The organism is Streptomyces rapamycinicus NRRL 5491, from assembly GCF_024298965.1.
Lineage (GTDB): Bacteria > Actinomycetota > Actinomycetes > Streptomycetales > Streptomycetaceae > Streptomyces > Streptomyces rapamycinicus.
On record NZ_CP085193.1, the window covers coordinates 6,118,070 to 6,174,786 of the forward strand.

Annotated in this window: 50 protein-coding genes and 2 pseudogenes; 27 read left to right on the forward strand and 25 right to left on the reverse strand. The window is 71.2% G+C overall.

Annotated elements, in window-relative coordinates; translation table 11 throughout:
- Positions 1-16 precede the first annotated feature (16 nt).
- Complete coding sequence (gene rplI / locus LIV37_RS25590; protein WP_020869991.1) at positions 17-463, forward strand: 50S ribosomal protein L9; 447 nt, start codon at positions 17-19, stop codon at positions 461-463.
- A 188-nt stretch (positions 464-651) separates the two neighbouring features.
- Here rplI and LIV37_RS25595 read toward each other — a convergent pair whose 3' ends face one another.
- Positions 652-1,992, reverse strand: coding sequence for an MATE family efflux transporter (locus LIV37_RS25595; RefSeq protein ID WP_020869992.1), 1,341 nt, complete (start codon positions 1,990-1,992; stop codon positions 652-654).
- Between the two features lie 460 nt (positions 1,993-2,452).
- On the opposite strand from LIV37_RS25595, the gene dnaB reads away from it, so the two are divergent.
- Both dnaB and LIV37_RS25605 read left to right on the forward strand, forming a co-directional pair.
- Positions 2,453-3,931 (forward strand): replicative DNA helicase, encoded by a 1,479-nt coding sequence (gene dnaB, locus LIV37_RS25600; protein ID WP_020869993.1) that lies wholly within the window; start codon positions 2,453-2,455, stop codon positions 3,929-3,931.
- Positions 3,932-4,034: 103 nt separating this feature from the next.
- On the forward strand, positions 4,035-4,916 hold the full coding sequence (locus LIV37_RS25605; RefSeq protein ID WP_121824520.1) for a helix-turn-helix transcriptional regulator: 882 nt from the start codon (positions 4,035-4,037) through the stop codon (positions 4,914-4,916).
- Between the two features lie 71 nt (positions 4,917-4,987).
- On the opposite strand, the gene LIV37_RS25610 is transcribed toward LIV37_RS25605, so the two are convergent.
- The 3 genes from LIV37_RS25610 to LIV37_RS25620 all read right to left on the reverse strand — a co-directional run bounded on the left by LIV37_RS25610 (position 4,988) and on the right by LIV37_RS25620 (position 7,514).
- Positions 4,988-5,980: an aldo/keto reductase gene (locus tag LIV37_RS25610; RefSeq protein ID WP_121824519.1), complete on the reverse strand. Its 993-nt coding sequence runs from the start codon at positions 5,978-5,980 to the stop codon at positions 4,988-4,990.
- A 137-nt stretch (positions 5,981-6,117) separates the two neighbouring features.
- A complete protein-coding gene (locus LIV37_RS25615; protein WP_020869996.1) occupies positions 6,118-6,921 on the reverse strand; it encodes an SDR family oxidoreductase in 804 nt (267 codons plus the stop codon).
- 326 nt (positions 6,922-7,247) lie between these two features.
- Positions 7,248-7,514, reverse strand: coding sequence for a hypothetical protein (locus LIV37_RS25620; protein WP_148717800.1), 267 nt, complete (start codon positions 7,512-7,514; stop codon positions 7,248-7,250).
- Between LIV37_RS25620 and LIV37_RS25625 the strand changes: the two genes are divergently transcribed.
- Complete coding sequence (locus tag LIV37_RS25625) at positions 7,513-8,115, forward strand: class I SAM-dependent methyltransferase (protein ID WP_020869997.1); 603 nt, start codon at positions 7,513-7,515, stop codon at positions 8,113-8,115. The genes LIV37_RS25620 and LIV37_RS25625 overlap by 2 nt on opposite strands.
- Before the next feature lie 36 nt (positions 8,116-8,151).
- Here LIV37_RS25625 and def read toward each other — a convergent pair whose 3' ends face one another.
- From def to LIV37_RS25640, 3 genes are all read right to left on the reverse strand, one after another.
- Positions 8,152-8,790: a peptide deformylase gene (gene def / locus LIV37_RS25630; protein WP_020869998.1), complete on the reverse strand. Its 639-nt coding sequence runs from the start codon at positions 8,788-8,790 to the stop codon at positions 8,152-8,154.
- Between the two features lie 152 nt (positions 8,791-8,942).
- A complete protein-coding gene (gene trxA / locus LIV37_RS25635; protein WP_020869999.1) occupies positions 8,943-9,281 on the reverse strand; it encodes a thioredoxin in 339 nt (112 codons plus the stop codon).
- A 58-nt stretch (positions 9,282-9,339) separates the two neighbouring features.
- On the reverse strand, positions 9,340-9,771 hold the full coding sequence (locus LIV37_RS25640) for a MerR family transcriptional regulator (RefSeq protein WP_020870000.1): 432 nt from the start codon (positions 9,769-9,771) through the stop codon (positions 9,340-9,342).
- 117 nt (positions 9,772-9,888) lie between these two features.
- On the opposite strand from LIV37_RS25640, the gene LIV37_RS25645 reads away from it, so the two are divergent.
- Together LIV37_RS25645 and LIV37_RS25650 are read left to right on the forward strand one after the other, a co-directional pair.
- A complete protein-coding gene (locus LIV37_RS25645) occupies positions 9,889-11,277 on the forward strand; it encodes a serine hydrolase domain-containing protein (RefSeq protein ID WP_020870001.1) in 1,389 nt (462 codons plus the stop codon).
- Positions 11,278-11,683: 406 nt separating this feature from the next.
- The gene (locus LIV37_RS25650) at positions 11,684-12,925 is read left to right on the forward strand and encodes an SGNH/GDSL hydrolase family protein (RefSeq protein WP_202979601.1); all 1,242 of its coding nucleotides are present in this window, start codon (positions 11,684-11,686) and stop codon (positions 12,923-12,925) included.
- 32 nt (positions 12,926-12,957) lie between these two features.
- On the opposite strand, the gene LIV37_RS25655 is transcribed toward LIV37_RS25650, so the two are convergent.
- The 3 genes from LIV37_RS25655 to LIV37_RS25665 all read right to left on the reverse strand — a co-directional run bounded on the left by LIV37_RS25655 (position 12,958) and on the right by LIV37_RS25665 (position 14,611).
- Complete coding sequence (locus tag LIV37_RS25655) at positions 12,958-13,413, reverse strand: GNAT family N-acetyltransferase (RefSeq protein WP_020870003.1); 456 nt, start codon at positions 13,411-13,413, stop codon at positions 12,958-12,960.
- Positions 13,414-13,557: 144 nt separating this feature from the next.
- Complete coding sequence (locus LIV37_RS25660) at positions 13,558-14,037, reverse strand: MarR family winged helix-turn-helix transcriptional regulator (RefSeq protein WP_020870004.1); 480 nt, start codon at positions 14,035-14,037, stop codon at positions 13,558-13,560.
- Between the two features lie 67 nt (positions 14,038-14,104).
- Positions 14,105-14,611 (reverse strand): hypothetical protein, encoded by a 507-nt coding sequence (locus LIV37_RS25665; RefSeq protein ID WP_020870005.1) that lies wholly within the window; start codon positions 14,609-14,611, stop codon positions 14,105-14,107.
- A gap of 143 nt (positions 14,612-14,754) precedes the next feature.
- On the opposite strand from LIV37_RS25665, the gene LIV37_RS25670 reads away from it, so the two are divergent.
- From LIV37_RS25670 to LIV37_RS25680, 3 genes and pseudogenes are all read left to right on the forward strand, one after another.
- On the forward strand, positions 14,755-15,387 hold the full coding sequence (locus LIV37_RS25670) for an HAD family hydrolase (protein ID WP_020870006.1): 633 nt from the start codon (positions 14,755-14,757) through the stop codon (positions 15,385-15,387).
- Positions 15,388-15,738: 351 nt separating this feature from the next.
- Positions 15,739-17,319 (forward strand): globin domain-containing protein, encoded by a 1,581-nt coding sequence (locus LIV37_RS25675; protein ID WP_121824517.1) that lies wholly within the window; start codon positions 15,739-15,741, stop codon positions 17,317-17,319.
- 154 nt (positions 17,320-17,473) lie between these two features.
- A pseudogene (locus LIV37_RS25680) lies at positions 17,474-18,112 on the forward strand (pyridoxamine 5'-phosphate oxidase family protein); the annotation flags it as partial.
- Between the two features lie 872 nt (positions 18,113-18,984).
- Here the strand turns inward: LIV37_RS25680 and LIV37_RS25685 are convergent.
- The 5 genes from LIV37_RS25685 to LIV37_RS25705 all read right to left on the reverse strand — a co-directional run bounded on the left by LIV37_RS25685 (position 18,985) and on the right by LIV37_RS25705 (position 22,882).
- Positions 18,985-19,521 carry an NUDIX domain-containing protein gene (locus LIV37_RS25685; RefSeq protein ID WP_121825276.1) on the reverse strand — a complete coding sequence of 179 codons (537 nt, stop codon included), beginning with the start codon at positions 19,519-19,521 and terminating at the stop codon, positions 18,985-18,987.
- Between the two features lie 42 nt (positions 19,522-19,563).
- Positions 19,564-20,460 carry a LysR family transcriptional regulator gene (locus tag LIV37_RS25690; protein WP_020870009.1) on the reverse strand — a complete coding sequence of 299 codons (897 nt, stop codon included), beginning with the start codon at positions 20,458-20,460 and terminating at the stop codon, positions 19,564-19,566.
- Between the two features lie 197 nt (positions 20,461-20,657).
- On the reverse strand, positions 20,658-21,872 hold the full coding sequence (locus LIV37_RS25695) for a cystathionine gamma-lyase (protein WP_020870010.1): 1,215 nt from the start codon (positions 21,870-21,872) through the stop codon (positions 20,658-20,660).
- A complete protein-coding gene (locus LIV37_RS25700; protein WP_121825275.1) occupies positions 21,869-22,477 on the reverse strand; it encodes a low molecular weight protein-tyrosine-phosphatase in 609 nt (202 codons plus the stop codon). The genes LIV37_RS25695 and LIV37_RS25700 overlap by 4 nt, the downstream gene beginning before the upstream one ends.
- Positions 22,478-22,501: 24 nt before the next feature.
- The gene (locus LIV37_RS25705; RefSeq protein WP_020870012.1) at positions 22,502-22,882 is read right to left on the reverse strand and encodes a phage holin family protein; all 381 of its coding nucleotides are present in this window, start codon (positions 22,880-22,882) and stop codon (positions 22,502-22,504) included.
- A gap of 77 nt (positions 22,883-22,959) precedes the next feature.
- Between LIV37_RS25705 and LIV37_RS25710 the strand changes: the two genes are divergently transcribed.
- The 3 genes from LIV37_RS25710 to LIV37_RS25720 all read left to right on the forward strand — a co-directional run bounded on the left by LIV37_RS25710 (position 22,960) and on the right by LIV37_RS25720 (position 24,492).
- A complete protein-coding gene (locus LIV37_RS25710; RefSeq protein ID WP_020870013.1) occupies positions 22,960-23,277 on the forward strand; it encodes a cupin domain-containing protein in 318 nt (105 codons plus the stop codon).
- A 160-nt stretch (positions 23,278-23,437) separates the two neighbouring features.
- Entirely contained in the window at positions 23,438-23,632 is a 195-nt protein-coding gene (locus LIV37_RS25715; RefSeq protein WP_020870014.1) for a DUF5326 family protein, read from the forward strand.
- Positions 23,633-24,054: 422 nt separating this feature from the next.
- Positions 24,055-24,492 carry an SsgA family sporulation/cell division regulator gene (locus LIV37_RS25720; protein ID WP_044572700.1) on the forward strand — a complete coding sequence of 146 codons (438 nt, stop codon included), beginning with the start codon at positions 24,055-24,057 and terminating at the stop codon, positions 24,490-24,492.
- A gap of 72 nt (positions 24,493-24,564) precedes the next feature.
- On the opposite strand, the gene LIV37_RS25725 is transcribed toward LIV37_RS25720, so the two are convergent.
- Positions 24,565-26,040, reverse strand: a complete 1,476-nt coding sequence (locus tag LIV37_RS25725) for a YibE/F family protein (RefSeq protein WP_121824516.1) — start codon at positions 26,038-26,040, stop codon at positions 24,565-24,567.
- A 181-nt stretch (positions 26,041-26,221) separates the two neighbouring features.
- On the opposite strand from LIV37_RS25725, the gene thiC reads away from it, so the two are divergent.
- Complete coding sequence (gene thiC, locus LIV37_RS25730; RefSeq protein WP_020870017.1) at positions 26,222-27,991, forward strand: phosphomethylpyrimidine synthase ThiC; 1,770 nt, start codon at positions 26,222-26,224, stop codon at positions 27,989-27,991.
- A gap of 134 nt (positions 27,992-28,125) precedes the next feature.
- On the opposite strand, the gene LIV37_RS52140 is transcribed toward thiC, so the two are convergent.
- The 6 genes and pseudogenes from LIV37_RS52140 to LIV37_RS25755 form a co-directional block, all read right to left on the reverse strand.
- On the reverse strand, positions 28,126-28,629 hold the full coding sequence (locus LIV37_RS52140; RefSeq protein WP_309471215.1) for a DNA-binding protein: 504 nt from the start codon (positions 28,627-28,629) through the stop codon (positions 28,126-28,128).
- Positions 28,630-28,692: 63 nt separating this feature from the next.
- Positions 28,693-28,998, reverse strand: a pseudogene (locus LIV37_RS52145) (BRO-N domain-containing protein); the annotation flags it as partial.
- 144 nt (positions 28,999-29,142) lie between these two features.
- Entirely contained in the window at positions 29,143-30,297 is a 1,155-nt protein-coding gene (locus LIV37_RS25740) for a serine hydrolase domain-containing protein (protein ID WP_167525798.1), read from the reverse strand.
- A 136-nt stretch (positions 30,298-30,433) separates the two neighbouring features.
- Positions 30,434-31,282 (reverse strand): hypothetical protein, encoded by an 849-nt coding sequence (locus LIV37_RS25745; protein WP_020870020.1) that lies wholly within the window; start codon positions 31,280-31,282, stop codon positions 30,434-30,436.
- Positions 31,283-31,473: 191 nt separating this feature from the next.
- Positions 31,474-32,733 carry a metallophosphoesterase gene (locus LIV37_RS25750; protein WP_121825274.1) on the reverse strand — a complete coding sequence of 420 codons (1,260 nt, stop codon included), beginning with the start codon at positions 32,731-32,733 and terminating at the stop codon, positions 31,474-31,476.
- A 231-nt stretch (positions 32,734-32,964) separates the two neighbouring features.
- Complete coding sequence (locus LIV37_RS25755; protein WP_121824514.1) at positions 32,965-34,065, reverse strand: LacI family DNA-binding transcriptional regulator; 1,101 nt, start codon at positions 34,063-34,065, stop codon at positions 32,965-32,967.
- 405 nt (positions 34,066-34,470) lie between these two features.
- On the opposite strand from LIV37_RS25755, the gene hisC reads away from it, so the two are divergent.
- The 6 genes from hisC to LIV37_RS25785 all read left to right on the forward strand — a co-directional run bounded on the left by hisC (position 34,471) and on the right by LIV37_RS25785 (position 45,648).
- Positions 34,471-35,550 (forward strand): histidinol-phosphate transaminase, encoded by a 1,080-nt coding sequence (hisC, locus tag LIV37_RS25760; RefSeq protein WP_020870023.1) that lies wholly within the window; start codon positions 34,471-34,473, stop codon positions 35,548-35,550.
- Between the two features lie 192 nt (positions 35,551-35,742).
- A complete protein-coding gene (locus tag LIV37_RS25765) occupies positions 35,743-37,377 on the forward strand; it encodes a cytochrome ubiquinol oxidase subunit I (RefSeq protein WP_020870024.1) in 1,635 nt (544 codons plus the stop codon).
- A 28-nt stretch (positions 37,378-37,405) separates the two neighbouring features.
- The gene (gene cydB, locus LIV37_RS25770) at positions 37,406-38,407 is read left to right on the forward strand and encodes a cytochrome d ubiquinol oxidase subunit II (protein ID WP_020870025.1); all 1,002 of its coding nucleotides are present in this window, start codon (positions 37,406-37,408) and stop codon (positions 38,405-38,407) included.
- Between the two features lie 19 nt (positions 38,408-38,426).
- Complete coding sequence (gene cydD / locus LIV37_RS25775; protein WP_020870026.1) at positions 38,427-42,209, forward strand: thiol reductant ABC exporter subunit CydD; 3,783 nt, start codon at positions 38,427-38,429, stop codon at positions 42,207-42,209.
- 519 nt (positions 42,210-42,728) lie between these two features.
- Positions 42,729-44,438: a sensor histidine kinase gene (locus LIV37_RS25780; RefSeq protein ID WP_020870027.1), complete on the forward strand. Its 1,710-nt coding sequence runs from the start codon at positions 42,729-42,731 to the stop codon at positions 44,436-44,438.
- 361 nt (positions 44,439-44,799) lie between these two features.
- A complete protein-coding gene (locus tag LIV37_RS25785) occupies positions 44,800-45,648 on the forward strand; it encodes a hypothetical protein (protein ID WP_020870028.1) in 849 nt (282 codons plus the stop codon).
- Between the two features lie 95 nt (positions 45,649-45,743).
- On the opposite strand, the gene LIV37_RS25790 is transcribed toward LIV37_RS25785, so the two are convergent.
- A complete protein-coding gene (locus LIV37_RS25790; protein WP_214663059.1) occupies positions 45,744-46,625 on the reverse strand; it encodes a Cof-type HAD-IIB family hydrolase in 882 nt (293 codons plus the stop codon).
- A 196-nt stretch (positions 46,626-46,821) separates the two neighbouring features.
- On the opposite strand from LIV37_RS25790, the gene LIV37_RS25795 reads away from it, so the two are divergent.
- From LIV37_RS25795 to LIV37_RS25830, 8 genes are all read left to right on the forward strand, one after another.
- Complete coding sequence (locus LIV37_RS25795) at positions 46,822-47,736, forward strand: LLM class flavin-dependent oxidoreductase (RefSeq protein WP_121824512.1); 915 nt, start codon at positions 46,822-46,824, stop codon at positions 47,734-47,736.
- 125 nt (positions 47,737-47,861) lie between these two features.
- Positions 47,862-48,770, forward strand: coding sequence for a zinc metalloprotease HtpX (htpX, locus tag LIV37_RS25800; RefSeq protein WP_020870031.1), 909 nt, complete (start codon positions 47,862-47,864; stop codon positions 48,768-48,770).
- A 3-nt stretch (positions 48,771-48,773) separates the two neighbouring features.
- Positions 48,774-49,358 (forward strand): PspA-associated protein PspAB, encoded by a 585-nt coding sequence (gene pspAB / locus LIV37_RS25805; protein ID WP_020870032.1) that lies wholly within the window; start codon positions 48,774-48,776, stop codon positions 49,356-49,358.
- 200 nt (positions 49,359-49,558) lie between these two features.
- On the forward strand, positions 49,559-50,122 hold the full coding sequence (locus tag LIV37_RS25810; protein WP_121824511.1) for a hypothetical protein: 564 nt from the start codon (positions 49,559-49,561) through the stop codon (positions 50,120-50,122).
- Between the two features lie 115 nt (positions 50,123-50,237).
- A complete protein-coding gene (locus LIV37_RS25815) occupies positions 50,238-51,314 on the forward strand; it encodes an ABC transporter ATP-binding protein (protein WP_121824510.1) in 1,077 nt (358 codons plus the stop codon).
- On the forward strand, positions 51,304-52,203 hold the full coding sequence (locus LIV37_RS25820; RefSeq protein ID WP_020870035.1) for an ABC transporter permease: 900 nt from the start codon (positions 51,304-51,306) through the stop codon (positions 52,201-52,203). The genes LIV37_RS25815 and LIV37_RS25820 overlap by 11 nt, the downstream gene beginning before the upstream one ends.
- Positions 52,200-53,126: an ABC transporter ATP-binding protein gene (locus tag LIV37_RS25825; RefSeq protein ID WP_020870036.1), complete on the forward strand. Its 927-nt coding sequence runs from the start codon at positions 52,200-52,202 to the stop codon at positions 53,124-53,126. The genes LIV37_RS25820 and LIV37_RS25825 overlap by 4 nt, the downstream gene beginning before the upstream one ends.
- Before the next feature lie 15 nt (positions 53,127-53,141).
- Positions 53,142-53,870, forward strand: coding sequence for an ABC transporter permease subunit (locus LIV37_RS25830; protein WP_020870037.1), 729 nt, complete (start codon positions 53,142-53,144; stop codon positions 53,868-53,870).
- Positions 53,871-54,050: 180 nt separating this feature from the next.
- On the opposite strand, the gene LIV37_RS25835 is transcribed toward LIV37_RS25830, so the two are convergent.
- On the reverse strand, positions 54,051-55,358 hold the full coding sequence (locus tag LIV37_RS25835; RefSeq protein WP_020870038.1) for a CynX/NimT family MFS transporter: 1,308 nt from the start codon (positions 55,356-55,358) through the stop codon (positions 54,051-54,053).
- 65 nt (positions 55,359-55,423) lie between these two features.
- Positions 55,424-56,134, reverse strand: coding sequence for a FadR/GntR family transcriptional regulator (locus LIV37_RS25840; protein WP_020870039.1), 711 nt, complete (start codon positions 56,132-56,134; stop codon positions 55,424-55,426).
- Positions 56,135-56,717: the final 583 nt, after the last annotated feature.

The window sequence follows — 56,717 nt, forward strand, 5'->3', positions numbered from 1 at the left end:
GAAGGGTGACTGACTCATGAAGATCATCCTCACCCACGAGGTCTCCGGCCTCGGCACCGCCGGTGACGTCGTGGACGTCAAGGACGGTTACGCCCGTAACTACCTGGTTCCGCGTGGTCTGGCGCTCCGCTGGACCAAGGGCGGCGAGAAGGACGTCGAGCAGATCCGCCGCGGTCGTCGCATCCGCGAGATCGCCACGATCGAGCAGGCCAATGAGGTCAAGGCTCAGCTCGAGGGTGTCAAGGTGCGCCTGAAGACCCGTGCCGGCGACGCCGGCCGGCTGTTCGGCTCCGTCACCCCGGCCGACATCGCTTCGGCGATCAAGGACGCCGGTGGCCCGGAGGTCGACAAGCGCCGCATCGAGGTGCAGTCCCCGATCAAGACCCTGGGCGCGCACCAGGTCTCGGTCCGTCTGCATGCCGAGGTTGCCGCCAAGGTCGGCGTCGAGGTCGTCGCCGCCTGACGACGGCCGTGACGGTCGCCGTCGGCACCGTGCACAGTGCACCGGAGGGCCGCACCCCTGTTGTGGGTGCGGCCCTCCGCCGTGTCTGGCCTTCTGCCGTGTCGGCGTTGTGCCGTGGCCGGCTCGGCCCTCGGCAGAGCTGCCCTCGGCCGAGCCGGGGGCTGGCTCGCGGGAGGCGGGATGTGGGCTCAGCCTCGTACCGCGCCGGTGACGATCCAGCGGCCGGAGCGGGTGCGCAGCCACAGGGTCGCCATCCGGACCGACATCATCAGAGCCATGGTGCACCACAGCGCGGTCAGCCCCCCGCCGAACGAGGGCACCAGCAGCGCCACCGGGGCGAAGACGGCCAGGGTGGCGATCATCGCCCAGGCCAGATACGGCCCGTCGCCCGCGCCCATCAGTACGCCGTCGAGGACGAAGACCACACCCGAGACCGGCTGGATGAGGGCCGTGACCAGCAGGGCGGGCAGCAGGGCGTCCCGTACCGCGGAATCGGTGGTGAACAGGGGGATGAACAGCGGCCGGGAAGCCACCACCAGCAGGCCCAGCGCCACGCCCGAGGCGATGCCCCACTGCACCATGCGACGGCAGGCGGCCCGTGCCCCCTCCTCGTCGCCCGCCCCCAGACAGCGTCCGATGATCGCCTGGCCGGCGATGGCGATGGCGTCCAGGGCGAACGCCAGCAGGCTCCACAGGGTGAGCACGATCTGATGGGCGGCGATATCGGTGTCGCCCAGGCGGGCCGCCACGGCCGTCGCGATCAGCATCACGGCGCGCAGCGAGAGCGTACGGATCAACAGCGGTGCCCCGGCGTGGGCACAGGCCCTGATGCCCGCGGCATCGGGGCGCAGCGAGGTGCCATGGCGCCGTGCGCCCCGGATGACGACGGCGAGGTAGACGGCGGCCATGGCGTTCTGGGCGATCACCGTGCCCCAGGCCGAGCCCGCGATGCCCAGCCCGGCCCCATAGACCAGGGTGGCGTTCAGCGCGGCGTTGGCCCCGAAGCCGCCGATGGCGACGTACAGCGGGGTGCGGGTGTCCTGGAGGCCGCGCAGCACACCGGTGGCGGCGAGCACCACCAGCATCGCGGGGATGCCGAGGGTGCTGATCCGCAGATAGGTGATGGCGTAGGGCGCGGCGGTGTCCGAGGCGCCGAAGAGGTCGACCAGGGCGGGGGCGGTGGGAAGGGCGACGGCGATGACGGCGGCGCCGAGCAGCAGGGCCAGCCAGATGCCGTCCATGCCCTGCCGTATAGCCCCGGCGAGATCGCCCGCCCCGACCCGGCGGGCCACCGCCGCGGTGGTGGCGTAGGCGAGGAAGACGAAGATGTTGACGGCGGTGGCGAGCAGGGCCGCGGCGACGCCCAGACCGGCCAGCTGGGCGGTGCCCAGATGGCCGACGACGGCGCTGTCGACCATGACGAAGAGGGGTTCCGCCACGAGCGCGCCGAAGGCGGGAAGCGCGAGTGCGATGATCTCGCGGTCGTGGTGGCGCGCGGTGCTCCGCACGCTCGTGGAGGCCTGTGTCATGAGGGCAATGTAATCGTCCACAGGTAAGAGACACAAGCTCCCCCTGGTCCTTACAAGGCGGCGCACGGGACGATCTTCTCTGCGCCCTTTGTCGTGATCTTGCGCTGGGGGCGGAAGTTTTTCTTCTACACAGCCACTGGATAGAGAAACCGCAGGTCAGGCTTGGACTCTCGGGGTGATTGTGTGTTTGTCCACAGCACTGTCCCCCGGCCCGTGCACAGGTTCGCGCGACTTACCCACAGGATGGATCCCATCATCCACATGCCCTGTGGATAACCAAGTTGGCTGGCGGTCCCGACAGGCCTAACGTGGTCCGGCGCCCGCCACCCGATCCGGCCCTGGAAGCCCCGGCCTCCGATGCGCCGTGTCCGGAAAGCCGGCCGCTCAGTTGTGTCATAGCCGTGCCGTAAGAAGGACGGGCACGGCGAGGTTCGCTTCGCGGACGGGAGGAGGTGGCGGGGTGAGCGTGCCCGAGCCCATGGACGACCCATGGGCGGACTCCGGCCCGTCCGAGCGGTTCCCGTCCCCCCGCTTCCGCCGCGGTGAGGGCGGCGGCCGGGGCCGCGACGGCCAGGACCGCGATGGAGGCGGCGGCTCGCCCTGGGAGGGCTCCGGCTTCGAGCGCGTTCCGCCCCAGGATCTCGACGCCGAGCAGTCCGTCCTCGGCGGCATGCTGCTCTCCAAGGACGCCATCGCCGACGTGGTCGAGGTCCTCAAGGGCAATGACTTCTACCGGCCCGCCCATGAGACCGTCTACCAGGCCATCCTGGACCTCTACGCCAAGGGTGAGCCGGCCGACCCGATCACCGTCGCCGCGGAGCTGACCAAGCGCGGCGAGATCGCCCGGGTCGGCGGCGCCTCGTACCTCCACACCCTCGTCCAGTCGGTCCCCACCGCCGCCAACGCCGAGTACTACGCGGAGATCGTCCACGAGCGCGCCGTGCTGCGCCGCCTCGTCGAGGCCGGCACCCGCATCACCCAGATGGGATACGCGGCGGACGGGGACGTCGACGAGATCGTCAACAACGCCCAGGCCGAGATCTACGCCGTCACCGAGCAGCGCACCAGCGAGGACTATCTGCCGCTCGGCGACATCATGGAGGGCGCGCTCGACGAGATCGAGGCGATCGGCTCGCGCAGCGGACAGATGTCCGGCGTGCCCACCGGCTTCACCGACCTGGACTCCCTGACGAACGGGCTGCACCCGGGCCAGATGATCGTCATCGCCGCCCGCCCCGCGATGGGTAAGTCCACCCTGGCCCTCGACTTCGCGCGCGCCTGCTCCATCAAGCACGCCATGCCGAGCGTCATCTTCTCCCTGGAGATGGGCCGCAACGAGATCGCGATGCGTCTGCTCTCCGCCGAGGCCCGGGTGGCGCTCCACCACATGCGCTCCGGCAGCATGACCGACGAGGACTGGACCCGGCTGGCCCGCCGGATGCCGGACGTCTCCCAGGCCCCGCTCTTCATCGACGACTCCCCGAACCTGTCGATGATGGAGATCCGCGCCAAGTGCCGCCGCCTCAAGCAGCGCAATGACCTCCAACTGGTCATCATCGACTACCTCCAGCTGATGCAGTCCGGCGGCGCCCGGCGCCCCGAGAGCCGTCAGCAGGAGGTCTCGGACATGTCGCGAAACCTGAAGCTGCTGGCCAAGGAGCTGGAAGTACCGGTCATCGCGCTCTCCCAGTTGAACCGAGGCCCCGAGCAGCGCACGGACAAGAAGCCGATGGTCTCGGACCTCCGAGAGAGTGGATCCATCGAGCAGGACGCCGACATGGTCATCCTGCTCCACCGCGAGGACGCCTACGAGAAGGAGTCGCCGCGCGCGGGCGAGGCGGACCTGATCGTGGCCAAGCACCGTAACGGCCCGACGGCCACGATCACGGTCGCCTTCCAGGGCCACTACTCCCGCTTCGTGGACATGGCCCAGACCTGACAGCCGACGCCCGTGTAGGTGTCCAGAGTCCGTCGGGCAACGCTAGTCGTCGAGGTACCAGCAGTACCTCCCTTGGCCTGCACGACGGGCTTACAGTGCGGAGATGGCTATGTTGGATCTACGCACCGAGATCCGGGAGTTTCTCAGCTCGCGTCGCGCCCGCATCGCACCCGAGCAGGCAGGCCTGACTGCCTACGGCGGCAACCGTCGGGTCAAAGGTCTGCGCCGCGAAGAAGTAGCGCTACTGGCAGGGGTATCGGTCGACTACTACGTGCGCATGGAGCGCGGCAGCCTCGCTGGTGCTTCCGACGGCGTGCTCGAGGCGTTGGCCTCTGCCTTGCAACTCGACGAGGCGGAGCGTGAGCACCTGTTTCACCTCGCGCGCCAATCCGGCGCGCCCAGCGGCCCACGCCGGCGTAGGCCTGCTGTGGCGGTGCGCTCGACGCTGCAGCAGGTGCTCGACGCGATCTCCGATGCGCCGGCCTGGATCGGTAACGGCCGTTATGACGTGCTCGCCATGAATCAACTCGCTCGCGCGCTGTATTCACCGGTGCTGGTCGACTCGCGACGGCCCGCGAACACAGCGCGGTTCGTCTATCTGAACCCCGAGGCGGCCCGAGATTTTTTTGTCGACTACGACCAAATTGCCAGTAATGTGGCCGCGAAGCTACGCATGGAAGCCGGCCGCAATCCACGGGACGAGGAGCTGATCGCTCTGGTCGGCGAACTGTCAACGTGCAGTGAGCTATTTCGGCAGCGGTGGGCATCTCAGGACGTGCGGCTGCACCGGTCCGGCCGCAAGCGTGTGCGCCATCCGATCGTGGGCCAGCTCGACTTGGACGTCGAGCCCCTGGAACTGGCCGCCGAACCCAGCCTGCACCTGAACGTCTACACCGCCCCCGCGGGCACACCGGCCGCTGACGGTCTAGCGCTACTGGCGTCGTGGGCGGCCACGCAACAGACGATGGCCACCGAGCACGGATAGTTCAGTAAACCGGACCAACGTTTCGCCGAGACGGTGTCCCACGAGCGGCTCAGCTCGCGGGACACCGCTGTTCAGCGGCCGAACAGTGGCTTCAACTGCTCGGGAACGCGCTCGCCATGGATCGGAATTTGTGCCGCGGCCTCCTCGATGTGCTGCAGGTCATCGGGCGTCAGCTCGACGTCGAGTGCGCCTAGGTTTTCTTCGAGGCGGTGCAGCTTGGTGGTGCCGGGGATCGGCACGAACCATGGCTTTTGCGCCAGCACCCAAGCGAGAGCGACCTGGGCCGGTGTAGCTTTCTTATCGTCGGCAATCTGCTGGAGCAACTCGACCAGTGCCTGATTAGCATGTCGTGCTTCCGGTGTGAAGCGCGGCAGGGAACGGCGGAGATCATTGTCGGCCAGAGACGTGCGATAATCGATTTTGCCGGTCAGATAGCCTTTCCCGAGTGGACTGTAGGGCACTAGGCCGATGCCCAACTTCTCCAAGGTCGGAATAATCTCGGCTTCGTGCTCTCGCATCCACAGCGAGTATTCACTTTGCAGCGCTGTTACAGGCTGCACGGCGTGGGCGCGGCTGATTGTCGTCGCGCCCGCCTCCGACAAACCGAAGTGCTTGACCTTACCTTCGGAGATCAGCTCTTTTACCGTGCCGGCCACGTCTTCAATGGGTACGTTGGGATCGACGCGGTGTTGGTAGAGGAGGTCAATGCTCTCGGTTTGAAGGCGCGTGAGCGATGCCTCAGTTACTCGACGGATCTGCTCCGGGCGGCTATCGAGCCCCGACATCGGGGTCGGCCCGTGTTCGCCGTGCCTGAGACCGAACTTGGTGGCAATCACCACCTGGTCGCGCACCGGCGCCAGCGCCTGACCGACCAGCTCTTCATTGGTGAAAGGGCCATAGACTTCGGCGGTGTCAAAGAAGGTCACGCCGCGGTCAACTGCCGCCCGCAGCAGTTTCGTCATCTCGGCTCGGTCCGGGGACGGACCGTAGAAGAAGCTCATGCCCATGCAGCCGAGTCCTAGAGCTGAAACTTCGAGTTGCTGTCCAAGTTTGCGCTTCTGCATTACAGATTCTCCTTCAGTAAATCCAGGCCATCGCGGAACCGCCCAGGCACTGCGGGTGCCCCGACGACTGCGTTGAGACCCGACTTGGAGGTGTTCACGAGGGGCCGTCGGCCGCTGGCAAAGCCTGGCGCCGACGCCTAGGTACCCGATGCGGTCGTCGCGATGCCGCCGTCTACCGGGATGATGGTGCCCGTGAGGTAGGACGCAGCCCGGCTAGCGAGAAACACGGCGATACCCGCCATGTCGTCGTCGCGGCCGAGCCGGCGCAGAGGGGCCTTCGCCGCGATCGTGTCGCCGATGGCATCGAGCGTGGACGCCATCATCTGCGACGGGAACGGTCCTGGGGCTACCGCGTTCACCGTGACGTGCTGTGGGCCCAGTTCTCTGGCAAGCACTCTGGTGAGTTGATGGAGTGCCGCTTTACTGCTGGCGTACGAGTAGTTGGGCGACTCGGCGACGTGGATGGCGGCGATACTGCCGATGTTGATGATCCGCGCGGGATCATCGGCGGCGCCCGCCCTGCGAAGTGCGGGAAGCAGCGCCTGCACCAGCCAGAACGGCGACTTGAGGTTGAGGTCGATCACTGCGTCCCAGGCCTCGTCCGGGAACGTCTCCAGCGGCTCGCGCCACATCGCTCCCGCGTTGTTGACGAGGATGTCCAGGCGTTCCGAGTCGACCTTGACAAGATCAGCGAGGCGCTGACACTCGTCGTGCCTGGACAGGTCGGCGGGGATTGCTTGAACGTCGCCGAATTCGGACAGTAGATGCTGTGCCTCCGCGCACGTGTCTGCCTTGCGTGAGCTGATGATGACGCGGGCGCCCGCCTGCAGAAGGCCGCGCGCTATCATCATCCCAATGCCCCTGGTGCCGCCAGTGACAAGGGCGTACTTCCCACTCAGATCGAAAAGTTCTGTGTGAGTGGTGAACTGGTTGTCCGCCATTGGTCTCCGTCCCTTCTGTCGTGGAAGAATGTGCCGTCGCGGTCGCGCATTCGGGGCAGCTGAATTGAACTGATGGGGGTAAAGCTGCAGTGCGTGTCCATGGAGTGTTGTCGGCGCTTTCGATCAGGGCGTCTGGGACGGGTTCTCGGGCGGCCGCCGTACGCGCCTCCCGTGGATCCATTACTTTTCCTCTGTGTAGCTGGGAGCCGACTCAAACAGGCTGACAGGCGTCCTGGACGTCTGGGAGACCCTGGTGATACAGGTACTGTGAGAGCCACCCTTGTCTGGTGCGCCGGCTCACGCTGCCACAATCCCCTCCTGCACAGTCATTTTCTTGATTGCTTTGATCTGTATTGCGACCCGGTATCGTCTGAGGCTTTGCGGGGTGGTTTGGGGGGTGTTGGCCTGATCTCGGCGACCTCGGCTTTTGAGATCAGCTCGCCGGTATCGGGATCGATGACCGCTTTCGGGTAGCGGATCGGGGTCCATGCGCCTTCGGGTATGGCGGCGGTTGCCGGCGCCCGGTCCGCGCTTTGCCGATCTCGCAAAGAAGTTTGTCGGGTGGTCCTGGGCGGGGGCAGGTTGGTGGGCATGGATAAACAGTTCTGGGACGACATGTACGGCAGTCGTGATCAGCTCTTCAGCGGGGCGCCCAACGGGGTGCTCGTCAGCGAGGTCGCCGAGCTGCCACCGGGGCAGGCGCTCGATGTGGGGTGCGGGGAGGGCGGCGACGCGGTCTGGCTGGCTCGGCGGGGGTGGCAGGTGACCGCGGTGGACATCTCCCGGGTCGCCCTGGAGCGTGCCGCCGCTTCGGCCGCGGACATCGAGGGCCGGGTGGCGTGGAGGCGGGCCGATCTGACCAGTACGGCGCTCCCGGCCGCGGCGTTCGACCTGGTGTCGGTCCAGTACTTTCCGCTCAAGCGCCGGCCGGACCACGGCGCGGTGCGTGGCCTGCTGGACGCCGTCGCGCCCGGGGGCACGCTGCTGTTCGCCACGCACGACCTCGCCGATCTGACCCCGCACCCGGAGCAGGGCTTCGACCCCGGGGACTACTACCAGCCCGACGACGTCGCCAGGGTGCTCGACGACGACTGGGCGGTCGTGGTCAACGAGACCCGTCCACGCACCGCTCCCGCCCCCGCCGGCACCCACCACACCCATGACACCGTGCTGCGAGCTCGACGGCTGAGGTAAGGGGGGAGCCGGGGCCAAGGCGGCAGCCGGCCCCGGTCAGGGCTGGAGCTGGTGGCCCAGGGCCGTCGCCTTCTCCACGCGGCGGGCGAGGACCTCCTCATGACGGTCCGCCATCTGCCGCAGGGCGTCCTTGCGGTCGCGCTTCGAGAGCCGGTCGATGTAGAGGTGCCCCGAGAGGTGGTCGGCCTCGTGCTGCAGACACCGGGCGAAGTAGCCGGTGCCCTCGATCACCAGCGGGTTGCCGTCCTTGTCGACGCCGCGGACCACGGTGCGGTCGGTGCGCGGTACGTCCATCCGTGCGCCCGGTACGGACAGACAGCCCTCGGCCTCCTCGATGAGCAGCCGGTGGGCCGGGTCGGGCTGGTCCAGGACGGGGTTGATGATGTGGCCGATGTGCCGTACGCCGTGGTCGTCGGGGCAGTCGTAGACGAACAGTCGCAGGTCGACGTCGACCTGATTGGCCGCCAGCCCGGCGCCGTCGGCGATGTACATGGTGAGGAACATGTCGTCGATGAGGGCGCTCAGCTCGGGCGTGCCGAACTCGGTCACCTCGCGGCAGGAGCGGCGGAGCACCTCCTCGCCGACCTCGGTGATCCGGCGGGGGGAACCGCGCCCGGCCTCGGGAGGCAGCGCCGGATAGGAGTCGACGGGTTTCCCCTGCACCAGGACGCGCACCGCTGACCTCACCTTTTCCGCCCCCACTGCTGGCCGCCTGATGGCCGCTCACGGCCGCTGAGGCCGCCCCCGCCGATGGTCATGTCCGGCCAACGTAGCAGGGGCGGTTCGGCCGCGGCTCGGGCCCGCGTCAGATCGCGTCAGGTACGGGGTCAGAGCGCTTCGCCGAGCTCCTCCAGCAGCCGCCGCTTGCTGCGGGCCCCGACCAGCGACCGCACCGGCTCGCCCGACCGGAACAGCATCAGAGTGGGCATCGAGAGGACCCCGTACGCGTTGGTGGTGGAGGGGTTCTCGTCCACGTCCAGGGACACCACCTTCAGCCGGTGGCCCTCCTCCTGCGCGATCTCCGCCAGCACCGGCGCGATCATCCGGCACGGCGGGCACCACGATGCGGTGAACTTCACCAGCACCGGCAGCTCGGCCGCCAGCACCTCCTCGGCGAAGGTGGCGTCCGTGACCGTGGCCACTCCCCCGGTGTGTGTCAGTGACATGTCATATCTCCCTTGGAGTCTTCGTCGTGCGGGTGGAGCCGTTGTGGTTACGGCGGACTCACGGGCCGGGCGGTGTCAGCTCGCAGCGCGGCTCCGGGGCCCCTTCGGGCGCCGTCGCCGCGGCCTCCAGCTCCGCGCGGGCCCGCTCCGCCTGGACGAGCTGTGTCCCCACCCGCTTCCGGATCGCGCCCAGCCGGGCGATGCACTCGTCCAGCTCGGCGAGCTTGCGCCGGTAGACCTCCAGCGAGGCCGGGCAGGAGTCGCCGGCCGGATGGCCGGAGCGCAGGCACTCGACGAACGGACGCGTCTCCTCCAGCTCGAAGCCGAAGTCCCGCAGCGTGCGGATCTGCTGGAGCAGCCGCAGGTCCTCCTCGTCGTACGACCGGTAACCATTGCCGGTGCGGCGCGCGGGCAGCAGCCCGAGCGACTCGTAATAGCGCAGGGTGCGGGTGGTCGTACCCGCCCGTTCGGCCAGCTCTCCGATCCGCATGACTTGACGGTAGACCTTGACCCCGGCGTAAAGGCCAGGGCGCGGTGCGCGGCCGGGTGGCGCCCGGCCGCGCACCGGTGACTGACCGTTGTCAGACCCTCGCCGTAGAGTGCCGATATGACCACACCCGACGTGGATGAGTTCGCCGAACCGCTGCCCGCCACCCGCCGTGCCCTGCTGTGGCGCCTTGCCCGCGGCCAGGCCGAGGGCCGTGCCCCGTCCCTGGTCGGGGCCGTGGTGCGGGAGGGTCAGCTGGTGTGGACGGGTTCGCGCAGCTCTGTGGACGGATCCGCACCGGACACCGGCACCCAGTACCGCATCGGCTCCCTGACCAAGACCTTTGTGGCGGTGCTGGTGATGCGGCTGCGCGACGAGGGGCTGCTGGACCTCGGCGATCCGCTGGCCAAGCATCTGGACGTGCCCGAGGCCGAGGGCGCGACCGTGGCCCAGCTCCTCTCCCACACCTCGGGTCTGGCCGCCGAGGCCCGCGGCCCGTGGTGGGAGCGCACGCCCGGGGCGCTGCGGCCCGAGACCGCCGATATCTTCGGCGAGCGCCCGCTGGTCCACCCCCCGGGCCGCCGTCACCACTACTCCAACCCCGGTTTCGCGCTGCTCGGCGCGCTGGTCGAGCGGCTGCGCGGAGCGCCCTGGGGCGAGGTGCTCGCGCGCGAGGTGCTGGAGCCGCTGGGGATGGGGCGTACGTCGCTCGAGCCGCGGGCGCCGCACGCCGGGGGATGGGCCGTGCACCCCTGGGCGGATGTGCTGCTGCCCGAACCGGCCGAGGACACCGGGCGGATGGGCCCGGCCGGGCAGCTCTGGTCGACCGCCGGGGATCTGGCCCGCTTCGCCGCCTTCCTGCTGGACGGGGACGACCGGGTGCTCGGCGCGGAGTCGCTCGCCGAGATGCGGGCGCCCGCCGTCGCCCCCGAGGAGGGGGACTGGGACGGCGGCTACGGCCTGGGGATCCAGCTCGTCCGGCACGGCGGGCGGGTCCTCCACGGCCACACCGGCTCCATGCCCGGCTTCCTGGCCTCGCTGTGGGTGAGCGCCGAGGACCGGCTGGCCGGGATCGCGCTGGCCAACACCACCTCGGGTCCAGCGATCGGCGCCATCGCCGCCGACCTCATACGGATCGTGGCGGAGCGCGAGCCCCGTATCCCCGAGCCGTGGCGGCCGCTGACCGAGGTCGATCCGGCGCTGCTGGCGCTGACCGGCCCCTGGTACTGGGGCCCCCGCGCGCACCACCTGCGGCTGCGCGCGGACCGCGGACTTGAGCTGTCCCCGGCCACCGGAGGAGGCCGGGCCTCCCGCTTCAGGGCCGAGCCGGACGGCACCTGGACGGGGCTCGACGGCTATTACGCGGGGGAGACGCTGCGGGTGGTCGAGGGGGAGGGCGGCGCCCCGGCCCATCTGGACCTGGGCACCTTCGTGTTCACCCGGGAGCCCTACGCCCCGGATGACGTGGTGCCCGGCGGGGTCGACCCGGAGGGCTGGCGCGCGCTCTGAGGGGGGAGGGAGGCGGCGGGACGGGAGCGGGGTGCCGCGTTCCGGCGGGGGCGTTGAGGATCCGGCGGCCGTAGCCTGACCCCGCCGGTGGTACGCATGGCCGAGGGCTGGGTCGGCGGTGCGGCGGGCGGCAGGTTGGTCTCCGGTTCTCCCGTACGTCGGTTCGCGGGTGCGCCGGTGCGTTGGTTCGCGGGTGCGTCGGTATGCCGGTGCGCCGGGACTTCGGTACGCCGATACGCCGGGGCTCATGTGCTCCCGTACCGCCGTACCTCCGTACCCACGTACTCCGTGCCTCCGTACGGGAGCGGCCTGATCCGATCCAACTCACCCTCCCCTCCCCAGGAGCCCCGCCGTGCGCTCGTCCATGCTTCGTCTCAGCGCGTCCCTGCTCGCCCTCAGTACCGTCATGGCCGCATCCGTGGCCGCCTCCGGGACTGCCACGGCCCGGCCCGGAAGCCCGTCAGCAGGCCGCGAGCGGCCGGGGGCCGTCTGGTCGGCCGGGTGGGCCGCTCCCGTCCAGCGCCCCAGTTCCGGCTTCGAGAAGAACTGGGCCGAGAGCGGCTTCGCCGAGCGCACCGCCCAGACCCTGCGTCAGGTCGTCCGGGTCACCGGCGGCGGCACGGCGGCCCGGATCAGGCTGTCGAACCGCTATGGCACCGCGCCGCTGCGGATCGCGGGCGCGACCATCGCCCGTACCGCGCACGGCGCCTCCGTCCACGGCGCGAGCCTGCGCGCGCTGACCTTCAGCCACTGGCGATCGGTGGAGATCCCGGCGGGCGGGGAGACGGTGAGCGACGCGGCCCCGCTGCGGGTGGCGGCCCGTCAGCCGGTCACGATCACGCTGTACTTCGACCGCCCGACCGGCCCCGCCACCTTCCACGCCCAGGCGTACGCCCGCAGCTTCCGCGCGGACGGCGACCACCGCGCCGACCGCGCCGGGGCAGCCTTCACCGAGACCACCAACTCCTGGTACTACCTATCCGATGTCGAGGTCACCGGCGGCCCCCGGCAACCGGGCACGGTGGTGGCCTTCGGCGACTCGATCACCGACGGCTTCGGCTCGACCTACGACGCCGACCACCGCTGGCCGGATCTGCTGGCCGAGCGCCTCGCGGCCGTGGGCACCCCGCGTCCCGTCCTCAACTCCGGGATCGGCGGCAATCTGCTGCTGCACGACTCGGCCTGGTACGGCGACCGGGCCGGCGCCCGCTTCCGGCGCGATGTCCTGGACAAGCCGGGCGTACGGTCGGTGATCCTGCTCGAAGGGCTCAACGACATCGGCTTCAGCGAGGTCGAGCTGCCCACCTACAAGCCCAATCCGCAGGTGTCGGCCGATGAGGTGATCGCCGGTTACCGGGAGCTGATCGCTCTCGCCCACGCCCGCGGGATCAAGGTCATCGGCGGGACGATCCTGCCGTTCAAGGGCGCCGAGTACCACACCCCGCGCTCCGAGGCGAAGCGCGCCGCGATCAACGACTGGATCCGCACCTCGGGCGCCTTCGACGCGGTCGTCGACTTCGCGGAGGTCATGGCCGCGCCGTCCGATCCGCTGCGGCTGAACCCGGCGTACGACTCGGGCGACTTCAAGCACCCGAACGACGCGGGCTACCGGCGGATGGCCGAGGCTGTCGACCTCGCGACGCTGTGAGGGCGCCGACGGGGAAGTGAGACCGGGTCAGTTCAGGCCAGCGGCAGCTTGAAGCCGATGTGGCTGGCCTCGAAGCCGAGCCGCTCGTAGAAGCGGTGGGCGTCGATACGGGTCGCGTCCGAGGTGAGCTGTACCAGCACGCACCCCTCGCGGCGCGACTCCCCGACGGCCCATTCGATCAGCTGGGTGCCGAGCCCGCCGCCGCGCTCCTCGGAGTGGATACGGACGCCTTCGATGATCGAGCGCGTGGCGCCGCGCCGCGACAGCCCGGGGATCACGGTCAGCTGGAGGGTGCCGACGATGCGGCCCTCCCGGACCGCGACGACCAGCCGCTGCTGGGGATCCGAGTCCAGCGTCTCGAAGGCGGCGCGGTACGGGGCCAGGTCGTCCGGGGACTCCCGGCGGGCGCCGAGCGGGTCGTCCGCCAGCATGGCCACGATCGCCGGTATGTCGTCGGTGGTCGCGCGCCGTATCTCGAAGTCGCTCATGCGGTGGAGCCTACGCCGGGGCCCGCGAGCCCCGGACGGCGGCGACGGGCCCACGGCCAGGGCCCACGGCCATGGGCGATCGGACGTCCCGGCATCAGCACGTCCGGCCCATCAGCCCGACCCGGCATCAGTACGTCCGGCGCATCAGCACGTGGTGCCGGTCAGGCCCTCCACAGCGGCGACGAGCGGCGCCAGTTCCGGCCGCCGGGCGGCCTCGGCGAGGGCCTCCCGCAGCGCGGTGTCATGCGTCGGTCGCGCCTCCTCCAGGAGCTTCAGCCCCTCGTCGCTGACGTCGGTGTAGATGCCGCGGCGGTCGCCGGGGCAGATGTAGCGGGCGAGCAGACCTCGGTCCTCCAGCCGGGTGACCAGCCGGGTCGTGGCGCTCTGGCTGAGGACGACGGAGTCGGCGAGCTGCTTCATCTGGAGATGTCCGCCGTCGCCGTCGTGCTGTCCGCTGAGTACGTTGAGCACGGAGAATTCGCGGACGCTCAGATCGTGCCCGGCCTGCAGCGCACGCTCGATGTGGGTCTCTATCCGGCCGTGCAGGGAGGACAGGGCGCACCAGCCCTGGGCCAGGGCCTGTCCCGCGGGCGGGGCGACGGCGCCGTGCGGTTCGTCCGGCATGGAACCCCTCCTAGATGGGTGAGCGGATTCCAGGATAGTCCAGGGATGAAATAGACCGCGTATGCAATTATCGGCGCTTTGTCGCCCGCAGCCGCCGTCCCCGGGCGGTCAGCCCCCAGGGCTTGATCACCGAGATCGCGGTGAGAAAGGTATAGACGCCCAGGCTGACCGACGGGGCCAGGATCAGATCCGTGGTCGCCCCGACCGTCCGCCCCGCCACGACATCGGCCATCGCGGAGTCGATCCGGGCGCGCAGGGCGAACGCCGTGGCGGCGGTAGTGATCATTGTCAGCCAGAACTTCACAAACACCCACCGGTGGCGCGCCAGCCCCCAGGGCGTCCCCAGGGACAGCACGATCCCGCTGACCAGCGACAGCAGGCTGATCGGAATCAGCAGCCAGTCGCCCAGCACATTCATGGACCGGTACGCCGCCCCGGCCTCTTCGGCCGAACCGGCCATGGCCCCGGTGATCCCCAGGGCCAGCACCCCGAGGGTCAGCCCGAGCCATCCGACCGAGACGACGACATGAACGACGAGGAGGCCCCGGCGCACGGGGCGGGTGAGTTGCCGCATGCCCCCACCGTGGCGGCGCGGCGGCCCCCGGGGCGTCTGACGCCGGGAGTATCCGCGCGTACTCCCGGCGGCGCGGGCGGCTCGGCGCGATCCCGCCGGACCGGGGCGGTGCGGGCCGGCGGGTGCATCTACGCTCGGCTGGTATGACCAGACTGCATCTGTTCGATCTGGACGGGACGCTCATCCACGGCTCGGCCGCCGCGATCGAGATCTCCCGGCAGCTCGGCCTGGAGCGGGAGATCGCCGCGCTGGAGCGGGCGTTCGCGGGCGGGGAGCTGACGACGGCCCAGTTCGCGGAGCGGGCCTGTGCGCTGTGGGAGGCGCTGACGGAGGAGCACGTGGCGGCGGCGTTCGAGGGGGCGCCGTGGCTGGCCGGAATCCGTGAGGTGTGGGCGGACATCCGGGCGCGGGGCGAGCGCTGTGCGGTGATTTCGCTCTCGCCGGGCTTCTTCGTGTCGCGGCTGCTGGAGTGGGGCGCGGACGCCACGTACGGCTCGACATGGCCCGACGTGCCGTTCCGGGAGCCGGTGGATCCGGCGGGGATCCTGACCCCGGCCGCGAAGGTCCGGATCGCCGATGAACTCTGTGCGAAGTTCGGCTTGACCAGGGATCACTGCGTGGCCTACGGGGATTCCCTCTCGGACGCCGAACTGTTCACGGTGGTGCCGGTCTCGGTCGCCGTGAACGCCGACCACCATGTGAGCGAAATCGCATCCCATGCCTATACCGGTCGTGATCTCCGAGAGGCTTACGAATTGATGGGTAACCACACGTAACTATCGGTAATTACATGAGTTGGTGGGTGTAACAGATGTGGGGCACTTGGGGCTTGTGAATTCATCCGGGGCCGGTAGGGTCGGGTCCGGTTCCGTGCGGCGTGCTGTAACGGGGTCAGAACGGGCATCCCAGGCCAACCAGCATATCGGGAACGCAGCCCCCGTTTCCCGGACTTCGGGCTATGCGCCCGGGACGGGGAACGAGCATGGCATGCTGCCCGGAAGAGAGTTACGGAGAGGGTCGGCACGACCATTCTCGCTTGAACCAGTGCACCAGGACGGGGAATTGCGGGCACATTCCGGCAGCGGAAGTGCGAAGACCGACAGAAAGATGTTCGAGGCGAGGCAACCATGGACGCTCCGACCACCACATCGTCGGCCGGCAGCGACGGCTCCGGCGGGAACAGTGGCGACTGGGGCTGGTTCACCCCGAGCAGGAAACCGGCCGACGACCCCAGGGCCCCGGACCAGCAGAGCGATGAGCGCGCGCCCAGCCGCCCGGTGAACCCGATACGGCCGGTCGGCACCGAAGCCGACCGCCGTACGCCCGCGGAGCCGGCCCCCGCGCCCGGTCCAGGAGCGGGCGACCGCCGGGCCGACGACCGCCGCCCGGATGACCGCCGCACCGATGACCGCCGCCCGGGCGACCGCCGGGTCCCCGGCCCCGCGGGTCACGGCCCCGCCGCCCCCACCCCCGGCCCCGCGGCCCGCGGGCGCGAGGAGCATCAGCGCCCCGACGAGGTGCCGCCGGCCCCGCAGGACTTCCGGCCCGGCCCCGACTCGCCGTTCGCCGTCCCCGAGACCGCCTCGCCCGACGCGATCCTGCTGCGCCGCACCATGGCCGAGGTCGAGCCCATCAGCGACAAGGTCACCTCGTACTTCTACGCGCTGCTCTTCGTCCAGCACCCCGAGCTGCGGCCGCTCTTCCCCGCCGCGATGGACGCCCAGCGCGACCGGCTGTTCAAGGCGATCCTCACCGCCGCCCGGCTCATCGACGACCTCGACATCCTCACCGAGTTCCTCTCCCGGCTCGGCCGCGGCCACCGCAAGTACGGCACCCAGCCCGAGCACTACCCCGCCGTCGGCGAATGCCTGATCGGCGCGCTCACCCGCTACGCCGTCACCACCTGGAGCGACGAGGCCGAGGCCGCCTGGGTGCGCGCCTACACCGCGATCTCCCAGATCATGATCGACTCGGCCGCCGAGGACGAGCTGATCGCCCCCGCGTGGTGGCAGGCCGAGGTGGTCGGGCATGAGCTGCGCACCCACGACATCGCCGTGATCACCGTCCGCCCGGACCAGCCGTACCCCTTTCTGGCGGGCCAGTACACCTCACTGGAAACGCCCTGGTGGCCGCGGGTCTGGCGGCACTATTCATTTGCCGCGGCGCCGCGCTCCGACGGGCTGCTCTCCTTCCACGTGAAGGCCGTCCCGGCCGGATGGGTGTCCTCCGCGCTGGTGCACCGGGCCCGCCCCGGCGATGTGATCCGCCTCGGGCCCCCCGCCGGTTCCATGACGGTCGACCACGCCAGCGACAACGGGCTGCTCTGCCTCGGCGGCGGCACCGGTATCGCGCCGATCAAGGCGCTGGTCGAGGACGTCGCCGACCACGGCCGAAACCGTCCGGTCGAGGTCTTCTACGGCGCCCGCAACGATCACGATCTGTACGACATCGACACCATGCTGCGGCTGGCCCAGAAGTATCCGTGGCTCGCGGTCCGTCCCGTCGTCTCCGACGGCCCGACCAACGGCCTCAGCGGTCGGCTGCCCGACGCCGTGCGGCAGTACGGCCCGTGGAACGCGTTCGACGCCTATCTCTCCGGGCCGCCCGGGATGATCCGCAGCGGCGTCGACGCCCTGATGGGCATCGGCATTCCGTCGCACCGCATCCGGCACGACTCCATCGAGGAGCTCGCCGCGGCCGCGGAATAGGGCGCGGGCACGGACGGCATACGGCGAAACACCAACACTAGGCAGGCATTCCGGCGATTCCGGACGGCGAATCAGGACGGGGACGAGAACCGTGGACAGTGCGGAGCACCTGGACGACCGCGCGTGGCGTCCCGGGAGCGACGGCGAACACCATATGCAGCGGCGACTGGGCACCGTCGACCGCGCCGACCGCTTCTACGACGACCAGGTGCTGGATCACCTGAATGTCCGGATGCGGGAGTTCATCGGGCGCCAGGAAATGTTCTTCCTGGCCACCTCCGACCGGCACGGGGAGTGCGACAGCACCTTCCGGGCCGGTCCGCCCGGCTTTCTGAGAGTGCTCGACACGCGCACGCTGGCCTATCCCGAATACCGGGGGAACGGCGTCCTGGCCAGCCTCGGCAATATCCAGGAGAACCCCCACCTGGGCATTCTCATGGTCGACTTCTTCCGGGACCGGATCGGGCTGCATGTGAACGGCCGGGCCCGGGTGGTGGAGGACGCCGAGATGCGAGAGGCGCACTCCGGGCTGCCGGTGGACCCGGTGCCGGGGCGGCGCGCGGTGGTGTGGGTGGAGGTGACCATCGAGGAGGCGTACATCCACTGCGCCAAGCACATCCCGCACCTCCAGAAGGTCCCGGCGCAGCGGCGCACCGGCGGCGGCGACGCCGCCCGGCGCCGGGGGCTCTCCGGTGACCAGGCCCTGGAGCACGACCGGGAGCGGGACTGGGGGACGGACGACGTCAAACGGAAGGGCGGCGACTTCTTCGGCGCCGCGGCCGAGGCCCGCGAGGGCCGCAGGGTCCCGCCTGCGCCGCCCGCTCCGCCTGCGCCGCCTGCGGCTCCTGCTCAGCCTGCTCCGTCTGCCGCTGCCGTTCCTGCTCCGCCTGCGCCGCCCGCCCCGCCTGCGGCTCCTGCCCAGCCCGTGCCGCCCGCCCCTCCCGCACGGCCCGTGTCGCCTGCTCCGCCCGTCTCACGGCCCTCGTGGGCGGTGGACCTGCCGGGCCAGGCCGCCCGGCCTGTTCCGGCCGCTCAGGCCGAGCTGGGAGCCTCGGTCCCTCAGGCCCCGGCCGCTCCGGCAGTCCCGGCCGTCCCGGACCCTCAGCCCCTGACGGACTCGGACACGCAGGTCCTGGCCATCCCTCCGGCGCCGCCCACGTCACCGGTCTCGTGGCCGGTGGGCCTGCCGGCCCAGACCGCCCCGACGGTCCCGGTGGCCCCGACGGTCCCGACAGCCCCGGCTGCTCAGGACGCCCTGGGCCCTCAGGTTCCGGCCGCCGGACCGGCGGCACAGCACGGACCGGCGGCACAGCCCCAGCCGATCGCGCGGCCCCAGCCGTTCGCGCGGCCCCAGCCGTTCGCGCGGCCCCAGCCGTTCGCGCGGCCCGAACCGGCCGCGCAGTCCGGAGCGGGCGACCCCGCTCAGCGGTCCGCTGAGCCCTCCGCGGTGCGTGATCTCAGCCCCGCCATCCGGCGGCCGGTCCGTCCCGACGCGGGGCCCGAGGACTGGCGGGAGGAGGCCGAGCGGGTGCTGGCCGAGGCGCGTCAGCGGGCGGCCCGGAAGACCCAGCAGCCGTTCAGCGGCTGGTTCCGTTAGGCCTGTCCCGACAGAGCCCGGCCCTGCTGGTCCTGTTCGCGAAGACCCGCCCGGCAGCTTCGCTTCGCTCAGCCGAGGTCGTCCGCGAGCAGGGCCAGCACGCCCTCGATGTTGGCGTCGAGATAGGCCCGCAGCGAGGGCGGCACCACCTCGACCGAGGCGATCCCCTCGCGGGTGAACGGGACGCTCACCACGTCGTACTCACCGCACGGCTCGTCCACCTCCGGGCCGTGCCGCCGGGTGAGGTCCATCGAGGCGAGTCTGCAGACGAAGAAGTGCTGCACCTTCACACCGGCCGCGCCCACACCCCCAGCACCCCCAGCGCCCTCCGCGCCGCTAGCGCCCTCCGCGCTCTCATCGGGATGCGGGACGGTGTCGACGAAGGCGGGCACCACGTCCGTCACCTTCGCGCCCAGCTCCTCGTCCACCTCGCGGTACAGGGCCTCGACGACGCTCGCGTCCTCGGGCTCCATTCCGCCGCCCGGAGTGATCCAGTACGGCGGCTGGCCGGGCTTGGTCCGCTTGATCAGGATCATGCGGGGCGCGGTGTCGCCCTCGAGGAGAATGGCACGGGCGGTGCGCTTGACCACGGGTCGTTCGGTCATGCAGGACATCTGCCGCACCCTTGGTCCCGCGAAACCACTTACTCACCAATCGACAGCCGCGCGCAACAGCCACTCGTGCGCCCGCGCGATATGCGGCAGCGCGAGCGCCCCCGTGCGCACCACCAGGAAATAGGTGCGCAGCGGCGGCACCGGCGGGTTGAGCAGGGCCACCACCTCCCCGGCGTCCAGCGCGTCCATGCACAGATAGCGCGGCAGGACGCCGAGCCCGGCGCCCCGCGCGACACAGGCGAGCACCGCGCGCAGATCGGGCGCGATGATCGTGCCAGCGGTGACCGGCCGGGTGTCGAAGACGGCCGACCAGTAGCGGCTGACCAGCGGCAGGCTCTCATGCACCTCGACGACGGGCAGCGCCTCCAGCGCCCGTACGCCCTTGACCTGGAGCACCGCTGGGCCGCCGAGCCTGGCGGCCCAGCGCGGCGCCGCGACCAGCACATGCTCCTCGTCGCACAGCGGCGTGGCGGCCAGCAGCCGCCCCCGTGGCCGGGCGGTGGTGATGGCCAGGTCGTGATGGCCGGCGCCCAGCCCCTCGAACAGTTCCTCGGCGCTGCCGAAGGCGCAGCGCACCGCCAGCCCCTGGGCGACCAGGGTGGTCAGCGCGGGCAGGACGCGCAGCGCGGTGAACTCCGGAGGGCCCGCGAGATGCAGGGTGCGCAGCGCCGAGCGGTCGTCCAGCCCCGTCTCGGCGATCTCCACGAGGGCGTCGAGGTGCGGCGCGGCCTTGTGGGCGAGTTCGTCCCCGACGGTGGTGGGGACGACGCCGCGCGCCGTACGGAGGAACAGAGGGCGGCCGAGCTGCCGCTCCAGGGTGCGTATCTGGCCGGTGACGGCGGGCTGGGAGAGCCCGAGCAGCCCGGCGGCGCGGGTGAAGGACCCGGCGCGGTGAACCGCGACAAAGGTGCGTAAGAGGGCCAGATCCATGCGGTTCCCCTCGCCTCGTCGCGCCCCGCACGCATGCCAACTATAAATATGCCGATAGGTCCATGTCGCTACTGTGATTGGACACTGACGCTGAGTCAACTAGCCTTGTTCGAGCGGTTCTCCACGAGGAGAACCGGGGCGTCTCAAGCCACGAGGGGGGAGGCTTGAGACGCCCGCACAGGCATACCCGCCCGCTTTCAGCCATCCGCCCCGGTGCTCGCCGTGCCCGATGCCGGGGCCGTGCCCGATGCCGGGGCCGTGCCCGATACCGCGTCCGTGCCGGATGCCGTATCGAGCGCCCGCAGCACATCGGCGATCAGATCGTCCGAGTCCTCCGCGCCCACCGAGAAGCGGATGAAACCCTCGGGCACCGCGTCGCCGCCCCACCGTCCGCGCCGTTCCGCCGTGGAGCGCACCCCGCCGAAGCTGGTGGCGTCGTCCACCAGCCGCAACGCCGTCAGAAAGCGCTCCGCGTGCTCCTTGTCCGGCAGCGTGAAGGAGACCACACAGCCGAAGCGCCCGCCGCGCATCTGCCGGGCCGCCACCCGGTGGGAGGGATCGGTCGGCAGTCCGGGGTGGCGCAGCCCGGTGATCTCGGGGCGGTCGCGCAGCGTCTCGGCGAGGGCCAGGGCGGTCGCCGCCTGGCGGTCGACGCGCAGTTGGAGGGTGGCCAGGGAGCGGTGGGCGAGCCATGCCTCCATGGGGCCGGGGATCGCGCCCACCGTCTTGCGCCAGGCCCGCACCTGAGCGGCGAGCTGTGGATCGCGGCAGGTCACATAGCCGAGCAGCACATCGCCATGGCCGGTGAGCGCCTTGGTGCCGCTCGCCACGGCGAAGTCCGCGCCGAGTTCCAGCGGGCGCTGGCCGAGCGGGGTGGCGAGGGTGTTGTCGACGGCTGCCAGCGCGCCCCGGGCGTGCGCCGCCTCGGCGAGCCGGCGGATGTCGCAGACGTCCAGTCCGGGATTGGACGGGGTTTCCAGCCACAGCAGCTTCGTCCGGTCGCCCAGCGCCTCCAGGGCGGCCAGCTGGGCGTCCTCGCCGGTCGGGGCGGTGCGCACGGTGACCCCGTAGCCCGCCAGCCGCTCGATCAGCGCCGGGAGCAGCTGATAGCCGTCGGACGGCAGGACGGCCGCGTCGCCCTGGCGCAGTTGCGAGAGCAGTACGGCCGAGATCGCGCCCATACCGGAGGAGAAGACGACCGTCTCGGCGTCGGTGCCCGGCGACTCCAGCTCGCTGATCGCCCGCTCCAGCAGGGACCAGGTGGGGTTGGCGTCCCGGCCGTAGGTGTAGGGGCCGACGGCGTCGCCGGGGAGGTGGTAGTGGGCGGCGAAGACCGGGCCCGGCAGCGTCGGCTCGTACGCCTCGGCCTCGGGCAGTCCGGCCCGTACGGTGCGGGTGCCGTCGCCGGTCATGCGGACTCCTTCCCCGCGCCCGGGCCATCGGCGGCCGACGCGTGCTCGACGGTGGCGCTCTCCGCGCCCTTCTCCGCGCCGTTCTCCGCGCCCTTCTCCGGTGCGTCGACGGCCCCGGCGACCGCGTCCAGCAGCCCGCCGCTCGCGGCCTCGACCATCTCCAGGCACTCCTCGAAGTCGTCCAGCCCGCCGAAGTACGGGTCCGGCACATCGAGGCCGCCCAGCGCGTCGTGGTCCGCGTCCGGGTCGTAGCTCCGCAGCAGCCGCACCTTCGCGGCGTCGTGCGGGGTGGGCGCGAGCGCGCGCAGCTCATGCAGATGGCCGCTGTCCAGGGCGATCACCAGATCGAGGCGGTCGAACCACTCGACCCGGAACTGGCGCGCGATGTGATCCTGCTCATAGCCGTGGGCGGTCAGTACGTCGATGGCGCGGCGGTCGGCCCCGTCGCCCTCGTGCCAGGGCCCGGTGCCCGCGCTGTCCACCTCGACGAGGCCGTCAAGACCGGCCTCCACGGCATGGGCGCGGAAGACGGATTCGGCCATCGGCGAGCGGCATATGTTGCCGGTGCAGACAAAGCAGACACGGTAGGGCGACGGGTCTCTCATGCCTTCCATCATCTCCGGCCGTGATCAGTCCTTGTCATCGGGCAGCACGACATGCAGGGCCCACGCGACTATGGAGACGATCAGGCCACCGAGCACCGCCGTGCCGAAGCCGTCGACGTCGAAGCTCAGGTCCAGCTTTCCGGCCAGCCAGGAGGTCAACAACAGCATCAGGGCGTTGATCACCAGCGTGATCAGCCCGAGGGTCAGGATGAACAGCGGGAAGGCCAGCAGCTTGACGATCGGCTTGACCACCACGTTCACCACGCCGAAGACCAGCGCCACGAGAATGAGGGTGAGCGCTTGGCGGCCGGTGTTGTCACCGGTCAGCGTGATGTCCTTGAGCAGCCAGATGGCGACGCCGAGGGCGCCGGCGTTCGCGATCGTCTTGACGAGAAAATTCTTCATGGTTGAGATCGTCGCAGACAGGCCCCGGCGCAGGCAGGGGCACCGTAGGCATGGGTCAGGCAGGGGTGGAGAGGCGAATGAAGGCGTTCCGGCTGGATGAGCTGGAGGCGGAGCGGGCCGCGAACGACGGCGCGTATCTGCAGTTCCTGCGGGAGCGGAACATGTCCGTGGGGCTGTACGCGCTGAACGCGGGCCAGGCCGACCCGCAGTCGCCGCACGGCCAGGACGAGGTGTACGTCGTGATGAGCGGCCGGGCGTCGGTCACGGTGGGGATGGAGACGACACAGGTGGCGCGGGGCAGTGTGGTGTACGTCCCGGCGGGGGCGGCGCACAAGTTCCACCACATCACCGAGGATCTGCGGGTGCTGGTGGTGTTCTCGCCCCCGGAGAGCTGAGGCCGGCTGAGGCCGTCCCACCGGTCCCGTAGGGGTCCGGTCAGGGGAGGACGGGGGGCGCGGACCGCCCGCGCGCCTCCGTCCCGTCCTAGCATCGACGGCAGGGAAGACCGGCCGTCGGCGTCCGGACCCACGGCTCGGAGAGAAAGCAGGGAGTCACGTGACCACGAAGGGGATATTCCAGGGCTTGCCGTGGTGGGTGACCTGGATCGCGATACCGGTCCTCGTCCTCGCCGTGTTCGGCGGCCTGATCATGAGCGTGATCGGGTTCGTGGTGAGCCTCGTCTTCAAGGCGCTGCTGCTGGTGGTGCTGATCGCCGGGCTGATCTACGTCGTACGGAAGTTCACTTCCTGACCCGCCGCGCGGCGCCCGCCGCGTCACCCAGGGCCTGACGCGTCCCCGCAGGCCATGAGGGATCCTTCCGCGCGCGGATACGCCGCGCGGGGGATACCGCCGGGGCGGGAGCACCGCCCGGCGCCACCCCTGCCGTTACAGTGCGAGTCCTCGGCGTTCTTCCTTCGGCGTCTGCCTCGCAACAACACCCCGGGGGTGCCTGTTGACGACAGCGATCTTCGATACGGCCGGTGCGCCGGCCCCGATCTCCCGCCCACCGGGCCCGCGCCGTCCGCGCCGCCCGGCCCCGCGGGTCTCCTCACGGCAACACTGGCCATTTTCGTTCCCTCACACGAGGCAAACCGACTCCGCACCGCAATCGAGTCGCTACGCTCCAGAGTCGGCGAAGCGCAAACAACCCGGGGCGGCGAACGATGCGTGAGATGCGTGACACAGTTCAGGCGGAAGTGACGATGACCTTCCTGGTCTCGCAGGATCTCTCCTTCCGGATCCCGGTCGAGCTGTCCTACGACAGCGGCGACCCCTATGCCGTCGAGATCACCTTCCATTTGCCCGGTGACGCGCCGGTGAGCTGGGCCTTCGCGCGGGAGCTGCTGCTGGACGGGTTGAGCAAACCCACCGGCGAGGGGGATGTGCGCATCGCCCCCGCCTCCCCCGAGGGGCTTTCGGACGTCTTCATCAGACTCCAAGTGGGTTGTGAACGGGCCCTGTTCCGGGCCGGGGCCGCTCCACTGGTGGCCTTCCTCGACCGGACGGACCGAGTGGTGCCTTTCGGCCAGGAGCCGGCGGCCTGTGACCCGGTCGGCGACCTCGACGCCGAACTCCACCGCATCCTGGCCGAGGACCGGTACGCGGGCTGAGAGCCGGACGCGCGGCGGGCCGAGGGCCGGTGCCGTGCCGTGGCCGAGCTGACGGGCAGCCCGCCCATCGCCTCAGCGCCCCTTCGCCCGGCGGCGCCGCCCGCGTCCGCCCCGGCCGGTCCGGGCCGCCTGGGGCGCCTGGGCTGCCTGGGTCGCCTGGGCGCTGCCCGCGTCGGCCATCCGCTCCGCGCCGCCGTTCGCCGCCGGGGCGCGGTCCGCGGAGACCACGAGCACGGCCAGCGCGGTGGTCACCGGCACCGAGGCGACGAGTCCGATGCTGCCCACCAGCGTCCGTACGATCTCCTGCGCGACGATCTCGCTCGTGGCGACCGTGCCCACCCCGCTGTCCGCGATGGAGAACAGCAGCAGCAGCGGAAGCGAAGCGCCCGCGTACGCCAGCACGAGGGTGTTCACGACGGAGGCGATGTGGTCCCGCCCGATCCGCATCGCCGCCCCGTAGAGCTTGCGCCGGGACGTGGTCGGGTCCGCGTCCCTCAGCTCCCACACCGCCGAGGTCTGGGTGACCGTCACATCGTCCAGCACGCCCAGCGAGCCGATGATCACGCCCGCGAGCAGCAGCCCCTGTATCTCGATGTTCGGATAGAGGCCGTGCACCAGTCCGGTCTGGTCGTCCGTGTTGCCGGTCAGGCTCGCCCAGCCGATGAACAGCGAGCCCAGCACCCCGATCAGCAGCAGTGACACCAGTGTGCCGAGCACGGCGACCGATGTACGCGCCGTCAGCCCATGGCACATGTACAGCGCGAGAAGCATGATCGCGCTGCCCCCGACGACCGCGACCACCAGCGGATTGGAACCCTGGAGTATCGCCGGGAGGATGAACAGCGTCAGCACCCCGAAGCTGATCGCCAGCGCCACCAGCGCGAACACCCCGCGCAGCCGCCCCACCACCACGACCGCGAGCGCGAACAGCCCCGCCAGCAGCGCCATCGGCATCGACCGGTCGACATCGGACACGGAGTACTGCAGTTCCTTGGGCGCCTTGGGGGCGTACGCCAGCTTCAGCTCCTGCCCGGCGCTGAAGTGACGCGAGGCGTTGGGCTGGACGATTTCGGGGAACGTGCGGCCCTTGTCCTTGCCCGAGGTGACCTCGATCGTGGCCTTCTCGCAGACGCTCTTCTTCCCGCCCTGCCCAGGGCTCCCACCCTGACCCGCGCCGCCGCTCTGCCCGGCGGCGCCGTCCTGGCCGGGCTCGGTGGGCGCCTGCGGCTGGGCGTTCACATCGGCGCAGTTCACCTCCTCGACCTTCACCACCCGTCCGGCCACGGTCGTCTGGTCGAAGCCGAGGCCGCTGCGGCCGTGCGCCTTGTGGTCGGGTGTGCCGCCCGGCCAGAGCACGATCAGACCGGCCACGACGGCGACGGTGAAGGGGATGAGCACCGCCGCGATGATCTTGCGGAGGCGCGCGGAGACAGGGGTGGCGGGGCCATGGCCGTGGGAGTGGCCATGGGAATGTCCGTGGCCGTGGCCAGGAGCCTGATCGGAGGGGTGGGGCTGCTCGGGCGGGTGGTCCTGCTGGATGGCGGTCACGGTCGCATCATCGCAAGAGACGTGGGCCCTCTGTTCAGCGCTGTGGATAAACCGTTAGCGTGGTGCCGAACCTTTGCAATCGCGGGAGCTCGGAGCACCGGGCTGAGAGGGCGCTGACGCTGACAGCTGCGCCGACCGCTGAACCTGTTACCGGGTAATGCCGGCGTAGGGAGTGGGTCTCATGACTCAGCAGGACGCACCATCGCGCGCCGAGACGGCCGAATTCGGCTGGCATAAGGGATATGTCGCGGGTTCGCGCCCGGACCTCCAGGTCCCGGTCCGCCGCGTGCACCTCACCAACGGCCAGGACGTGACGCTGTACGACACCTCCGGCCCGTACACCGACCCCACCATCGAGACGGATGTCCGCCGCGGCCTGGCGCCGCTGCGGCAGAACTGGATCATCGCCCGCGGCGACACCGAGGAGTACGCGGGCCGTCCCGTCCGCCCCGAGGACGACGGGCTCAAGCACACCTCGCCACGCGGCGGACTGCGCAACCTCGACGCGGTCTTCCCCGGCCGTCCGCGCCAGCCGCGGCGCGGCCGCCCGGGCGCCCCCGTGACCCAACTCGCCTATGCGCGGCGGGGCGAGATCACGGCCGAGATGGAGTACGTGGCGATCCGCGAGAACGTCTCCCCCGAGGTGGTCCGGGAGGAGATCGCGGCGGGCCGCGCCGTCCTCCCGGCCAATGTGAACCACCCGGAGATCGAGCCGATGATCATCGGCAAGCGATTCCTGGTGAAGGTCAACGCCAACATCGGCAACTCCGCCGTCACCTCCTCCATCGAGGAGGAAGTCGAGAAGATGACCTGGGCGACCCGCTGGGGCGCCGACACGGTCATGGACCTCTCGACCGGCCGCAACATCCACACCACCCGCGAATGGGTACTGCGCAACTCCCCGGTCCCCATCGGCACCGTGCCGCTCTATCAGGCGCTGGAGAAGGTCGACGGCAAGGCCGAGGAGCTGACCTGGGAGATCTACAAGGACACGGTCATCGAACAGGCCGAGCAGGGTGTCGACTACATGACCGTCCACGCCGGCGTCCGGCTGCCGTACGTCCCCCTGACCGCCCGCCGCAAGACCGGCATCGTCTCCCGCGGCGGCTCCATCATGGCGGCGTGGTGCCTCGCCCACCACCAGGAGTCCTTCCTCTACACCCACTTCGAGGAACTGTGCGAGATCCTCGCGGCGTACGACGTCACCTACTCGCTGGGCGACGGACTGCGCCCGGGATCGATCGCCGACGCCAACGACGACGCCCAGTTCGCGGAGTTGCGCACCCTCGGCGAGCTCAACCGCATCGCCAAGGAGCACGGCGTCCAGACCATGATCGAGGGCCCGGGCCATGTCCCGATGCACAAGATCAAGGAGAACGTCGACCTCCAGCAGGAGGTCTGCGAGGAGGCCCCCTTCTACACTCTGGGCCCCCTCACCACCGACATCGCCCCCGCCTACGACCACATCACCTCGGGCATCGGCGCCGCGATGATCGCCTGGTGGGGCACGGCGATGCTCTGCTACGTCACCCCCAAGGAGCACCTGGGCCTGCCGGACCGCGATGACGTCAAGACCGGCGTCATCACCTACAAGATCGCCGCCCACGCGGCCGACCTGGCCAAGGGCCACCCGGACGCCCAGGCATGGGACGACGCGCTCTCCGACGCGCGCTTCGAATTCCGCTGGGAGGACCAGTTCAACCTGGCCCTCGACCCGGACACGGCCCGCTCCTTCCACGACCAGACCTTGCCGGCGGAGCCGGCCAAGACGGCGCACTTCTGCTCGATGTGCGGGCCGAAGTTCTGCTCGATGAAAATCAGCAGAAGCATCACAGAGCAGTTCGGCGGCGACGCCGACGCGACGCCCGAGGAGATCGAGGCGGGCATGCTCCAGAAGTCCAAGGAGTTCGCGGAGGCGGGCAACCGCGTGTATCTGCCGATCGCGGACTGAGACGCGAACGCGTGGGCCGAGATCGCGGGTGGATCCCGGCAAAGTAACGCCTGCGGGTTGAACCAGGCGATACGCTGCGGGGCGGGTCCGAAGCCGCAACTTCGTTTTGCGACTTCGGACCCTTTCCCGTGCGACTAAGCGGGCGGAAGCTCAGCCACGTAGACCGGGTTGCCGTTGTCCGTCAGCCCGTTCTGACGGATGCAGCGGTGCTTCTGGAGAAAGCGCAGACAGTCGTGCACCCGCTGCCGGGTGAGCCCCGTCTTGGCCGCGAGCGTCTCCAGTGAGTGGCCGACCCGGCCGGCTTCCGCCAGCGTGGGAAGGATGTAGACGGCCACCGCCCACACATCCTCGGTGATGCTCAGCCGGGCCTTCCACTGTGCGAACAGGTCCTCCGTCCTGAGCCTCAGCTCCCGCGTGTCCGCCTCGGGCTCCGCGTCCGGTCGGCAGCCCAGAGCGTCGAGGATCTGTGACCATGCCTGCTCGGACCGGTGCAGGGAATCCAGTACCTCCGTATGGAAGCGCTCGGTCCGCATCTCCAGTCGGACGATCGCGTCCACGAGCTCGCTCGGTGGAGTGGGGCGGGAGGCCTCGGAGACCTCCAGCTCGTATGAGCCCTCGCGCTGGACGGTGGCGATCACCCTTGAGACCCACTGTTTGAAGGGCAGGCACGCTGGTTTGGTGCAGCCGTTCACCAGGAGGATAAGTCCTTCGAGATCGACGAGCTGCAAGTCTCGGCGCCATTCCCTACCTGCGGGAATGCTGAGACTGTGACTGGAAGTCACAGTCTCAAGAGACTCTCGCCGATCTTCCGGCACATGGTCGAGCAGAGCCTTTCGCGTCGTGGTGTAGCCGAGCTCTCGGCACACATCGGCAGCGGGGAACCAGTGCTCCCCGTTGGGCAGGGTCAACCTCCGGACCCGGGCCCCCGTGGCCGCGTAGACGAAGTCGTTGACGTCCATGGCGTCGTGCCGGGCGGATGGGCCCGGCGGTGTGTTGTGTTTGCGCATTCGCGCATCACCTCCACCAACGGACGCTAAACGTCACCGCCCATCAATTCCCCCGAATGGGCGGAAGTTCGCTCGATTGGTTGGTAATCGATCAATCTGATGACGAATCGCCCACCAGTGCGAGTGAGTCTTACTCTCCGGCGTTCATGCGGTGAGTGCGGCGACGACCCGATTGGTCATGTCCTCCTGTGTGGTCAGTGGCGTCGGGGTGTACGACAGGACGAAGCGGAGGCCCAGGTCGCGGGTGGTGAACATGCGGGTGCGGTAGCCGGCGGTCTCGCCGGTCTTGCCCCAGAACGTCACGCCGTTCACGGTGGCCGTCTGGAGGCCCAGGCTGTAGCGGGCGGGGCTGCCGTCCAGCATGCGTACGGAGTCCGGGGGCAGGGTGAAGAGCTTGTCCAGGGCGTGCGGCGGCAGCAACGCGCCGGAGAACAGGGCCTGCTGGAAGCGGAACAGGTCGTCGACGGTCGAGACCAGTTCGCCTTCACCCCAGGCGGAGGACTGGTTGTACACGGTGACATCGCGCAGCGAGCCGTCGGTCATCCGCAGATAGCCGTGCACATGCGGGCCGTGGAGACGGGGGTCCTGGCCCGGCAGCAGGGTTCGGGTCAGGCCCAGCGGGTGCAGGACGCGGGTCTGGATCTCCTGGCCGTAGGGGCGGGCGGTCAGCTTCTCGATGAGCAGGGCGAGCAGCACATAGTTGATGCCCCGGTACTCCTGTTTGGTGCCCGGGGCGAACTTGAGCGGATCGTGCGTCACCGTCTCGACCCACTCCCGCGGCGTCCACCGGTCCCATCGGTGCCGCAGGACCGCTTCCGGGGTGCTGTCGTCCGGAATTCCCCGGTGGTCGGGGAGTCCACTGGTGTGGTTGAGCAACTGGGCCACGGTGATGCGGCGGGCGAAGGCGGAAGGAAGCAGGTCCGGGAGGTAGCGCCCGATGGTGGCGTCGAGCTCCACCCGGCGCTCGGTGCACAGCTGAAGGACCACGGTGGCCACGAACGCCTTGGTGACGCTGCCGGCGCGGAACCGGTCGTCCGGGTACACGGCCCGTCCGCTCGCGATGTCCGCCGTCCCCGCCGTGCCGTACCAGCGGTCTCCCCGGCGGTCGACGCGCAGTTGGGCCGAGGTGGCGGGCGGGTGGCCGAGATCGCTGATCGCGGCCTGGAGGGCGGCGTCGTCGGACGCGGTGGCCGATGCGGTGGTCCTCGTCGCCGCGCGGACGCCGGTGCTCCCGGCCACGGCCAGCAGCGTCCCGGCCGCGCAACCGCCCATGAGGGTACGTCGGGTCAAGGAAGTCATGGTCAGCCATGCTGCCGGGGCCGCAGCGCCCGGCCATCCGGGATGACCCGCACGCACACCCGGACCGTACCCGGAGCCGTACCCGCGCCCGCGCCCGTACCGGACCCCGAGCCCAGATCACAACTCCAGACAGGCCCTAGTCCGGCTGGTGCTCCGGTCCGCCGTAGTCGGGGCTGGTGTAGTCCGGGCTGCTGTAGCGGGGACGGGCCTTGGGACCTTCGCCGTCGGTGCTGAAGCCGGGGCGGCTGTAGCCGAGGTGCGGGGTGCGGCTGACCGCCTCGGGGTTGATCGGGACGTACGCGGACGGGGACGGGGCCGAAGGGTTGGCCAGGGCCTCGCGGAGGAACGGCAGGATGCCGCGCTCCAGCAGGGCATCGCGCCAGACCTCTCGGGCGCGGTCCACCTCCTCCAGCCGCTCGCTGCGCGCCTCGCCGCGGATAGCGCTGGAGCCGTTGCGCAGCGCGGTCAGGAGCAGTCCGACGGCGGCGATCAGGATGGCCGCGGCGGTCAGCGCGGCGAAGAACCAGCCCGCGGTGACCATCGGCTGGGCGATGGACGGGGCCGGGTCGAGGACGTTGAGGACGTAGCCGACGATGAGGAAGATGATCGCGGCGGTGCCGGCGAGCACCGGGGCCAGCACCGCGAGCATGGCCACGAGCCCCGCCCCCGCGGCGTCCTGCATCGCGCCGGCGAGTCCCACCGTGCCGTCCGGCTGCTCGCGCTCGCCCACGTCCCCGGCGAGCGGGAAGAGCGGGGCGGGCTCGCGCAGTCTGGCGCGAGTCTCGCGGTAGGTCTGGTACTCGTCGGCCGCGCATGCCGCTATCGCGGTCGATGCCCCGAGCGCCATCGTGCGCAGCTGCTCGGCAGTGAGCCGCTGCCCGATACCGCTGAGGTCCGGGCGACGGTCCGCGGTGCGCAGTGCCTCGTCGAGAACCCGCTCGAACTCCGGGCGGTCCTCGGTCAGCAGGTGCGGAGCGCTTTTCATGGTGCATCCCCCGATGCTCCGTAGGGCCGTGACGACCGGCTTTCGCCGGGCAGTCGGGCGGAAACGGAGGAGAGCCTGCGACGGATAAGCCGATGGTAGAGCCGATCCGGCGCGGGGTGACAGCAAGTTTCCCGAATTGCTCCCGCGCCGGTGAAACCCTCTATCTGCCCCGAGCGGCGTCCGCTGAATCCTCAGTTCGCCAGGGGAAGTTGAACGACCAGCAGTTTTCCGGCCATGGTGATGCCGCCGTCCATGGCCACCGCGAGATTGTCCGCGTAGACATGCGGGCCCTCGACCGCGGGCGCGCCGCCGTCCTCGCCGTCCTCGGAGCCCACCTCGCCGAGCAGATACGGGATCGGGCTGTGGCCGTGGACGATGCGCTCTCCGCCGTAGGTGTCGAGCAATTCGCGGGCCGCCGTGGGTCCGGCGTCCTCGTCGCGGAAGGCGAACCGCTTGGTGAATTTGCGGAACAGGTCCCAGCACTCGTCGGCGTCGCTGCGCTGCAGCGTCTCGGTGACGGTGTCGTTGACGGCCTCGATCGAGTCGCCGTACTCCAGATAGGCGGTGGTGTCGGAGTGGACGAGCAGATGGCCGTCCTCCTCCGCCATCGCGTCCAGCCGGGACATCCACTGGAGGTGGTGGTCCTCGAGCCGCTCCATATCGGTGCGCTGGCCGCCGTTGAGCAGCCAGGCCGCCTGGAAGGAGGCCGTCCCGGCACCGGAGTTGACCGGCGTGTCACCGAATCGCTTGGCGCCGATCAGCAGCAGCTCGTGATTGCCCATCAGCGCCTTGCAGTAGCCGCCCGCGGCGGCGGCCTCGGCGGAGAGCTGCATGACCAGGTCGATGACGCCGATGCCGTCCGGGCCGCGGTCGGTGAAGTCGCCGAGGAACCACAACCGGGCGTTCCCCGCGGACCAGTTGCCCTTGGCGTCGATCAGGCCTTCGGCGGCGAGCGCCTCGCGCAGCTCCTCGTGGTAGCCGTGGACGTCGCCGACGACGTACAGCGGTCCGGGGCCCTCGTCCTGGGCCAGCGGGCCGTCCTCGGGCTCGGGTACCGGGGCGAGCGCCACGGTGGGGCGGTCCTGCGGCGGGACGAGTGGGGTGTCCGGGATGGTGTGCCCCGGCCCCAGGATCGGGAGCCGCTCGGTCGGGGTGTACTCGGCGGGCAGGGGCAGGGGCGCGTCCGGCGCGGGCGCCCCGGGAGCCGGTGCGCCGGTAGCAGGCCCCCCGGGCGCCGGTGCGCCCGGAGCGGGTGCGCCGGGCGCGGGCTCCTCGGGCGCGGGCGTGGGCTGCGGCACGGGCGCGGCGGTGCCCGGCGCGGCGGGCGCGGACCCGGGCGGCACGGCTCCGGGCGCGACCATGCCGGGCGGGGTGTACGCCCCGTACGCGAGCACAGGAGGGATCGCAGCCGTGGTCCCTGCCGTGGCTTCCAGACCGGCCCCCTGAGTCATCGACCCCTCCACCATCACGCCGCCGTGCCACCTTGTGGACCTTGCCTGGTCGACGGCGGTCCGCGGTGTCGTCCGCCCATCATAGGAATGACCGTGAGGGCTTGTGACGCACCAGGGTGCCGTCAATCGCTGCTCGCTCCTGCTTCGTCGGACTTTTATCCCGGATTGGCCCAGTAGGGGAAGCCCATTGGCCCCAGGTCCTCCTCGGGTAATCCTTGAGTCACCCTCAGGTCAGCCTCCAGCGCGGCTGCGCGGGGCGCTGACCGTCGTACGCGGCGGACGGCGCTGTGAGGACGTCCGCACCATCAATTCGGTGGGTATGACCTGCTCAACGGGCTGGTCGGTGTCAAGGCCCTCGATGGCGTCGATGAGCAACTGGACGACCGCCGTGCCGATCCGGCGGGGTTTGAGTGAGAGGGTCGTGATGGGCGGCTCGGTGGTGCGGTAGACGGTCGATTCGCTGCAGCACACCAGCAGCAGATCTTCGGGGACCCGCAGTCCGTAGCGGCGGGCGGCGGCGAGCAGATCGGTGCCGTTGGGGTCGAAGAGGCCGTAGACCGCGTCGGGGCGGTCCGGGCGCGCGAGCAGCCGGTCGGCCGCGACGGCACCGGCACAAGGGTCGTGGGCCGGGTACGCCTCATAGACCGGATCCTGTCCCACCCGTTCGCACCACCGCAGGTACGCCGTGGTGGACAGCCGGGTGTAGGTGTCGGTGGAGGTCCCGGTGAGCAGTCCGATCCGGCGGGCGCCGGCCTCGGCGAAATGGTCGAGCAGTCCCAGCACCGCCGCCTCGTGGTCGTTGTCGACCCAGGCGGTGACGGGGAGGGCGCCGGCGGGGCGGCCGTCGCTGACGACGGGGATGCCCTGGCGTAAGAGCTCGGTGACGACCGGATCGTGGTCGGAGGGGTCGATCACCACGGTGCCGTCGAGGGCGACGTTGGACCACACGTCGTGGCGGGAGGTGGCGGGGAGGATGACGAGGGCGTAGCCGCGGGCCAGCGCGGCGGAGGTGGCGGCCCGCGCCATCTCGGCGAAGTAGGCGAACTCGGTGAAGGTGAAAGGTTCATCCCCGTACGTGGTCACGGTCAGGCCGATGAGGCCGGACTTGCCGGTACGGAGCGTGCGGGCCGCTGCGGACGGGCGATAGCCCAGCCGCTCGGCGACCTCGCGGACATGGCGGCGGGTGGCCTCCGGGAGCCGGCCCTTGCCGTTGAGCGCGTCGGAGACGGTCGTGATGGAGACCCCGGCGGCGGCGGCCACGTCCCGGATGCCCGCCCGCCCTAACCGGCGGCCGGCCGACCGGCTCACCTGGTGCTTCCCTGCTGCTGTCATGGCCAGCCGATAGTAGGGCGCGGGTGGGAGGGTTGCGCGATTCCGCCATCGGTATTCGGAAGGCACGTTTCTGCATGAGCGCCTTCCCCAATTCCCTTGGAAGTGAAGCCAGTTGGGGGTTCAACCGGGCCTCTGATCGCCCCTGGCATATCCACGCCTGGTGATTGATACATGTCTCGAAGAGGTCTCAACTCACCTGCACGGGTGATGCGCGCCACGGCGCTCGCCACCGGCGCGCGCGAAAACGCGGGGCGCTCCCCCCGGTGGGTACGCGGGCGCCGGGGGCGGATACGCGGCGGCGCCCGACGGGTACGCGAGACGGGGGAATCCTCATAAGGTGTGCAGTATTGCCGTGTGCGAACGCTGTGCACGGCCCGAGTCAGGATGGGTCGAGGAGGACTGTCGGTGACCGAGAAGAGCCCCAAGCTGCGCGCCGCGCTGGACGGCATCCCGACGTACAAGCCCGGGAAGCCGGCCGCCACGGGCGGCCCCCTGGCCTTCAAGCTCTCCTCCAACGAGAACCCCTATCCGCCGCTGGCCGGGGTGCTGGAGACGGCCGCGAACGCCGCCGCCTCCTTCAACCGCTACCCGGACCTCGCCTGCACCGCGCTGATCGCCGAGCTGGCGAGCCGGTTCGACGTACCGCTTGAGCATCTGGCCGCCGGGACCGGCTCGGTCGGCGTGGCCCAGCAGCTGGTCCAGTCCACGGCGGGGCCGGGCGATGAGGTGATCTACGCCTGGCGGTCCTTCGAGGCATATCCGATCATCACTCAGATCGCCGGGGCGACGTCGGTGCGGGTCCCGCTGAACGACGCCGAGGAGCACGACCTGGAGGCGATGGCCGACGCCATCACCGACCGCACCCGGCTGATTTTCGTCTGTAACCCCAACAACCCGACCAGCACCGTGGTGGGCCGGGCCCAGCTGGAGCGGTTCCTGGACCGGGTGCCGTCCGATGTGCTGGTGGTGCTGGACGAGGCGTACATCGAGTTCATCCGGGACGAGCGGGTCCCCAACGGGATCGATCTCTACCGGGACCGGCCGAATGTGTGTGTGCTGCGCACCTTCTCCAAGGCGTACGGCCTGGCCGGGCTGCGGGTCGGCTTCGCGATCGCCCATGAGCCGGTGGCGGCGGCGCTGCGCAAGACCGCGGTGCCGTTCGGCGTCAGCCAGCTCGCCCAGGACGCGGCGGTGGCCTCGCTGCGCAGCGAGGACGCGCTGCGCGAGCGGGTGGACGCGCTGGTCACCGAGCGGGGCCGGGTGTGGGAGGCGCTGACCGCCCAGGGGTGGACGGTCCCGGACTCGCAGGCGAACTTCGTCTGGCTGCGGCTGGGGGAGCGCACGGCCGACTTCGCGGCGGTGTGCGAGGCGGCCGGCGTGGTGATCCGTCCGTTCCCGGGTGAGGGCGTGCGGGTGACCATCGGCGAGCGCGAGGCGAACGAGATCTTCCTGCGGACGGCGGAGGAGTACCGCAAGGAGCTCTGAGCCCTTGGCAAGGGCGTCGCCAGGGGCCCAACGGCCCTTCCGAGAGGCGCGCAGCATACCCATACGTGTCCCATTCGCCCCCTACCACCCCCGGTGGGAGGGGGCGAAGCCATGTGCGTATCATTGCTTGTGAATGTGAATACGTTCACAAGCTCGCTCCGCGGGCAGGCACGACCGTAAGGAGAGATTCAGGTGAATCTGGCTCTGGCGCCGGAGACGCTGGCCCGGTGGCAGTTCGGCATCACGACCGTCTACCACTTCCTCTTCGTGCCGCTGACGATCTCTCTCGCCGCGATCACGGCGGGTCTGGAGACCGCCTGGGTCCGCACCGGCAAGGAGAAGTACTTCCATGCCACCAAGTTCTGGGGAAAGCTCTTCCTGATCAACATCGCGATGGGCGTGGTCACCGGCATCGTGCAGGAGTTCCAGTTCGGCATGAACTGGTCGGACTACTCCCGCTTCGTCGGTGATGTCTTCGGCGCCCCGCTCGCGATGGAGGCCCTGCTGGCCTTCTTCTTCGAGTCCACCTTCATAGGTCTGTGGATCTTCGGCTGGGACAAGCTGCCCAAGAAGATCCACTGCGCCTGCATCTGGATCGTCTCGCTCGGCACGATCCTCTCGTCGTACTTCATCCTGGCCGCCAACTCCTGGATGCAGCACCCGACCGGCTACACCATCGACAAGGCCACCGGAAAGGCCCAGCTCACCGACATCTGGGCGGTGCTGACCCAGAACACCACCCTGGTCGTGGTATTCCACACACTGACCGCGGCCTTCCTCACCGGCGCCGCCTTCATCATCGGGATCTCCTCCTTCCATCTGCTGCGGGCCAAGCGCCGCCGGGAGCGCGGCGAGGAGCTGGGCGAGCAGCGGAAGAAGCAGATCGGGGCGATGCGGGCCTCGCTGCGGGTGGGTCTGGTGGTCGCGGTCATCGCGGGGCTCGGTACGGCGATCAGCGGTGACCAGCTCGGCAAGGTGATGTTCGAGCAGCAGCCGATGAAGATGGCGGCGGCCGAGGCCCTCTGGGACACCCAGGCGCCCGCGCCCTTCTCGGTCTTCGCCGTCGGCGATGTCGGCAAGGGGCACAACAGCGTCGAGCTGGAGGTCCCCGGGGTGCTCTCCTTCCTGGCGCACAGCAACTTCACCGACTCCGTCCCCGGTATCAATGACATCGCCCAGCGGGAGGCCGACGCCTACGGCGGCCAGCCCGATGACTACATCCCCAGCATCTTCATGACCTTCTGGGGCTTCCGGCTGATGATCGGCTTCGGGATGACCTCGTTCGTCGCCGGGCTGATCGGGCTGTGGACGACCCGCCGCAAGCGATGGCTGGCGCCCGCGTTCCGCACCGGCTCGGACGAGGTGCCCCGGCTCATGCTCACCAAGAAGCGCGAGCTGAGTCCGCTGCTGTCCACCTGGTCCTGGCGGATCTCCATCCTCACCATGGGCTTTCCGCTGATCGCCAACTCCTTCGGCTGGATCTTCACCGAGATGGGCCGGCAGCCATGGGCGGTCTACGGGCTGATGAAGACCGCCGACGCGGTCTCCCCCGGCGTCAGCCGGACCGAGGTGCTGATCTCGCTCGGCGTCTTCACGCTGCTGTACGGGGTGCTCGCGGTCATCGAGGTGCGGCTGCTGACCAAGTACGCCAAGGCCGGACCGGACACCGACGAGAAGCCGCCCGCCAAGGACCCGAAGCTGCGGCTGCCGTCGAGCGGCCCGGGCGGCCCAGGCGGTCGCGGCGGTCCGGGTGGTCCTGGCAGTCCGGACGGCGGGGCCTCCGCCGAGGACGAGGACGCCGACAAGCCGCTGACCTTCGCGTACTGACGGCCGTAGAGGATCACCGGAGAGGATCATGCACCTTCACGACTTCTGGTTCCTGCTGATCGCCTTCCTGTGGACGGGCTACTTCTTCCTGGAGGGCTTCGACTTCGGCATCGGCGTGCTGACCAAGCTGCTCGCCCGCGACCGCACCGAGCGCCGGGTCCTGATCAACACGATCGGGCCGGTGTGGGACGGCAACGAGGTCTGGCTGATCACGGCGGGCGGGGCGACCTTCGCCGCCTTCCCCGACTGGTACGCGACGCTCTTCAGCGGCTTCTATCTGCCGCTGCTGGCCATCCTCGTCTGCCTGATCCTGCGCGGTGTCGCCTTCGAGTACCGGCACAAGCGCCCCGAGGACCGCTGGCAGCGCAACTGGGAGCATGCGATCTTCTGGTGCTCGCTGCTGCCCGCGTTCCTCTGGGGAGCGATCTTCGCCAATCTGGTGCACGGGGTGCCGATCGGCCGGGACGGGAACTACGCGGGCGGTCCGTCGGATCTGATCACGCCGTACGCCCTGCTGGGCGGGGTGGTCACGCTGGTGCTGTTCACCTTCCACGGCGCCGTCTTCGCCGCGCTCAAGACGGACGGGGACATCCGGACCAGGGCGCGGCGGTACGCGGCCCGGCTCGGTCTGGCCACCGCCGTGGTCGCGGTGCCGTTCCTCGTCTGGACGCAGGGCGACAGCGGGAACGCCCGCAGCCTGGTGGCCGTCGTCATCGCCGTTCTGGCGCTGGCCGCGGCGCTGATCATGAACCAGCGGGGGCGTGAGGGATGGGCGTTCGGGCTGTCCGGGGTGGCCGTCGCGGCGGCCGTCGCGATGCTCTTCCTGGCGCTCTTCCCCGAGGTCATGCCCTCCTCGCTGGACCCGGCGTGGAGCCTGACGGCGGCGAACGCCGCCTCCAGCCCCTACCCGCTCAAGATCATGACGTGGGTCGGCGCCATCATGATGCCGCTGATCATGGCCTACCAGGCGTGGACGTACTGGGTCTTCCGTAAGCGCATCGGCACCCGGCACATCCCCGCCGCCCACTGACACGGGTGCGGTGTTTCACGTGAAACCAATCGACCCCCGGCTGCTGCGGTACGCACGGGCCACCCGCTTCTTCCTCGCCGCCTCCGTGGCGCTGGGCCTGGCCGGGGCGGGACTGGTCATCGCGCAGGCGATGCTGATCGCCGAGATCGTGGTGGGCGCCTTCCAGCGGGGCGACGGCGTGACGGCGCTGACGCTTCCGCTGGGGCTGCTGGCGCTGGTCGCCGTCGGCCGGGCGGCTGTCTCCTGGCTGACCGAACTGGCCGCCCATCGGGCCGGTGCGGCGGTCAAGTCGGAGCTGCGGCTGCGGCTGCTGGAGCGGGCCGTACGGCTCGGGCCGAGCTGGCTGGACTCCCGGCGGACCGGTGAACTCACCACCCTCGCCACCCGGGGCATCGACGCCCTGGACAACTACTTCGCGCGCTATCTGCCCCAGTTGGGGCTGGCCGTGGTGGTGCCGGTGGCGGTGCTCGCCCGGATCGTCACCGCGGACTGGATCTCCGCGCTGATCATCGTCGCCACGCTGCCGCTGATCCCGCTGTTCATGATGCTCATCGGCTGGGCCACCCAGTCCCGGATGGATCGTCAGTGGCGGCTGCTGTCCCGGCTGTCCGGGCACTTCCTCGATGTCGTAGCCGGGCTGCCCACTCTGAAGGTCTTCGGGCGGGCCAAGGCCCAGGCCGCCTCGATCCGTGCGATCACGGGCGACTACCGGCGGGCCACGCTCAAGACGCTGCGGCTGGCCTTTCTGTCCTCCCTGGCCCTGGAGCTGCTGTCCACGGTGTCGGTCGCGCTGGTCGCGGTCGACATCGGAATGCGGCTGGTGCACGGGGAGATGGACCTCTTCACCGGACTGGTGGTGCTGGTGCTCGCCCCCGAGGCGTATCTGCCGCTGCGGCAGGTGGGCGCGCAGTACCACGCGGCGGCGGAGGGGCTGACGGCGGCGGACGAGGTGTTCGCGGTGCTGGAGCGCGAGCCCGCTGGGACGGGCGGCGCGCCCGCCCCCGACGCCCGGGGAGCCGCGCTGGCGTTGGACGGGCTGGTGGTCCGCCACTCCGGGCGTACCGAACCGTCCCTCGTCCGGACCTCGTTCGAGATCCGCCCGGGGGAGACGGTCGCCGTCGTGGGCCCCAGCGGCGCCGGGAAGTCGACCCTGCTGAACGCCGTGCTGGGCTTCGCCGCGCCGCACGAGGGCCGGGTGCTGATCGGGGACCGGGACCTGGCATCCCTGGACCCGGAGAGCTGGCGGCGCCAGATCGCCTGGGTGCCCCAGCGCCCGTACCTCTTCGCCGGGACGATCGCGGAGAACGTCCGGCTGGCCCGGCCGGACGCCGACGACGAGGCGGTACGAGCCGCCCTGCGCGACGCGGACGCGCTGCGTTTCGTCTCCGCGCTGCCGGACGGGCTCGAGACCCGGCTGGGCGAGATGGGCGCCGGACTCTCCGCGGGCCAACGCCAGCGGATCGCCCTGGCCCGTGCCTTCCTGGCCGACCGCCCGGTGCTGCTCCTGGACGAGCCGACGGCGAACCTGGACGGCGAGACGGAGGCGTCCGTCGTCGAGGCGGTGCGTCGGCTCGCCGCGGGCCGCACGGTCCTCCTGGTCGTCCACCGCCCGGCACTGCTGCCGCTGGCGGACCGGGTGCTGCGTCTGCCGGGGCCGGGGCGGGGCTCTGGGGCTGCTGGCCCTGGTGGGTCGGCGGCAGCAGCGCCCGGGGTCGAGCGCGCGTCGGCGGCGGACGTCGTACGCGGTTCTGGTGGGCTGCGCCCGCTGCCCGTGGATCCGCCCGCGTCGGTGGTGGACGGCGCGCGCGCGGCTGAGCGCCCGCGCGCGGGGGCGCGTGAGTCCGCGCCGGAGGCGTCTGCGGGTACGTACGGGCCGACGGCGGGCACGGGACCGGGCAGGCGGCTGAGCGAGGTACGGCGCGGGCCGGACGGCACGGGTCTGAGTGCGTCGGGTGGCCCAGCAGCGTCGCAGGGCGCGGCCGCGTCGTCGCGCGGCTCGGCCACCCGCCCCCGCCGGGGCGCTCTGGCGCGGGTGCGGGGGGCCGCGCGTGGCGGGCGGGGGCGGTTTGGGCTGGCGTTGTTGCTCGGGAGCCTCGCCCTGCTGAGCACGGTCGGGCTGATGGCCGTGTCCGGGTGGCTGATCTCGCGGGCCGCGCAGCAGCCGCCCGTGCTCTATCTGATGGTGGCGGTCACCGCGACCCGGGCGTTCGGGATCGGCCGGGCCGTCTTCCGCTACGCCGAGCGCCTGGTCTCGCACGACGCCGTACTGCGGGTGCTGGCCGAGCTGCGGGTCGCCGTCTACCGGAGGCTGGAGCGGCTGGCGCCCGCCGGGCTCGGCCGGACGCGCCGCGGCGATCTGCTCTCCCGGCTGGTGGCCGATGTGGACACCGTGCAGGACTACTTCCTGCGCTGGCTGCTGCCCGTCGCCACCGCCCTGACCGTCGGCGCGGCCTCGGTGGGCTTCCTCACCTGGGTGCTGCCCGAGGCCGGGGCCGTACTGGCGGCGGGGCTGCTGGTGGCGGGGGTCGTGGTGCCCGCCGTGTCCGGGGCGCTCGCGCGGCGCGCGGAACGGCGGCTGGCACCGGCGCGCGGTGCTCTGTCGGCGCAGGTCGTGGACCTGCTGGCGGGGACCGCCGAGTTGACCGTCGCGGGCGCGCTGCCGCGCCGGCTGGACGCGCTGCGCCGGGCCGACGGGGTGCTCACCCGGATCGCCCGGCGGACGGCGGCCGCCGCCGGTACGGGCGCCGGGCTGTCCGCGCTGGTCTGCGGTCTTACCGTGGCGGCCGCGGCGTGGGTGGGGGTTCCGGCCGTGGCGGACGGCCGGATCCACGGGGTGTGGCTGGCGGTCGTGGTGCTGACTCCGCTCGCCGCCTTCGAGGCCGTCGCGGGGCTGCCGCTCGCGGTGCAGCACCGACAGCGGGTGCGGCGGGCCGCGGAGCGGGTGTACGAGGTGCTGGACGAGCCGATTCCGGTGCGTGAGCCCGACGAGGCGGGTCGAGATGGGGCGGGTCGCGAGGAGGTGGTGCGCGAGGAGGCGCCGAGTGCGCCGTATCCGCTGGTGCTGCACGGGATCACCGCCCGCCACCCGGGGCAGGCCGTCCCCGCCCTGGACGGATTCGGGCTGGAGTTGCGCCCGGGCCGCCGGGTCGCGGTTGTCGGACCGTCCGGGGCGGGCAAGACCACCCTCGCCCAGGTACTGCTCCGCTTCCTGGACACCGAGGGCGGCACGTACACCCTGGCGGGCCGGAACGCCGCCGCCCTGGACGGGGACGCGGTGCGGCGACTGGTCGGCCTCTGCGCCCAGGACGCCCATGTGTTCGACAGCTCGCTGCGCGAGAACCTGCGGCTGGCGCGCCCCGGCGCGAGCGATGACGACCTGCGCGCGGCACTGGCCGCGGCCCGGCTGCTGGACTGGGTGGACGGGCTGCCGGACGGCCTGGACACGCTCGTCGGCGAGCAGGGCGCACGGCTCTCCGGCGGCCAGCGGCAGCGGCTGGCGCTGGCCCGCGCGCTGCTGGCGGACTTCCCCGTACTGGTCCTGGACGAGCCCGCCGAGCACCTGGACCTGCCCACGGCTGACGCCCTGACCGCCGACCTGCTGTCGGCGACCCAGGGACACACCACCGTCCTGATCACCCACCGGCTGGCGGGCCTGGGCGCGGTGGACGAGGTGATCGTCCTCGACGGCGGCCGCGCCGTCCAGCGCGGGACGTACGCGGAACTGGCCTCGGCCGACGGCCCATTCCGCCGGATGCTGGAGCGCGAGGCGGTGGAGGGCGGGGCCCTGGTGGGTGCCGGGTAGCCGGGTGTGGGTCAGGGCCCGTCCGGCGGAGCTTGACGCCTGCGGCGGGCCCCTTTCCCCTCCCCGCCCCTTCCCTCAACTGGGGCTCCGCCCCAGACCCCGAGGGGCATGCGATGCCTGGTGCGCACCCCCGGCACCGCTGGGGGCGTCCCCCGCACCGGACGAGCGGGCTTGCGGCGCCTGCCGCCGCCCCGGAGTCCAGGGGCGAAGCCCTCGCGTGGTCCACCGGACACTCCGTGGGGCCCGCGAAGATCCGCCGGACAACCACTGGCCCACGCCGGGGCTGCCCAGCGCCCACCGGCACTCCGCGCGGGAGCGCCGTATCACGCATCCCGGCCCCGCGTGATCCGCTGGACAACCTCCGGGGGGTCGCAGGCACGCGGCCGGACAGGGGCATGAGCTGCCGCATGGGTCGGCCCTGGCCCGTGTGGGCCGCCCCACGGCACCTCCGAAGCGGCGGAAACGGTGCCCAGCGCTCACAACAGGGCGTTTACCTGCGGCATTCATTAGGCTCGACGCATGGCGGCCGCTGCCCCCTCCCCCGACCCCCTGGATGTGGCCGCGGAGGCGACCCGCGGTCTGCGGGGGCTGTCCACCGAGCTCACGGCGCGCCTGCCGCGGCTGCTGGAGGCGATGCGCTCGCTCGGCACCGGGCCGGACGCGCACACCGTCCTCGACCGGATCGTCCGCACCGCGGCCGAGCTGGTGGGCGCGCGCCGGGCAGCGATCGGGGTGCACCGCACCGAGGGCGACGCCGCCGCCGCGAGCCAGGGCCTGGCCGATGTGGTCACGTACGGCGTGACGGAGGCCGACCGGGAGCGGTGCGCGGAGCTGCTCGCCGACGCGTGCCGCACCGGAACGCCCACGGCCGCCGAGCCGCCGGGCCCGTCCCAGCCGCCAGGCCCCTCCCAGCCGTCGAGCGCGTATCTCACCGTTCCGCTGCGCGTCGGGGAGGAGATCTTCGGCGTCCTCTGTCTCGCGGAGAAGCGGGACGGTGGTCCGTTCACCGACTCCGACCGGCATCTGGTCGAGGTGCTGGCGACCGAGGCGGGGATCGCCATCGGCCACACCCGTGTCCAGGGGGCCACCCGGCAGCGTGAGCGCTGGATCGAGGGGTCGGTGGCCGTGACCCAGGCGGTGCTGTCCGGAGGCGCCGGGGACGGACCGGCCGTGGTCGCAGAGAAGGCCCGGGAGCTCGCGGACGCGGCGGTGGGCATCGTGCTGCTGCCGGAGGACGGCGATGACGGGCTGAAGGCCGTGGCGGTGGCCGCCGATGAGCGGTCCGGGCTGCTCGGCGCGGTACTTCCGGCCCGCTCTCCGGCCGTGCCGAGGCTGCTGGCCGGGCAGCCGGTCCTCATCGAGGACCCGGCCGCCGATCCGCTGCTCGGCACCGGCGTCCCCGGGCGCTACGGACCGAGCATGATGGTGCCGCTGAGCAGCGGGGACCGGGTGTTCGGCGTGCTGGCCACCGCGCGGGAGCGCGACGCCGACCCGTTCACCGCCACCGAGCGCACCCTGGCCGCCCAGTTCGCGGCGCAGGCGGCGGTCGCGCTGGTGCTCGCCGAGGCGCAGCACGACCGGGAGCGGCTCGCGGTCCTCGAGGAGCGCGACCGGATCGCCCGCGACCTCCACGACCTCGTCGTCCAGCGGCTCTTCGCGACCGGGATGCTGCTGGAGGGCGCGGAGCGCCAGTCGGACGCACCGGAGGTACGGGAGCGGATCGAGCGGGCCGTCGAGGAGCTGGGCGCCACCATCCAGGAGGTACGGACGGCGATCTTCGCGCTGCAGCAGACTCCGCCCGAGACCCCGCCCGGGCTGCGCGGCCGGGTATTGCGGGAGGTCAGGGCGGCCGCCGTGCCGCTGGGCTTCCAGCCGTCGCTGACCTTCGTGGGCCCGGTGGACGACCTGGTCGTGTCCGTGACCGGCGCCCATCTCGTCGCGGCACTGCGCGAGTCGCTGTCCAATGCCTTCCGGCATGCCCGGGCCGAGCGGATCGAGGTGGTCGTGGACGCCACCACCCGGCTCGCGGACGGACGGCCTGCGGTCCGGCTGACGGTCGCGGACGACGGGGTGGGGGTGCCCGCGGACGGGCGGCGCAGCGGTCTGGCCAACCTGGCACGGCGGGCCGAGGCGCTGGGCGGATCGAGCACCTTCTGCCCCGGCCTCGGGGAGGACGGCCGCGGCACGGCAGTGGTGTGGGAGGCACCCCTGCCGAGCGAGGACGCCTGAGGCGCGGCTCCCTGGTGAGGGAGCCTGAGGGCAACTGCCTGCCGAGCCGGGGGCGAGCCCGGGCCCTGAGGCGCTGTTGCCGGGCGAAGGTGCCTGTGGGGCCGCTGTCGAGCCGAGGGTTTGACCGGCCGGTGGCCGGGCTGGGGCCCGGCGGGGTGCTGGGCCGGTGACAGGGGGCCGTGGGGCGGGGGTTGTCGCCCGGCCGGCCCAACGGCTCACCTACGCGGGCCAACTAGCGCCTCGTCAGAGTGCGGGTCGTGGTGGCCGACGGTGGGATGAGGCTCGCGGGCCGTTCGGTCCTTCGTATCCCATCGCACTCCGCGACAGATGTTGGCCCGACCGCGGGGAAGGAAGTCATGACGTGAACAGCCAGAGTCCCACTCCCAAGCGATCCCGGACGCGTCGCCGGGTTCTGTTCGCCTCCGTCGCGGCAGTCGCCGCCGTCTCCAGCCAGATGCTGACCATGTCTCCCGCGGCGCAGGCGGATGACCCCACGGGCGGTGGCCCCGGTCGTCCCAAGCCGCCGAGGCCGCCGGCCATCATCCACGGGATCCAGGAGTTCACCACGGACGGCACCTTCACGCCTCCCGCGGGTGTCACCTCGGTGCACATCCAGGCGTGGGGAGCGGGCGGTGGTGGCGGCGGTGGCGGCGGCGGTGCCACCGCCACGCTGACGGGTACCGGCGGCACCGGCGGCGGCGGCGGATCCGGCGGCTTCACCTGGTGTGTCATCCCGGTGACGCCGTTCGCCACCTACACGGTGGACCTGGGCACCGGTGGCACCGTCGGGACCCTTGGACCGGGTGGTGCCGCGGGCGGCAACCCCGGCTCGGCGGGTGGAACCGGTGGCAACGGCGGCACGACGACTCTGACCTCCGTGGCCGGCACCCAGCTCGCCGCCACGGGCGGCACCGGCGGCACGGGCGGTGGCGGTGGCACGGCTGCCCCCGGCACCCCGGGCACCGGCGGCACCGGCGGCACCGGTGCCTGCAACAGCCTCTCCGTGGTGAACCGCAGCGGTGAGAACGGCGCGAGCGGCGCCGACGGCGGCGAGGGCGGCGACGCGGTCGACGGCATCGTCGAGCTGCCCCCGACGAACAGCAGCGCGGGCGGCGACGGCGGCGTCGGCGGCCCCGGCGGCAACACCCCCGGCTCCAACGGTGCCCCCGGCACCGCCGGTGGCAACGGCTACGCGGTCATCTTCTGGTAAGACCCCCGGTCAGGCGAACCGCCCCCCAGGCCCTCACGGTGCCCGGGGGGCGGTGTCAACCCGGGGCGGCGTCGAGGGGAGAAGGGGGCGCGTGCCTAACCCGCCAGGATCCGCTCGATGACGACGGCGACGCCGTCCTCGGTGTTGGCGCCCGTGCGGTGGGTGGTCGCGGCGAGCACATCCGGGTGGGCGTTGGCCATCGCGTACGAGGTGCCCGCCCACATCAGCATCTCCAGGTCGTTGGGCATGTCCCCGAACGCCACGACCTCAGAGGCCGAGATCCCGCGCTCGGCACAGCACCGGGCCAGGGTGCTGGCCTTGCTGACCCCGAGACCACTGACCTCCAGCAGGGCGGACGGGCTGGAGCGGGTGAAGTCGCCGTAGGCCCCGGCGACCGTGCGGGCCAGCTGGAGGAAGCTGTCGGGCGCCAGTTCGGGGTGGTGGGCGAGCAGCTTGAGGACCGGCATGTCGGCGTGCGCGAATCCGTCGTGGAGCAGCTTCTCGGCGGGCGCGACGACCGCGCCCGGGTCGAGGTGGAAGGGCGGGTACTGCGGTTCGTAGAAGATCCCGCCGCTGCGCTCGACCGCGAAGGACGTGCCCGGGGCCGCCTCGCGCAGCGCCGCCACGATGGTGAGGGCCCGGTCGGTGGCGAGCGGACGGACCTCGACCGGCAGCCCGCCCTGGTGCAGATCGACCACGGCGGCGCCATTGGCGCAGATCGCCAGGCCGTGGCCGTGCACATGGGCGCTGACGACGTCCATCCAGCGGGCCGGGCGGCCGGTGACGAAGAACACCTCGATGCCCGCCCGCTCGGCCGCCGCGAGCGCCGTCACGGTGCGGTCGGAGACCGTCTTGTCGTCCCGCAGCAGGGTGCCGTCGAGGTCGGTGGCGATCAGCCGGGGCCGGGCCGGGGCGGGGCGGAAACGCTCTGGGGCCGGGGTGTTCGGCCGGTCGGTCGCAGGAGTCACGGCAACCATCCTCCCGCATATGCCACTCATCGATGAGGGCACGGTGCTGGGGTGGGCCGCTCGGGTGCGCGCCTGCTCGGGTGTGCTTGCTCCGGTGAGCTCGCCCGGGCGTCCCGTCGGTACGGCTCGGTACGGGCCGGTACGCGTCAGTACGTCCCGGACGGCTCGGTACGGCGTTGTCACCCCCACCGCTTAGGCTCGCGGTATGCGAGTGAGCACCGTGATCCTGCCCATCCACCGTTGGTCCGAGGGCGGCCGGAAGACATGGCAGCGCGCCGAGGAGCTGGGTTTCCACGCCGCGTACACCTATGACCACCTGTCCTGGCGCAGCTTCCGCGACGGCCCCTGGTTCGGGGCGGTCCCCACGCTGACGGCGGCCGCCGCGGCGACCTCGCGGCTGCGCCTGGGCACCCTCGTCACCTCCCCGAACTTCCGGCATCCGGTGACGCTGGCCAAGGAGCTGATCACGCTGGACGACGTGTCCGGCGGGCGGATCACCCTCGGCATCGGCGCGGGCGGCTCCGGCTTCGACGCGACGACGCTGCTGCGCGGCGGCGAGGAGCCGTGGTCGCCCCGGGAGCGGGCGGACCGGTTCGGCGAGTTCGTCGACCTGCTCGACCGGCTGCTGACGCACGACGCGGTGACGTACGAGGGCACGCACTACAGCGCGCAGGAGGCGCGCGACATCCCCGGCTGTGTGCAGCGGCCGCGGCTGCCGTTCGCGGTGGCCGCCACCGGTCCGCGCGGGCTGCGGCTCGCGGCGCGGTACGGCCAGGCGTGGGTGACCACGGGCGATCCGAAGATCTCCGAGACGGGCACCCCGGCCGATTCGCTGGCCGCCATCGGCGGCCAGATCGACCGGCTGGGCAAGGCGTGCGCGGAGGCCGGGCGGGACACCGGCGACCTCGACAAGATCTTTCTCACCGGCTTCACCCCGGCTGGCACAGGGCCGCTGAGCTCGGTGGACGCCTTCGTGGACTTTGCCGGACGCCATGCCGAGCTGGGCATCGAGGAGATCGTGCTGCACTGGCCGATCCCCGATTCGATCTTCGCTGCCGACCTCGGGGTCTTCGAGAAGATCGCCACGGACGGCGCGGCCCAGATAGCGCGGCCCAGATAGCCGGGTAAGCGGCGCGGGCCGGACAGCTCGCCGGAGAAAGGGCGACAGCGCGCGGCGCGGATCGCCCGATAAGCGGCAGAATCGGGTATAGAGCCTTTGGCGTCGCGTCACTGGGGAGGCATCCCATGCCGCATACCCGCTATGCCCCGGACCGTGGGCTGACCACGCGCATGGTCACGACGATGTTCTTCATCGGGCTGCTCTATGTGGTCTTCATCGGTGTGCTGCTCGCCGTGTTCAAGGGCGCCTGGCCGCTGATCGTGATCATCGCGGGAGGGTTGTTCGTGGCGCAGTTCTGGTTCAGCGACCGGATCGCGGCGTTCAGCATGGGCGCCCGGGAGGTCACCCCGCAGCAGGCCCCCGAGCTGCACGGCGCGGTGGACCGGCTGTGCGCGCTCGCGGACATGCCCAAGCCCCGGGTGGCCATCGCCGACACCGATGTGCCGAACGCCTTCGCCACCGGCCGCAATCAGCGCAACGCGCTGGTGTGCGCCACCACGGGCCTGCTGCGGCGGCTGGAGCCGGAGGAGCTGGAGGGCGTGCTCGCCCATGAGCTGTCGCATGTGGCGCACCGCGATGTGGCGGTCATGACGATCGCCTCCTTCCTCGGTGTGCTGGCGGGCATCATGACCCGCGCGGCGCTGTGGGGCGGGCTCAGCCGGGGCAGCCGTAACAACAACGTGGGCATCGCGGTGCTGCTCATCCCGCTGATCAGCGCCGTGGTCTACGCGATCAGCTTCCTGCTGACCCGGCTGCTGTCCCGCTATCGCGAGCTGTCCGCCGACCGCGCCGGTGCGTTGCTGACCGGGCGGCCCTCGGCGCTCGCCGCCGCGCTCACCAAGGTGACGGGGCAGATGGCCCGGATCCCGACCCGGGACCTGCGCAAGGTCGAGCCGTACAACGCGTTCTTCTTCGCGCCCGCGCTCTCCGGTGAGAGCGTCAGCCGGCTGTTCTCCTCGCATCCGACGCTGGAGCGGCGGCTCGACCAGCTCGCCCGCATCTCCACCCAGCTGGGCCAGGCGGGAAGGGGCTGAGGCATGAGGCTGCTGGACGCCATCCTGGGCCGCACCAAACCGGTGCGCCCCGACCTCGACCGGCTCTTCGGGCTCCCGGGAGCCGCGGTCAGCCTGGAGGCGGGGGCCGGGTTCACCCCGACCGGCCGGGGCTCGGTCTGCTTCGCGAGTGTGGAGGGCGGCGCCTTCTTCCAGCTCCAGCGGGATGTGCGGGAGCTGCTGGACGCGGACACGGACCGGGGCGGGGTGCCCGTGGAGTTCAGCCAGGACGCGTACGGCTACACCTGGCTGCTGGCCCGGCAGCGGCCGGACGACGTGGCCTCGCTGGTGAACGATCTGCACGCGGTCAATTCGCTGCTCCAGGACGGGGGCTTCGGCCCCCAGCTGCTGTGCTCGCTGATCGGCTTCCAGGACACGGCGGGGCGTTCGCTCGCGCTGGTGTACCTCTACAAGCGCGGCACCTTCTACCCGTTCGCGCCGCTGCCGGGCGCCGCGGAGAAGCGGGACAACGCGCTGGAGCTCCAGATGCGGGCGCTGCTCGGAGACGATCTGCGGATCGAGGAGGACCTGAGCCGCTGGTTCCCGGTCTGGGGCGCACCGGGTCTCTGACGTTCCCGTTCCCGGCCGGAAGGTCCGACTCCGGCCGGTCGTTTTCGTACCTTCCCCTCCCCGAGTTTTCGTAACTCCCCCTCCCCGAAGGGGAATCCACGCGCCGGGCGGTGCGTCAGGCATAGGACCGGGCTCGCAGGGCACCTTCTACCTTCGACATCGCACGACGGAATGTGGCCTGACGCCCGGGGGAGGGTCAAATGAGTTACTTGCGCGGATTCATGCCATGGATCGCCCTCGCGATCGTGTCCACGCTGGGCTGGCAGTGGGGCGCCCTGGCCGGGCTGGCGCTGGGTGCGGCGCTGCTGATCCGGGCCCGTCGGGCGGGCCTGGCCGCCGACGCCCTCATCCTCGAGTGCAGCACGGTGGCCTTCTTCACCGCGCTGACGGTCTTCGCCTTCGCCCGCCCCGACAGTGGACTCAAGGACTACGTCGGCGCGCTGGCGCTGGGCTGGCTGGCCGTCACCGCCTGGACGACGCTCGCCGTGGGGCGGCCCTTCACCACCGGTATCGCCCGGCGCCAGGCACCGCCCGAGGTGTGGGACACCTATGCGTTCAGGCATATCAATGTGGTGATCACCCGGGCCTGGGCCACCGCCTTCACCCTCTCCGCCGCGGCCATGGTCGTGGTCGTCTCCGCCGGTCTGGGCGTGGTGGCGGCGCTGGCGGCGCAGTTCGCCGGGTTCGTCCTTCCGGCCCTGTTCACCGCGTGGTACCCAGGATGGGCGCGGTCCCGGCTGGCTCCCGCGGCACATCGGGCATAAGCCCCCGGACCGGCTGTGGATACCCTCGGTAATCCCCTCCGGTCGGGGTCTGTCCCCTACGGGCGCGTCAGACCCGAGGACGAGGTGAATCCCACCGTCTGGAGTGACGCCGCCTGTGTCTCACACCACTACCGTCGAACACGTGACTGTGATCGCCACCGAAAGTCTGAGCAAGCGGTTCCCCCGCGTCACCGCGCTCGACCGGTTGTCCGTCGACATCGCACCAGGGGTCACCGGCCTGGTGGGTGCCAACGGCGCCGGTAAGTCCACGCTGATCAAGATCCTGCTCGGGTTGTCCCCCGCCAGCGAGGGCCGCGCTTCCGTGCTCGGCCTCGATGTGGCGAAGGACGGCAGCGCCATCCGCGAAAGCGTCGGCTACATGCCCGAGCACGACTGTCTGCCGCCCGATGTCTCGGCCACCGAGTTCGTCGTCCACATGGCGCGCATGTCCGGGCTGCCGCCCTCCGCGGCCCGTGAGCGCACGGCCGACACCCTGCGCCACGTCGGGCTGTACGAGGAGCGGTACCGCCCCATGGGCGGCTACTCCACGGGTATGAAGCAGCGGGTCAAGCTGGCCCAGGCGCTGGTGCACGACCCGCGCCTGGTGCTGCTGGACGAGCCGACCAACGGACTGGACCCGGTCGGCCGAGACGAGATGCTCGGGCTGATCCGCCGCGTGCACACCGACTTCGGCATCTCGGTCCTGGTCACCTCGCATCTGCTCGGCGAGCTGGAGCGCACCTGCGACCACGTCGTGGTCATCGACGGCGGCAAGCTGCTCCGCTCCAGCTCCACCAGTGACTTCACGCAGGCCACGGCCTCCCTCGCGGTCGAGGTGACCGACACCGCCGACCACCCGGACGGCACCACGGCGCTGCGCACCGCGCTCGACCGGGCCGGGCTCACCGTCCAGCCCGCCGGCCGCGGCGCCGACGGATCGCCCGGCTCCGACCATGTGCTGCTGGTCGACGTCGCGGGCGAGGAGACGTACGACACGGTCCGCGACACCATCGCCGGCCTCGGCCTCGGCCTGGTCCGCATGGAGCAGCGCCGCCACCGCATCGCGGAGATCTTCCGGTCCGACGACGAGGACGCGAACGCCGCGGAGGACGCGAACGCCGCGGAGGCCGTGGACGTCGCGAACGCCGCCGCAAGCGCACACGGGAACGGAGGTGCCGTCGATGCCGCCTGAGACCGTGACCCAGCAGCGCGCCGACGTCATTCACAACATCGGCTACCGCCACTACGAGGGCCCGCGCCTCGGCCGCGCCTACGCCCGCCGCTCGCTCTTCTCCCAGAGCCTGCGCGGCGCGTACGGCCTCGGCCGCTCGGCCAAGTCCAAGGTCGCGCCGATGCTGCTGTTCGCCGTGATGTGCATGCCCGCCGCGATCATCGTCGCGGTGGCCATCGCCACCAGCGCGGACGAGCTGCCCGTCAAGTACACCCGCTACGCGATCATGCTGCAGGCCGTCATCGGCCTCTACACCGCTTCGCAGGCGCCGCAGTCCGTCTCCCGGGACCTCCGCTTCAAGACGGTCCCGCTCTACTTCTCGCGGCCCATCGAAACGATGGACTACGTGGTGGCCAAGTTCGCCGCCATGGCCTCCGCGCTGTTCATCCTCACCGGCGCGCCCCTGCTGATCCTCTACGCCGGGGCACTGCTCGCCAAGCTGGACTTCGCCGATCAGACGAAGGGCTTCGCACAAGGACTGGTCTCCGTGGTTCTGCTCTCGCTCCTCTTCGCCGGCATCAGCCTGGTCGTCGCCGCGCTCACCCCGCGCCGCGGCTTCGGCGTCGCCGCCGTCATCGCCCTGCTGACCATCTCCTACGGCGCGGTGTCCGCCGTCCAGGCCATCGCCTGGGACCAGGGCAACACCGGCCCGGTGAGCTGGATCGGGCTGTTCTCGCCGATCACCATCATCGACGGGGTGCAGACGGCGTTCCTCGGTGCCACCTCCTCCTTCCCCGGCGGGGTCGGCCCCGGCACCGGGACCGGGCTCGTCTACGTCCTCGTTCTCCTCGGCCTGATCGCCGGCTCGTACGGGCTGCTGATGCGCCGCTACCGAAAGGTCGGCCTGTGACCACGATCGCCATCGACAACGTCTCCCGCTGGTTCGGGAACGTCGTGGCCGTCAACGACGTGACCATGGACATCGGCCCCGGTGTCACCGGGCTCCTCGGCCCCAACGGCGCCGGCAAGTCCACCCTCATCAACATGATGGGCGGCTTCCTGGCCCCCTCCACCGGGTCCGTGACCCTCGACGGCAGCCCGATCTGGCGCAATGAGCAGGCGTACCGCCACATCGGGATCGTCCCCGAGCGGGAGGCGATGTACGACTTCCTCACCGGCCGCGAGTTCGTGATCGCCAACGCCGAACTGCACGGGCTGCCCGATCCGCGCGCCGCCGCCCGTAAGGCGCTCGACACCGTCGAGATGGACTACGCGGGCTCCCGGAAGATCGCCACGTACAGCAAGGGCATGCGCCAGCGCGTGAAGATGGCCTCCGCGCTGGTGCACGAGCCGTCGGTGCTCCTCCTGGACGAGCCGTTCAACGGCATGGACCCCCGGCAGCGGATGCAGCTGATGGATCTGCTGCGGCGGATGGGCGCCGAGGGCCGCACCGTGCTGTTCTCCTCGCACATCCTCGAGGAGGTCGAGCAACTGGCGGCGCACATCGAGGTGATCGTCGCTGGGCGGCACGCCGCCTCCGGCGACTTCCGCAAGATCCGCCGGCTGATGACGGACCGGCCGCACCGCTATCTCGTCCGGTCCAGCGACGACCGCGCGCTCGCGGCCGCCCTGATCGCCGACCCGTCGACCACCGGTATCGAGGTCGACGCGAGCACCGGCGTCGACGGCGGGCTGCACATCCAGGCGGTGGACTTCGCCCGCTTCACCGAACTGCTGCCCCGGGTCGCCCGTGACCAGGGGATCCGACTCCTCACGGTCTCGCCCTCCGACGAGTCCCTGGAGAGCGTCTTCTCCTACCTCGTCGCGGCCTGAAAGGAGCCCACAGCGATGTCCTCGCTCTACCACCCCACCGTCGCGCGGCTCACCTACCGGGCCCTGCTCGGCCGCCGCCGTGCGCTGATCCTCTTCACCCTCCCCGGGCTACTGCTGATCATCTCGCTCGCCGTACGGCTGCTGACCGGCGCGGACGACGACACGGCCGACGCGATCCTCGGCGGCTTCGCGATGGCCACCATGGTCCCGCTGATCGGCGTGATCGCCGGTACGGGCGCGATCGGCCCGGAGATCGACGACGGCTCGGTCATCTATCTGCTGGCCAAGCCGGTGAAGCGGCCGACGATCATCGTCACCAAGCTGATCGTGGCGATCGGCGTCACGGTCGCCTTCTCCGCGATCCCCACCCTGCTCGCGGGCTTCGTGCTGAACGGCAACGCGAACCAGCTGGCCGTCGGCTACGCCGTCGCCGCCGCCGTGGCCTCCGTCGCCTACAGCGCGGTCTTCCTGCTGCTGGGCACCGTGACCAGGCACGCGGTGATCGCGGGACTGGTCTACGCCCTGGTCTGGGAGACCTTCTTCGGCAGCCTGGTCGCCGGGGCCCGCAAGCTCAGCGTGCAGCAGTGGGCGCTGGCACTCGCGCAGAAGGTCGCGGACGGCGATGTGATCACGTCGGACGTCGGCCTGGCGACCGGCGTCATCCTGCTGCTGGCCGTGACCGTGGGCGCGACCTGGTACGCGGGCCGCAAGCTGCGCACGCTGACCCTCGCGGGGGAGGAGTGACCACCGGAGTGACCAGCGGCGCGAGGTGATGCCCGCAGGGGTCGCCCAGCGGTCTGTGCACGCCTTACGGTCGCCATCGCGCCGGAGCGGCGGAGCGGCCGCAGATCGTCTGCGCGGTGGCGGCGGTCGTCGGAATGACGGCCGCCGCCACCGCGTGTCCGGGGCCGCGCCGGCCACCGCTCAGGACCGGATCCTGCGGTCGCGGCCCGCGCCCAGGCCCAGCACCGCCAGCGCCCCGCACACCGCCAGCATCAGCGTCAGCGGCAGCGCCCAGCCGCCGGTGGTCTGGTGCACCACGCCGAGCGCCAGCGGGCCCACCGCGGCCAGCAGATAGCCCCAGGTCTGCGCCATGCCGGAGAGCCGCGCCGAGGTGTGGGCGTCCCCGGTCCGCAGCACCATCATGGTCAGCGCGAGACCCACGGACCCGCCCTGCCCGACGCCGATCAGCGCCGCCCACACCCACGCCCCGGCGACGGGAGCCACCAGCAGGCCCGCGATACCGGCGCCCATCAGCGCCGCGACGGCGACGGCCAGCGTCCGCTGGGAGCGCATCCGCCCGGCGAGGGTGGGCACCACGAACGAACCGACCATCTGCAGCATCGTGCTGAACGCGAAGACCAGCCCGGCCGCGCTCTTGCTCATGCCGTGGTCGGTGAAGATCGTCGGCATCCAGGCGATGCAGACGTACGCGATCGACGACTGCAGCCCCATGAAGAGCGTGACCTGCCAGGCCAGCGTGGAACGGCTCAGCCGCGACCCCGCGTCCGGCGCCGTCCTCGCGGGCGTCGTCCTCACCGGCGTCGCCGCGGGCTCGCCGTGGTGCGTGCCACGCCGCGCGAGCACCGTCTGCGGTATCCAGACCAGCGCCGCGACCGCCGCCAGCAGCGACCACGAGGCGAGCGAACCCCGCCAGCCGCCGAGCGCGTTCTCCAGGGGTACGGCGGAGGCGGCGGAGACCGTCGCCCCGCCGATCATCGAGGTGGTGTAGAGCGCGGTCATCCCGGCGGCCCGGTGCGGGAAGTCCCGCTTGACCAGGCCCGGCATCAGCACATTGAGGAACGCGATCCCGCTGCCGACGAGGGCGCCCCCGGCGAAGAGCGCCATCACGGGCGGCGCCACCCGCAGCAGTATGCCGCCGAGCAGCAGCACCAGCGCGCTCAGCAGCACCGCCTCGGTGCCCCAGCGCCGGGCGAGCCGGGGCGCGAAGGGCGAGGCCAGACCCATGAAGATCAGCGGAATGGTGGTGACCAGGCTGCCCGTGGTCGCGGACAGCCCGAAGTGGCCGCTGATCTCGCCGAGGAGCGGGGAAACCCCGGCGAGCGCGGCCCGCATGTTGAGCGACGCCAGCACGATGCCGACCAGGAGAAGCGCGGGATGGGCCCGCAGGGTCCGCCGCGCGGCGGTCACCTCGGGGGTCGGCCGCAGATCCGTCTCGGCGTCCACGAGCAGCGGCTCGGCCTCGGGGCCGGGGGTGTGCGGGCGTGGCAAGAAGAACTCCGTTCACGTAGTGATGAGGTGAGGCGGCCAGGCGCTACGGCCCTGCCGAGGGGGTCTCAGGCGGTGCCGAGCAGCGCCTCGATGGCGCGTTTGGGCGCTTCCAGCAGCGCCCGGGCCGCCGCCTCGGCGGCCGCCGGGTCGCCGGAGGCGATCGCGTCGACCAGGGCACGGTGGTCGGCGGGGACGATGCTCGGCACCTCGCGGTCGCCGAGCGAGGCCACCAGCGAGTCCCGCACCGAGCTGCTGAACCAGCCGTAGGTCGCGCTCAGCGCGGCGTTGTGCGCGGCGTCCACCACGGCGGTGTGGAACTCGAGGTCATGGGCGGCGTGCAGCTCATGGCGGCCGGCGGCGGGCCGCTCCCCGCTCCGCGCGAACGCATCGAGCGACTCCAGCGCCGCCCGCATCCGCCGCAGATCGGCGGGGCCGTGCCGGAGCGCGGCCAGCCGCGCGCCCTCCGCCTCCAGCGCGATCCGCAGCTCCAGCACATCCCGGATCCCGGCGCGCCGCACATCGCGCATGACCTCGGAAGGGTCGGTCGTGGAGATCACGAAGGTGCCTTCGCCCTGCCGGGACTGCAGCATCCCCGCGTGCACGAGGACGCGGACCGCCTCGCGGACCGTGTTCCGGCCGACCTGGAGCTGCTCGGCGAGGGCATGCTCGGTGGGCACGCGGTCCCCGACCTGCCACTCGCCCTCCCTGAGCTGCGCGCGCAACTGCTCCACCACGGTGTCGACCAGCGACCGCCGCCCCGCCGCCCGCAACGCCATCCCTCTCGGTTCCCTCACTCGATTCACCCGGTTGCCCAGTCATCCTACAACTTGGCATGCGAAAGCCCGGTGAGCAGGCACCCCCGCCCATCGAACCCTCTCGCCTGGCCTGTGGATAACCCCGATCCCCCATAGGTTCGTCTTGGACCTATGGGCCAGTAGGCCGGCTGGCCGGTCTCCTGCCCGCGCCGCCGCCTGGCGCGCCGCGCCCGCCGCTGAGCCGCCTCGGCCTTGAGCGTTGCGACGGCCCCGCGGACCTCGGCCACGTCCTCGCCGAGATCGCAGAGCCGCTCGCTCATGGCGCAGATGACCCGCCCATGTGCGTCGAGCCGCCGGCCCATGCCGTCCAGCCGGGCGGAGACCCTGGCCATCCACGACGCCAGCTCCCGCAGCGTGGAGCCGACATCCGCCAGCCACGCCTCGACGGCGTCGAGGCGTGTGGGTACGTACCCGCCTGGCGATATCGCTGTCCCGCAGCAACATCGCCACATTGGGCACCGCGCGGCGGGGGCGGAGGGTGAGGTGGGCGTGACCCGCGTATATGGAACAACGATCCGATCGCGGGAGGGTTGCCCGCACCGCG

What these genes read in the sequence shown, in the direction of transcription:
- LIV37_RS25685 (WP_121825276.1), bottom strand. Translation starts at nt 19,521, where the DNA reads ATGACCGAACGACCCGTGGTCAAGCGCACCGCCCGTGCCATTCTCCTC.
- htpX (WP_020870031.1), top strand. Translation starts at nt 47,862, where the DNA reads ATGCCGCATACCCGCTATGCCCCGGACCGTGGGCTGACCACGCGCATG.
- trxA (WP_020869999.1), bottom strand. Translation starts at nt 9,281, where the DNA reads ATGTCACTGACACACACCGGGGGAGTGGCCACGGTCACGGACGCCACC.
- LIV37_RS25710 (WP_020870013.1), top strand. Translation starts at nt 22,960, where the DNA reads ATGAAGGCGTTCCGGCTGGATGAGCTGGAGGCGGAGCGGGCCGCGAAC.
- LIV37_RS25745 (WP_020870020.1), bottom strand. Translation starts at nt 31,282, where the DNA reads ATGAAAAGCGCTCCGCACCTGCTGACCGAGGACCGCCCGGAGTTCGAG.
- LIV37_RS25660 (WP_020870004.1), bottom strand. Translation starts at nt 14,037, where the DNA reads ATGCCGGACGAACCGCACGGCGCCGTCGCCCCGCCCGCGGGACAGGCC.
- LIV37_RS25705 (WP_020870012.1), bottom strand. Translation starts at nt 22,882, where the DNA reads ATGAAGAATTTTCTCGTCAAGACGATCGCGAACGCCGGCGCCCTCGGC.
- LIV37_RS25820 (WP_020870035.1), top strand. Translation starts at nt 51,304, where the DNA reads ATGCCGCCTGAGACCGTGACCCAGCAGCGCGCCGACGTCATTCACAAC.
- LIV37_RS25750 (WP_121825274.1), bottom strand. Translation starts at nt 32,733, where the DNA reads ATGACTCAGGGGGCCGGTCTGGAAGCCACGGCAGGGACCACGGCTGCG.
- LIV37_RS25690 (WP_020870009.1), bottom strand. Translation starts at nt 20,460, where the DNA reads ATGGATCTGGCCCTCTTACGCACCTTTGTCGCGGTTCACCGCGCCGGG.
- LIV37_RS25615 (WP_020869996.1), bottom strand. Translation starts at nt 6,921, where the DNA reads ATGGCGGACAACCAGTTCACCACTCACACAGAACTTTTCGATCTGAGT.
- LIV37_RS25720 (WP_044572700.1), top strand. Translation starts at nt 24,055, where the DNA reads ATGCGTGACACAGTTCAGGCGGAAGTGACGATGACCTTCCTGGTCTCG.
- LIV37_RS25665 (WP_020870005.1), bottom strand. Translation starts at nt 14,611, where the DNA reads ATGCGGCAACTCACCCGCCCCGTGCGCCGGGGCCTCCTCGTCGTTCAT.
- LIV37_RS25595 (WP_020869992.1), bottom strand. Translation starts at nt 1,992, where the DNA reads ATGACACAGGCCTCCACGAGCGTGCGGAGCACCGCGCGCCACCACGAC.
- rplI (WP_020869991.1), top strand. Translation starts at nt 17, where the DNA reads ATGAAGATCATCCTCACCCACGAGGTCTCCGGCCTCGGCACCGCCGGT.
- LIV37_RS25755 (WP_121824514.1), bottom strand. Translation starts at nt 34,065, where the DNA reads ATGACAGCAGCAGGGAAGCACCAGGTGAGCCGGTCGGCCGGCCGCCGG.
- LIV37_RS25610 (WP_121824519.1), bottom strand. Translation starts at nt 5,980, where the DNA reads ATGCAGAAGCGCAAACTTGGACAGCAACTCGAAGTTTCAGCTCTAGGA.
- LIV37_RS25840 (WP_020870039.1), bottom strand. Translation starts at nt 56,134, where the DNA reads ATGGCGTTGCGGGCGGCGGGGCGGCGGTCGCTGGTCGACACCGTGGTG.
- LIV37_RS25795 (WP_121824512.1), top strand. Translation starts at nt 46,822, where the DNA reads ATGCGAGTGAGCACCGTGATCCTGCCCATCCACCGTTGGTCCGAGGGC.
- LIV37_RS25655 (WP_020870003.1), bottom strand. Translation starts at nt 13,413, where the DNA reads ATGAGCGACTTCGAGATACGGCGCGCGACCACCGACGACATACCGGCG.
- LIV37_RS25640 (WP_020870000.1), bottom strand. Translation starts at nt 9,771, where the DNA reads ATGCGGATCGGAGAGCTGGCCGAACGGGCGGGTACGACCACCCGCACC.
- LIV37_RS25700 (WP_121825275.1), bottom strand. Translation starts at nt 22,477, where the DNA reads ATGAGAGACCCGTCGCCCTACCGTGTCTGCTTTGTCTGCACCGGCAAC.
- thiC (WP_020870017.1), top strand. Translation starts at nt 26,222, where the DNA reads ATGACTCAGCAGGACGCACCATCGCGCGCCGAGACGGCCGAATTCGGC.
- pspAB (WP_020870032.1), top strand. Translation starts at nt 48,774, where the DNA reads ATGAGGCTGCTGGACGCCATCCTGGGCCGCACCAAACCGGTGCGCCCC.
- cydB (WP_020870025.1), top strand. Translation starts at nt 37,406, where the DNA reads ATGCACCTTCACGACTTCTGGTTCCTGCTGATCGCCTTCCTGTGGACG.
- LIV37_RS25645 (WP_020870001.1), top strand. Translation starts at nt 9,889, where the DNA reads ATGACCACACCCGACGTGGATGAGTTCGCCGAACCGCTGCCCGCCACC.
- LIV37_RS25650 (WP_202979601.1), top strand. Translation starts at nt 11,684, where the DNA reads ATGGCCGCATCCGTGGCCGCCTCCGGGACTGCCACGGCCCGGCCCGGA.
- LIV37_RS25830 (WP_020870037.1), top strand. Translation starts at nt 53,142, where the DNA reads ATGTCCTCGCTCTACCACCCCACCGTCGCGCGGCTCACCTACCGGGCC.
- LIV37_RS25670 (WP_020870006.1), top strand. Translation starts at nt 14,755, where the DNA reads ATGACCAGACTGCATCTGTTCGATCTGGACGGGACGCTCATCCACGGC.
- LIV37_RS25605 (WP_121824520.1), top strand. Translation starts at nt 4,035, where the DNA reads ATGGCTATGTTGGATCTACGCACCGAGATCCGGGAGTTTCTCAGCTCG.
- LIV37_RS25675 (WP_121824517.1), top strand. Translation starts at nt 15,739, where the DNA reads ATGGACGCTCCGACCACCACATCGTCGGCCGGCAGCGACGGCTCCGGC.
- LIV37_RS25780 (WP_020870027.1), top strand. Translation starts at nt 42,729, where the DNA reads ATGGCGGCCGCTGCCCCCTCCCCCGACCCCCTGGATGTGGCCGCGGAG.
- LIV37_RS25810 (WP_121824511.1), top strand. Translation starts at nt 49,559, where the DNA reads ATGAGTTACTTGCGCGGATTCATGCCATGGATCGCCCTCGCGATCGTG.
- LIV37_RS25620 (WP_148717800.1), bottom strand. Translation starts at nt 7,514, where the DNA reads ATGCCCACCAACCTGCCCCCGCCCAGGACCACCCGACAAACTTCTTTG.
- LIV37_RS25625 (WP_020869997.1), top strand. Translation starts at nt 7,513, where the DNA reads ATGGATAAACAGTTCTGGGACGACATGTACGGCAGTCGTGATCAGCTC.
- LIV37_RS25695 (WP_020870010.1), bottom strand. Translation starts at nt 21,872, where the DNA reads ATGACCGGCGACGGCACCCGCACCGTACGGGCCGGACTGCCCGAGGCC.
- LIV37_RS25740 (WP_167525798.1), bottom strand. Translation starts at nt 30,297, where the DNA reads ATGACTTCCTTGACCCGACGTACCCTCATGGGCGGTTGCGCGGCCGGG.
- LIV37_RS25790 (WP_214663059.1), bottom strand. Translation starts at nt 46,625, where the DNA reads ATGGTTGCCGTGACTCCTGCGACCGACCGGCCGAACACCCCGGCCCCA.